Source organism: Vibrio caribbeanicus ATCC BAA-2122 (assembly GCF_000165125.1).
Taxonomy (GTDB): Bacteria; Pseudomonadota; Gammaproteobacteria; order Enterobacterales; family Vibrionaceae; genus Vibrio; species Vibrio caribbeanicus.
On sequence record NZ_AEIU01000069.1, the window covers coordinates 173,015 to 229,972 of the forward strand.

Consider the following 56,958-nt stretch of genomic DNA (forward strand, 5'->3'; position numbering starts at 1 on the left):
CTAGGCAAGAGGGCATTGAAGCATTGAACGCAGCCTGGAGGTCGTAGATATAATCACCAACATATAAAATCTGGTGTGTTTTGAGATTCCATTGCTGTGCTAAAGAGAACAGTGAGTCAGGAGCTGGTTTTGGTGGAAAATGCTCTCTACTGATAATTGTGGGAATGTTAAGCTTGTTGTGCTCTGCTTTGGTTTTTGCTGCTTGCTCGCAGTTCCTAGTTATTATCGCCGTTTTCATGTTGTTGCTATGAATAAACTGGATCAGTGAGTGACAGCCGGGCAAGGTATCTGAATGACGCGCATCTTCGATCTCGTGTTCAAGTATTAGTTTATTTGCAAGCAGTTTACGCTCGTCGCACTTGAGTTGCTCTACATAACTCAGTACATCATCGTCATGAGAACAGCCGATCTGTTTTCTGAGCTCAGTGAAGTCAATGTCAGACGTTACCAAAGTGTTGTCCAAGTCAAAGACGATCGCTTTGATCTGCTCAATGTTAAATGTAATGAATGACATAGACTGCTTCCTTTCTAGGCGAATTCTTTTTCCAAGTAGTTAACAATGTCAGATGACTCATACATCCATGTCACTTGACCTTCTTTCTCTATTTTTAGACAAGGCACTTTGATTTTACCACCACCTTGTTCCAATTCATCGCGGTGAGTTGGGTTGTTTTTTGCGTCACGTAACTCTATTTTGATCGATTGACGTTTCATTGCTCGGCGAACTTTGACACAAAATGGACAAGCTTCGAACTGGTACAATGTCATTGTTGCGGCTTTGCGATCCAACTTGGCTTGCTCGCTTTCGGAACGTTTGACGCCCTTTGGGGAGAACACAAAATTAAGAACAAGTATTAGGCGCCCAAGTAGCCAACGAATAACTTTCATAATATTCCTGCACTGATTGATTTTTTAGTTTAAAAATACGCATTCTAACTGAGATGTGATCATTGTAAAAACTTAACTAATGCTAAGTTGGTGTTTTTTACTCACTTCAATACCCAGCCTTTTTGCAAGTCGCGTAAGATTGGCTCGATCTGTTTTCAATTCGCGAGCCGCTTTTGCCCAGTTGAAGTTAGCTTGGGTTAAAGAGTGGATAATGATCTGCCTTTGGTATTCTTCAGTCGATTCTTTGAGCCCGAGGTTATTGTGAGTAACACTGACCGTGGTGCTTGAAGCGGTAGGTTCTTCGACCGTGTCATGTTTGCTAGAGATGGGGCGCAGTTCTCCAAGATCTTCGGTTGATACGACGATGAGTTTATTTTGAGCACATCGTGCCCGCGCTTTGAGTGCAGCGCGATTAATAACGTGTTCAAGTTCGCGTACATTGCCCGGCCAATTGTAAAGTGAAAGCAACTTTTGCGCGGGGCTATTCAACTTTATTTGGACAATGCCCAGTTTACGCCTTGCATGTTCAAGAAAATAACCTGAGAGTAAGAGGATATCGTCTTCCCTATCACGCAGCGCAGGAACTGTAATTGGATAGACACTTAACCTGTGATACAAGTCTGAGCGAAAACGGCCCTCATTCACTTCTTCTTTGAGGTCTCGGTTGGTTGCCGCCAGTACTCTCACATCGATATTTTCAACATTGTCTTGGCCTACAGGTTGTATTTCATTGTTCTGAAGCGCTCTTAAAATTTTACTTTGAGCGGCAAGAGGCAATTCGCCAATTTCGTCCAAAAAAAGAGTGCCTCCATTGGCCAACGCAAACTTACCTGAACGAGTTTTTTCTGCTCCGGTGAAAGCGCCTTTAACATGGCCGAAAAGTTCACTCTCAACAAGGTTCTCAGGAATAGCAGCACAGTTTACATACACAAGCGGCTGTTTCTTGCGCGGTGAAAGGTGGTGGATACTCCTTGCAACCAGTTCTTTACCAACGCCTGTTTCGCCATTGATCAATATATTGAAGTTTGACGGAGCAACAACTTCGAGATCCGCTTTGAGTGTTTTCATCGCAGTGCTATCACCCACCATTTCAGCACCGTCTCTATCCCAAGCTTCTTCGTTAAGTTCCTCGAAGCGTTGTTGGATCTGTTTTGCTTGATGCTCAAGCTGGCTGACTGTCATTGCGACTTTAAGGGTTGACGCTGCGATGGCAGCAAGTGCATCCAAGCTTCTATTTGGGATTGCATCAAAGGCGCCCGGAGTAAGGCTGTCCAATGTCAGTATTCCCAGCAACTTGTCGGAATATATCAGTGGTAGACCCATGCACGAGTGCATAGGTAGGTCACCTTCATGATCCACAAGTAAGTTATCAAACGGGTCAGGGAGATCACAGTGGTCGTCAAACTTAACTGCGGTCTTGGAGCGGCAAATTTCAACGAAGCGCGGATGGTCATCAATTTTAAAACGCCTACCTAATGTATCTCTTGTCAGGCCTTGGATAGCAATTGGGTTGAGTGTGTCGCCATGAAGAGAGAGCAAAGCGACAGAGTCACAATGAATGGCTTTGCGAATAACATCAATGAGATGGTTGAAGCGATCTTGGTCACTAGTGCCACTTGCTAACCCTATTGTCATGTCTGTTAGGGTCGTGATCGAAATGTCTTTCATAATAATCCCATTGAGTATCGCTTGGTTTTGATATGTTACGTAACAACTAAAACATAGATAATAGGATAATGCAACCTAAGAGAGTCAATATGACTCTCTTATTTTTGTGTGTAAATGACTCTTATTTAAAGAAAAATAGGTTAGAAACCAAGTTTTTAGTGGGATGTTGGATTTGGCATGTTTCGTGCTCTGTTGGAAAGAAAGCAATGACTAAACTACGAGAGAAGACACAATGCTGAACAATCATCATATCGAAGTTGTAAAACAAACTATTCCCATTCTTGAGTCTGCTGGCCCTGAACTAACAAAACACTTCTATCAAAGGATGTTCAATCATAACCCCGAGCTCAAAGATATTTTCAACATGACCCACCAACAAACGGGTAATCAAGCCTTAGCTCTTTTTGAAGCCATCGCCGCTTACGCTAAGAACATTGAGAACTTAGAAGCATTGACGACGGCTGTTGAGCGGATCGCACATAAACACACAAGCTTTAATATTCAGCCAGATCACTATCAAATTGTGGGACACCATTTAATCGAAACATTAAGAGAACTTGCGACTGAGCAATTTACCCAACAAGTTGAAGAAGCATGGACTGCTGCCTATTTATTCCTAGCTCAAATCTTCATCGATAGAGAGGGTGAGCTGTATCTAAAAAGTAAGCATGCTGTTGGTGGTTGGCAGAATGCGAGACGCTTTATTGTTCAGGGGAAAAAAATTGAATCTGAGCTTGTTAAGAGCTTTGTTCTAGTACCTGAAGACGGCGGGGATGTGATTGACTATCTTCCGGGTCAATATGTTGGTATTGAAGTTAAGCCCTCTCAATCTGATTACAATGAAATCCGACAGTATTCTCTATCTCAAAAGCCGAATGGAAGAGACTATAGAATTTCGGTGAAAAGAGAAGTCGGTGAATACCAAGGTCTGGTTTCAAACTATCTGCATGACGAAGTACATGTTGGTGACGTAGTTAAGCTTTACCCGCCAGCGGGCGATTTCTTCTATACCGAGAAAAATAAGCCAGTAGTTCTTATTTCTGCAGGTGTTGGGGCGACGCCGATCCAATCAATGATGCAAACTCTCGCAACTCAAAACAAACAAGATGTGACAGTGTTGTACGCTTGCAATAATGCTGAGCAACATACCTTTAAAGAGGAAACCCGAGAAATTGTTTCCGAGAACAATTGGAAACAGTTTACTTGGTATTTCCAAGAGTCTACTGCAGACTTTAAGGGGGCACTGAACCTTAATTTGGTTGCTAATGAGATTGCACTTAATGAGGCTGATTATTATATGTGTGGTCCTGTTGGTTTTATGGAAGCTGTCGTCAAGCAGTTAGAGAGCCACGGAGTTTCCAGAGACAGAATACATTATGAGGTGTTTGGACCACATGCCTATTTATAATTGAACAGATCAATTAACACGTTGATCTGTTGGTGAATATGCATTTTAACTGTTGAACCAAGCGAATTATTAGAGAGCACTGTTTTGGTGCTCTCTCTTTTCCCAAATAAAAGCTTTTGAGAAATTGGCAGCGATATTGGTCAACATCTAGATTGTCTAGCTGCGAAATAAGCTGCGCTGTTTGTTGGGCGTATTCATTCGCCAAGCTAAAATCTAATTGGCAGTAGCCTTGTAGGTAAAGCCACAGGTGTGTTTCAAACACAAGTTGGCGCACATCGGACTGGTTAAATTTAGTTGCGTATTTTTCCCCGACGCTATCTACCAAAACCTCTTGCATTGCTTGCCTCGATTGTAAACTCTCGGATATGAGTTGCATTGAGGTGATATGTGCCTTAGTGGTCACACCTAGTAGGCAGTCTAACTCTGAACCATCTCCTTTCGCCTGCTGAGCTTTTTTATAAAGGGTGTGGTAATTAGCTACAAAGTGACGCCATTCTTGCGTTAATGTTTGGATAGATGGGTTCGTATTAGCACTTATCTTTTCGAGTGTGTGTTCTATGTCAGACATGAGAGTGTAAGTTCTCAAGTGAGATTTCAAAAGAGCCTTTCTCTGAGTCGACATACACACTTTCATCACTGATCATGACCGAGAGATCCATGCTACGTTCGACGACTTGAGATAGTGCTTCGATACCACTATGTCCAAAACGATAAATATTGGCGTCGTATTGGTGTACTTTATTCTTAACTTGATCCCACCATACTTCAGACTTGCTGTTAAATGTGAAAACATCGACTCTATCAGCAACGCGACAGGCTTTCTTGATTCGGTCAAGTGAGGGCTCACCAATATCTACCCATAGCCGGATTTGTTGGTCGAGAGACTTTACCCATAAATCAGGCTCTTCTGTTGTTGAGAGGCCCTTGGTTAAAGCGAGCTCAGGCTGCCAATGAAAACAGAGTGCCAGTACACGGGCCATCATTCTATCAACCGTTTCTGATGGATGTTGGGCGATAGTAATTTGCCCTGCGTCATAGATATCACGATTGGTATCTGACAATGAGATTCTGAATTTATGTATCGTCGGTTTAAGAGCCATGTAAAGAATATTCCGTTTTCAGTCGTTAACTTGAAATAGCATTAATTATGCCATAATAGCAGCAAGTGAAGAGGGGCGTACATGTTTCTGACGTCTTGATGTTCATTCTAAAAGAGCAGTCTCAAACTTATCGATTGATAGCCTTTACTACGCAGACTTGATTGCGAGCGATCTAAAAACATTGAAACTGTTCTTATCGAGAATTTGACACATTCAGAGAGGGGGTTTGATACCCAAGTATTGGGGGATATCAAACCCTAAGATATTGATGTTAAATATTCATGCAATTCGCATAGTAGGTTACGGTAGAAGGCCAGTCACTAAAGACTCCAATCACGCCGACATCTTGAGCAAGAACGTCAAGAACTCTCATCATATCGCCGTCTTTTTTGATTTGATCGGTTACAGTTTGGTAGTACCAACCACCTCCTTGTGCAAGTGGTCCAGAGCGTTCAAGGGTCCAAGCAATGATGTCAAGCTTGGCTTGTTTAGCAAGTTTTGCATACTCAGATTGAACGATATTATTTTCTTTATCCAATTGGAGTAATGCGTAGATAGGAGGTGCGATTATTTTTACCCCCTGATTTGAGAGTGTTTTCATATTATCGAGCGTGGCTGTGAAGTCCTTTTGCTCATAGACACGATTGTCGAGAAAGACAGCTTGCTGAGCAAATAGAGGTTCATTCTTTACCCAATATTTTATATCTTCAAGATTGAAAGACTGCACAAATGTCTCTTTGGGAGAGAATCCCGCTTGTTTTAGCTCGTCAATTAATTTCTGCGCATACTTCTCTTGACTAAAGTCACCATAAGGCATGGGAACTTTTGCAGATTTTAGCTCAGGCGTTGCTTTGACTCCGTATTGTTTGAAGAGAGCGGCACTCTCAGCGTGAGTCATGAGTGTACCCGTTTGAGAGTAAAGGTCCGTTCGCCATTCTGGGGTACCTTGCATGTACTCTTCAACAGTTTTGGCCTTAGGATTAGCGCCGTCCATTTTTCCCTTGAGTGTTCTAAACTCGGCGAGAGTAAAATCAGAGGTGCGACACTCTACTTTTGCATCTTGACCTGTTTTAGGGTCGGCAGGTGTAAACGGGATAGAACATTTTTTGGCCAGCTCCGGGTGGGCAAGCACATCTGTGGTGGTATGAAGGTCGCTTTGTGAATGACGGCACACTAGCTGTTTGTCTTTAGTAAAGGTAACGTCACATTCCAATACACCGGCTCCCATGGCAATTGCAGCAAGATAAGACTCTTTGGTGTGCTCTGGAAATTGCATCGCCGCTCCGCGATGGCCAATTGAAAAATCACTGCGATAGAATGGGCCTGAGCTGCAGCTGTGGAGTTTCTCTTTCAGAGGACTGTCTTGCATATCATCGATAAGATAAAGGGGACGTGGCCCCAATTGAGCAGGTTGTTCTTTTGCCACTGCGATGGGGCTAACGGCTATCAGAACAGCAATGCCACTCATTAATATTGACTTCATTAATTTCTCCTTTTGAGTCAGATGTTTTCTTGTCCTTAAGACTTTTTCACCATGATATAAAACCTTAATCTGCACGATTGATAAAGTAGAGATGACGAGAATTGTGGATAGCGCAGTCGTTTTGTGAGCTTTTAGTTCGGATGTGTCTTACTGAAGATTTTTCATTGCTTCACAAGAAAGAAGATTTATATAATGAAATCATAAAATTACGGTTAATTTTATGATTATCTTGGCTTAACATTTCCTGACTTTTTTGTGGTGTTGGGCTGGATAAACCCACTATGGAAGAAAATACGAGGGTATAAAATGAAGGTTGTCTTTTTTGAAGAAGTACAGAATAAACGAGAAGTGTTAGAAGTGATGTTGCAACTTCGCAGTACCTACGATTTGGATTCGCTTGCCGAACAAATAGAGAAGCAGCAAGCGAAGGGATACCAATTGGTATCGGTGCAGTCAGATGCTGGTGTTTTAGCGGTTGCGGGGTTTATCGTTACAGAAAAGTTGGCTTGGGGTAAATCAATTTATATTGATGATTTGGTAACCAATGAAAATTGCCGTTTTGGAGGTGTTGGCCATTTCTTGATGGAATGGTTTAAAAGCTACGCAAAAGAAAATGGTTACAAGCAAATCCATTTAGACTCTAATGTACAAAGATTTGATGCTCATCGCTTTTATTTGCGGCAGGGATTTAACATTGCGAGTCATCATTTTTCATTAGCTGATTTATAAAAGTAAAATAGCCAGCATATTGCTGGCTATTGGTAATTTTTCTGGTAATACAGATTAAACTACTTTGATGTTTTCAGCTTGAGGGCCTTTTTGACCTTGAGATACTACGAACTCAACTTTTTGACCTTCAACTAGAGTACGGAAACCGTCGCCAGTAATTGCAGAGAAGTGTGCAAAAACGTCAGGACCGTTTTCTTGTTGAATGAAGCCGAAACCTTTAGTTTCGTTGAACCATTTTACTGTACCAGTAACAGTGTTAGACATAATGTATATCCTTGATAAATCTTGTAAAAGCCATACGGCACCGATAGCGTGGAAAAGGAGATTGCTATTGCGTACGACGTTACGGTAGACGTTAAAAAATCCAACGAAACGGCGAAAGTAAACAAGAACCGTTTTCTAGCTGACATCTAGTCTAAACCTAAGTGCAACTAAGTCAATAAAAATAAGGTGCTTTGTATACTTTAACACTGTGTTTTCATGAGAAATTTGCGCTAGGTATAGTTTCGAAAATATTACTGATTTGGCTATAAATAATGTAACATTAATGTCGGCGTGCATAACTGTATGCCTATCAATGAGATATAAAGAAGACTAACAGATTATAATGAGGCTGATCAGGAGGCCGATACATGAACAAAATAACTGTAACCAAACTTTGCTGCACTGAGCATGATCAGGCAGCGGAGATCGGAAGAGGCAAAATTCGTGATAATGCGTTAAAGGCTATGGTGACGAGTAAGCTTTATCAAAGCAAAGTAGAAGTGCCTAAGAAGGGCAAGGGTAGTTTTAAGCGTAAGGCTAAACATAAGGGTAAAGAGCCCTATTCAAACGTTACTTTCCATGAGTTACGTTTGAATAGGGCTTTTGCCTCTAACTCTTTTTTCAACATTGATATTGTTTACTCATGCATTCTATTGCATCCATGATCAACTGATGACCCAATTTAGGAAACAAAAACTCTGTATCTATTGCTTATTAAGCCAATGCCCCTTCAAGTCCAGAATAGCCCCATAGCATCATGCAAAATTGTATTTTAAGCGGTGCGACGAAGGACTCAGCTGTACGTGTCACTCCAGATATCCAGTAGGTTGGTTCAAAGCTTTGTATGTTGTCCTCAGCGAAGCATTCAGTTTAGATAACAAACCAGAGTCTTCTAAATCCTGCTAGTGGTAATTTATAAATTTAAATTATGAGGTAAATTTTTTGTTATTAAATTGTAACAATTATAAGTGTCAATCTTGTTTGTCATTTAAATACTCATTAAAGACAAAGGTTTATCAATATCATATAGTTAAAATTTCATCTTTTGTTAATGTCTTAACTAACATATGTGGCTAATTAGAAGAAAAATTCACTTGTAATCAATAAAAAAATGATGAAAATATACGCAAAATGAGTTTTTGCTAACGAATGGATTCTTTCTTTAATTATTATACTGTGAGCCCATACATGAAGAAGATTATATTACTTGTAATGTCTATTATTGCAGGTATTGCGTCAGCAGAGCATTTCCATTCTTTTCTACTTGGTTTGTATGTATCAACTCTCGCTGTGGGTAGTTGTTACTGGTTTGCATTCCGTAGTACCAAGTTTCCTGAATTGGCATTATTGCTGTTGATTGCCGGACTATTTTCAAAGATCACAATTACTGTTGTAGGGGTTTCTTGGGGAATGTCTCAAGACATTATCAGCTCACCATTTATCTTTGCTCTTTCTTACTTATTTTTCTCGATTGTTGCCACATTTGCCTGGTTCTCTCACAAAGATAAGGCGCAGCATAAATTCAAGCCACAAACTGTTTGAATGAATTGATAAAAAGCTCCATTTTTGGAGTTTTTTTGCATCCTTACTTTCTGTTTTCTACAAGATTTGCTCGCTCTTTACCTTGAACTGACAACAACTCAGCTTCCTATTGGCATTATATTCAAATTAATTATATGTACCCCCAAGTAACATCAAGATACAAGGTAACTTACCTTGGGTAGCTTGTTACAGCGATGATCTCAGCGTTAAACAATCAGGAAAGAGCCGACTATTCCACAGAGTTAATTTCTTAGAACTCAACATTGTGAAAACGCTCTGAATCCTATCTTGAAGTCACTTGGGCATTGCTGTGGTCAGTATTTAGTTCAGTCCTGAACAAAATGGACTTATTGTATTAACTACAATTCTGCAAGGAGAGGGAATGGAATTTACAGACAACGATAGACAAGCGCTTAACACGATTTGGATGTCCCAGAAAACCAAGATGCGTCTGACGCAGATGGAGTTTGCGAAGAAACTCGGAATGAATCAATTGAGCTTTTCGCGATTAATGCGAGGAGAGTCCCCTCTGACGATGTCTTTTGTTAGTCAGTTCTGTCGTTTATTGCACATTGACCCCAACGTTACTGTCCCGAGTTTAAAAGCGAACCATAGCAACGGCCCTAAAATCGTTTATCTCAAGAGCCGTATGACGGTTGATGGTGAGATCCAAAATGCTTATATAGAAGGCAATCAGGTTGTGGTTGAATATGCTCACACCGTTGACGGAGCTAATGACTAGCAAGCCTATTTTTTATATAGTTATGGGCTCTTTTTGTCGAACACACAGGAACCTTCGGTGCTAGAAAAAGAAAATGTACTCAAGCTTGTGAGAATAAAGATGCCCTTTGGCAAGTACGCTGGTCGCGTATTGATTGACTTACCTGAAGAATATTTGCTTTGGTTTGATAAAAAAGGTTTTCCCGAAGGGGAGTTAGGTGAGCTGCTCAAGCTCTGCTTAGCACTAAAAATTGAAGGCTTAGATACGGTCGTTAAGCCTTTAAAGCGAATGTAACCAGCGAGAGAAACTTGTTTGTTTTTAACAACAACTGAATATGAATTTTGATCTTAAACACCACCAATTGATAGAAGATGGTTCGCTGGCAGGGTGCTATATTCATCAGCCAGCTCATGGCAGCCAGATAGATGATAAAGCGGTTTTGGCCGAGCGACAAATGCTCGAAAAGATGGGGCACAAGGTAATGCAGGTTCAAGCTAAAGGCACAACAACAACATTTTCTGAGGCAATGCAAAAGTTCACTAAGAAGACGGGATATCAGTCCAATTAATAGACCAAGGCACCTTTTATTCCTCCAATCCTTTTTGCTTTTGTTTAAAAAGAGTCAGAACTGCGGATCTGACTTTTATGCTCTAAAAATCGCTAAACCGACGAAATCCAAATCGAAAAGTAATAACAATGGATAAAATTTAAATAATTCAAAAGGAATCAAATGTTCAAGAAACTTTCATTAGTTGTTCTCACTGTTTTCTCTATCGGCGCTAATGCTCAAATTATTACCAACGACACGACTCTAGAGCAGCGTATAAGAGAGCTAGTATCTATCAAAGTCTCTCCAGAAAATATCGAACAAAAAAATCACTGAAGGTCAATTTGATAAGGTTTTCGAACTGTATAATCATCTTAATGATGAACAACAAGCAATGCAGAAATTTTCAAATGCAGTAGATACAACTCCTGTTATCGATAACTTGGATGAAAACAAAGCGGTCATTGCAAATGAGGCTTTTAATACAGTTCTTAGGAACACTGGAAAAAAATTTCCAAAGTCAGCCAACTTTACGCCAAAGGGCATCATTGTGCTTGGCTCAACACCTGGAAAAGGCATTTTGGAAAGACGTTTAGATGATGCCTATAAAATGGCAGAAGAAGACAAATCACTGCCAATTATTCTCTCAGGAAAAGGGCGCAAAGAAGACGTTGTAGAAGCTGACTACATGTATAATTACCTTATTCGTAAGGGACTCAATGGTGAGCGCTTATACAAAGAGTCGTTATCTCTAGATACCGTTGGTAACGCAGAGTTTTCATACTTTACTATTACTGAAAATGAGTCACTCAAAGATATCAGGGACTGGTTGGTGATCACCAACAACTTCCATGCTATGCGCTCGCTCAATACTTTTCAGTACATTTTTCCTGATAATTACCGTTTAGAAGTATATTTGGCACCGCTTTTACCTGAAGGTGTTACAAATCCTGATAGGCTAAAAATCTTGAAACAACTCGTTACCGGAGAAGTGAAATCAGCATCAAACTTACAATTTATGGAGCTTCTCACTAATCAGCGTTTTAATAACAAAGAGCAACTCTTTAAGGCTGAGAATATAGCAGGGCAACCCTGTGCAATCTTACAAGGGATGCTTATCAAGCATCCACTTTATAAAGAGAAGGTAGATGAATTGACTCAGCGCTTCAGTGAGTGCTTCATAGCTCAGTAATTATTACTTTTGGTACTTTTGTTCTAGTTAAAGGAGCACATTGTGCTCCTTTAAGTTGGTTAGTTTTTAATGATTTGTTCCGTCATAATGTCTGTGTCATGTTTTGAATTGTACCAATACAGTCCATTATCAACACTGTAAGTTTGAATGTTAGATAAAGTCGCGGCTGTCTCTGATGGTTTTAGGATGTATCCTGCTGCAATTCCCTTATTTACTTGGTTATCGTGTATAGGCACATTCAACAAGTCGCTGCGAATTTCGGCATTCACGAGTGTGCTACCTCGGGTTAATTGTCCTGTTAACAGCCCTACATTACCCTTCTCTAGGATTTGAGCGGAAATGAGGTTACCACTGCTCTGGATATTCTTTAGATTACTGGCATAAGCATTTCCCACAATCCCGCCAACAAATTCCTGTTCATCATTTGAAATCGTTAGAATGTTGTTGCGGTGTGCTAGGTTTGAGAGTTCGCTATACTTAGCTTGGCCTAATAGCATTCCTAGATAACTGGTATGAGCAACATTTATGGTTGAATTGCTGACTTTTACAATATCAACGGTTGTGTCTTCGATTGTTCCTAATAACATTCCAACTCCATGGGTCACTTTTTCTGATGTTGTAATTTCACTATTTTCAATCCTTACATTAGTTAAATGACTGTCATATGCTCGTCCAGCAAGTACTCCAATGCTTGAACTTTTATGCGTAGGTTCCACCGTAATATTTCGCAGTGTTAGGTTACGAATTTTTGCACCTCTGATTTGAGTAAAAAGCCCAACGTTTCCGGTCCCCGATAAGTTTAGATCGCTAATAGTGAAATTCTGCCCGTCGAACACCCCTTTGAAATAGCCGAGAGACTCAAAGTCTTGGCTACAGCTGAGGTCTGCTGTGAGCTGATATTCGCCTTCTGGGTTGTCATCAATTTGCGATAAGTCACTACAACTGCTGATATAAGTGATTGACGTTTCTGCAAGGGTAAAAAACGAAAATGGTGCGGTAATAGCCAATACAATACATTGTTTAATTTTCATTAGTCATTCCTAATATTTATTTAGATTAAAGATTAAGTGGCTTATATAAACTGCCACGGATGACTTCTTTCGAAGCTGTGGCAATCTTAATTAATAGATTTTTAATCCAATTGGTCTTGTAATCAGATCAGAGGTTTATTCTGAAGTTTATGTATATCGATGGGATCAAGAGATGGCTAAGTTCTGAGGAACCCCCACGAAAGATCGGTTTTATCTGAGTAAGGGACGACCTTCGGGCGGCGATATTTTTATTGAGCGATTTTGACGAAACCTAAAATATGAAGAGGTTTACTTAAAAGCTTACAGCAACCCCATTTGTTACTGTACAAGCAGGCAACCAAACACAAATACAAAGTGAGAATAGGAGTTTCTTCATAGCATAAGTTTTCAATATCATTTAGTTAAGGTGAAGTGTATCATTAGTAGTTCCAAACAGCTCTTACAAAAATTTAACGCAATTTTTTAGAAACGTTACAGTTGGGATTTTCTAAATCAAATATGCCCCATTCCTTCTCAGCGCTAAAGTCTAACCACAATCTGCAATTGTACGTTTGCCTTATCTGTAGTTATCCGAGAGAGTGCCGACGTAAGCTTTTTAAAAATTATGCGTCATCTTGCAATCTAATGCTCAACACACCTCACTAACCTATTGATTATCAATTGAACTGCGTTTAAAAAGATTGCATAATAGGATTATGAAAAACGGCTGAAAGCCGTATAGAAAGCGTTACATTTTTAGATCGAAATATCGTAAGTTTTATTTTTTAAAATATTTCAAGGAACTAAGGTTATGAAGGTTTTACCTCTAATTTTGTTTGTATTGGTGTTTACATCGGTATCTGCATCTGCAAATCCGGGGAGTTGGATGCCTACAGCAAAAAAGATATCTAGCATTATTGTGGAAGGTGATGAAAACGGAAGAGCATTGATAATCATAGAGGGTGGAGTGCCTAGTGATTTCATCCCTTCGGAGTGTCGTGCAGGAATTAACAGCACGTATAACACTGTGTTTTTAAACACGCACAAAGGTAGAGGTATATATTCTATGGCGTTAACTGCATATAGTGCCGGAAAACCCGTGAAATTGGCTTTATCATGTACTGGGAACCGTCCCTTAATTACTCATATTTGGCTAATGTAACAAACGTTTAAGGTTTAAAGATACTTTTTCTTATGTGAGCTAATGTATCTAAGTTGTTTAAGCTAAGAAGCTTTTGTCCAAAAGCGTGCTGCCCCTCTAGGGTGTGTTCTTAATTATGTGGTATTTTTACTATGCGTTGAATTTAGTGATTAAGGTGGTGTGCGGGATCTCCGGTATCGCGTGGTTCACACCTTATTGGGCGTTGATACGTTTGGAGATTTTGCATGCCAGCAAGAATGGATGAATACCTAGATAATGTTATTAAAAATCGATTTTCAGTGTCACTAATGTCAAATGCTAAGTGGCGTAAAGTGTTTACGGTATTAGATGTGCCAGAATTGATGTTGAACCAGTGTTACTGGAAGTTTGTTGATGAAGATTATGAGTTTCTAGGCTGGTTTACCAAATCAGACGAGTTAATGGAAAAGTATGTGGGCGACTATGGCTCAGGACCTTTCGCCTACAAGCGAATTGAGTGGTTAGAAATCCCCAAAGTAGGCAAGCCTAGTGGGTATGAAAATGTGCCCTTTAAACATTGGCATCAAGATATAGATGAAGCATTGAGCATCTTAAACTCGGTTGGGCACTTTGATACGAAGCTCACAGATAGAGGGTTGCGTATCTACGGTTTCAGAGAATAGACGTTTAAGACTCAAAATACTTTTTCTAATGTTCACGGAACGAGTTAGGGCTTCGACCCTAACTCACTTTTGTCCAAAAACGTGTTGCGCCCCCTTTTGGTGTGTGTCCTAAATTTTCAAAACAGGTAGCTAATACTACTAACAATTCACTTGCTCATGATTTCATACAATCTTTTCCAAAAATAAAGCCCCCGTTCGGAGGCTTCCTTTGAGATTAAAGTGAACGAACTAGTTTTTTGTTTATAAACTCTTCCATACCAGCGCGGCCTAGTTCACGCCCAAACCCCGAGTTTTTTACTCCACCGAACGGTAGACATGGCTCAGAGATAGTAAAGCTATTAATGAATGACACACCGGTTTCTAGTTTCGATGCCACAGAACGAGCTTTACTTTCATTTTGAGAGATAATCGCTGAGCTCAGGCCATAAGAGCTGTTATTTGCAAGCTCGATGGCTTGTTGCTCGGATGACACTTTGTAAACGACCGCTATCGGCCCAAACAATTCACGATCAAAGATATCCATTTGCTGTGTTACATCCGTCAAAATAGTTGGTTTTAGCCACGCTCCAGGTAATGGTTCGCGTTCACCACCGAGCACCAATGTTGCACCTTGCTCCACTGCATGGTGAACTTGTTCTAGCAACGATTGACACTCTATCTCACTCACGAGTGGCGCATAATCAGTCGCCATATCCATCGGGTCTCCCGCTTTCATTGCTGCCATTTTTTGGGTAAACAGAGCCAGAAATTCATCGTAAATTTCCTCTGCAATAATGAATCGTTTAGCGCCGGTACAAACCTCTCCAGAGTTAAACATTTTTGCAACCAAAGCTAGGTCAGCGGCTTTTTCGACATCAGCATCAGCAAGAACAATAAATGGGTCATTTCCACCAAGTTCCATCACTACTTTCTTGAGATATTTGCCCGCTAGAGCAGCAACGGAAGATCCTGCGCGTTCACTACCTGTTAGTGATACGCCTTGTACTCGTTTGTCACTAATAATTAGTTCTGATTGAGAAGCTGACATTAATAGGCTAGTGACAATACCTTTAGGGAAGCCTGCTTCAGCAAATAGTTCAGCCAATGCAATGGCACATTGAGGAACATTAGATGCGTGCTTGAATAGCACAGTATTGCCAGCCATTATGTTTGGCACAGCAAAACGGATAACTTGGTAGAAAGGGAAGTTCCAAGGCATCACACCGAAGATCACCCCCATTGGTAGGCTTTCAATATTTGCAGAACCAGTCTCTACATCTAAAATAGGCTGATCTTTTAGGAACTCCCCCGCATTAGCTGCATAGTATCGACACATATCTATACAGTTGGGAATTTCCCACTCAATACCTTCTTTAAACAGTTTTCCCATCTCTCTAGTCATTAAAGCAGCGTATTGGCGAGCGTTCTTTTCGAGTAAGTCAGCCACATTAAGCAATAGCTGTGCGCGTTGTTCAACAGATGTGTTTTTCCATTCTAAGAATGCGGTGTGAGAGTCATCGATTGCTTGTTTGATCTTAACATCAGAAATTGCATCAAAACGATGCTCAACTTTATTGGTATAGGGATTTAGAGTTTGAATTGCCATTTTTTATATTCTCCAAAAGATTCGATATTTAGACTAGGTTTCAACGAAGTAGATAATAAATAAATCAGTTTTGTTGATATATATGGCAATAGTTGATTTACTGTTGCCATATGGCTACGAATAAAATTGGAGAAAGTGGTGATTAACAACATCAACTTGGCGGATATTCGTTCTTTTGTGCTGATTGCACAGCTAGGTAATTTTACGAAAGCGGCGGAAGCGCTGAATGTATCGCGCTCCCATGTATCAAGGCAGATAAACTCGCTTGAAAAACAAATGCAAGTGACTTTACTTACCCGAAGTACTCGAAGCCTAAAGCTTACTCAAGCGGGAAAGCGTTTTTACCTTCAGTGTGAAAGAGCCATTAACGGAATCGACCAAGCGCTTATCGCAGCAGTGGACGATACAAAAGAAGTTCGCGGATTGATTCGCGTGAACTGTGTCGGTGGCTATATTGGAGAGAAAATCATTTCTAGATATGTGGCTGCCTTTATGCTGGAACACCCTCAGATCCAAGTGCACCTCGATTTTAGTAGCAACAGAATCGATCTAATCCAAGATGATTTCGATATCGCTTTTCGTATGGGGGAGTTAGAGGATTCAAGCTTCATCGCTAAGAAGTTAATGGATGTCGATATAGTGAGTTTAGCGAGTCCAAGTTACGTACATAAATATGGAAACCCTCAGCACCCTAACGAACTTGCGGAGCACCGCTGCTTAACAGGGTCGGTTAAGCGTTGGAGTTTTGAGTCGGATGAAAATCCTTCAGAGCAGTTTGATGTCAATATTGAGGGGAATTTAGTATCCAAGAACGGACACGCTTTGATCGCCAATGCAATGGCGGGAAACGGTATCATTCGTGTTCCGAGAATATACTGCCCTGATGCGATTGAAGCGGGCGATTTAATGGAAGTACTGCCTAAATGGCACATTCCATCGGTGCTTTTTTCTGTGGTTTACCACAGAGATAAATACCAACCAAAGCGTTTAAGAACCTTCATCGATTTTGTTAAGCAAAAGTTTGAATCAGACTTTTAGGAAAACACGTTTTTAATCACTATTTATCGCTAAATCAGATTGATTCAGTCTCTCTTTACTTCGAATATCTCTAAAGCTACCGGACTTGCCCAGTCGTGCAAGTGGTGGCTTTTTTGCTTTCTATTGGCTGTGCCTACAAGGCGCTCAAATTTTGCCTGGAGCCAGCAATATGATTGTTGCAGCATGGAAAAAGTTATTTGATTTAATGGCTATATATCAACGAAGTGAGTTCTCTTAATATACCTCCATCGCAACAAACCAGCTTGGTTATCGAGGTTGCTTATTAATTACGATTTGGAGAATACACAATGAAAAAATTAGTTGTCATTACAGGTGCAAGTTCTGGTATTGGTGAAGCTATCGCTCGTCGTATGAGTGCTGCAGGTCACCCTTTGCTTCTCTTAGCTCGTCGTGTTGAGCGCCTTGAAGCGTTAAACCTACCAAAAACAATGTGTGAGAAGGTGGATGTAACTGACAAAGCTTCTTTTGAAGCTGCAATTGCTAAAGCAGAAGAAGTTTACGGTGAAACAGATTGTATCGTTAACAACGCAGGCATGATGTTACTTAGCGAGCTAGCTGACCAAGACGCATCAGAGTGGAAAACTATGTTCGATGTAAACGTGATTGGCCTAATGAACGGTATGCAAGTGGTGCTTGCACCTATGAAAGCGCGTCAGTCTGGCACTATCATCAATGTTAGCTCGATCGCTGGTCGTAAAACATTCCCGAATCATGCCGCTTACTGTGGTACTAAATTTGCGGTACACGCTATTTCTGAAAATGTTCGTGAAGAAGTTGCAGATTCAAATGTTCGTGTAACGACAATCGCACCGGGTGCGGTAGAAACTGAACTGCTTTCTCACACGACTTCAGATGAGATTAAAGCGGGTTATGAAGATTGGAAAGACAGCATGGAAGGTGTGCTAGTGGCTGACGATATTGCTCGCACAGTTGAGTTTGTATATCAGCAACCGCAGAGCGTTTGTATTCGTGAGATTGTTGTTGCTGCAACTCGCCAGCAACCATAGTCAACTTTGAAAAAAGTGTCGCTTAGTGAGACTTCTGGCCAAGATGAAGAAGCACAAAGCTTTATTTATGTGACTGAGGAAAGTGATGTTATCTAAAATTGCGTTAGCCCAGATACTCTCAGCAGAAAAGAGTCGTCTAGCAGGCCGTAATGTTGTTGAAACGTTTTTTAGAAAAAATTATGAAGTGGCAAAACTCCAGGTCTCGGAGCGTATGCGTAAAGAAAATGCTAAGAAAGCTGCCAAAAAATTCATAGCGATTCTTTTGGGTAAGGTTCCATATGCTGGCTCGGCGGTCAGTACGGTTTTTAAAAAAGTCGTACACAATAAAACACCCGGAGAAATACTTGATGAAGCGCTAACCTTCTACAATATTGCTGATATTTATGCCAAAGATATCCGCGGAGAGGTAAATAAAGGGACCTTAGAAATCTATATTAAAGCTCAGATCTATCTCGAATTAGCAGACGCTTTGATGGAGTACGTCGAAATGCAGCAAGCATCATTTGTCAGTGGGGTCAGACTACAATTGTTGACAAAAGATGCGGTGGTACAGCGAGAGCTTCAAAGAGTATTGATATCGAAAGGCGATATAGAACTCGATACTTTCTCTTGATAGCGATGATTGACAATGGATACGCTGGCGATGTTGCTGCGTGTCCTGAATTGCTTTTTCTGAGCGCTTGAATTATCTCTCTAAGGCCAAATTTTTCTGATGATTAACACTGTATAAAATCGGATCTATTTGCTGTGGTTTCGACTTTTTAAAGGAGCGGGGTATGCACAGTGGACACATATCAAAAGGATAATCTGTATAGATTGAAAAACACTGCTACCATTCATATGCAATCATTTGCTTTTGAGGTGCTGCTGTAGGTTGCTTGTGAATATCTAAACTTCTTATGGAGAATTGAAATGTCCAGTAATATTACCGACTTTGAAGCATTAGTACAGCAGTATGCAGACAAGATCGCCAAAGAAAGAGGCACTAAAGTCAAATGGATTTGTATTGATGGAAGCCAAAGCCATATTAAGGAACAATACCCTGATATGAAGGTCTCCGTTAATGTACAAGACCCAGTATTTTTCTGGGATGCGCCTTCTGTAAATCAAGATATGCTTTATAAAGATAGAGTGACTAATAACGGGTCGGAATCGGTATCCACAACGATATCGCGTTCAGAGTCAGTGTCGAATAATTTTTCATGGTCTACAACAGAAGGTATAAAAGTTGGAGCCTCGGTTAAAGTGTCTGCCAAATTTGCGGGAATTGGAGCTGAGACAGAAGAATCATTCGAGTTTAATTTCAGCTCAACGCAAGGTGAGAGTAAAACGACTACAAAAACGTGGGGTGTTAATAAGACAATTGTGACTCCACCTAAGTCATCCACAGAAATAAGTTGGATACTCGATCGAAATAAATCGGCTGGAACATTTAAATCTGATGTCACTATTTCGGGCAATGTTGCCATTTGGTTTAAAGACAAAATAGATCTTAATATACCTGGTGGCTCCAACCTTCATTGGCTTTGGTTCCCAACTCCAGCATCTGTTATACGTGAGCTTGGTAATCCTAATGGTTTTCGCACCAGTGGCAGTGATGCCATTTTTAATGCAGTAGGAAAGGCAAATGCTGATGTTGGACTGGAGTCTCAGTTATGGGTTAATGAAACGCCAATAACACAGAATGAGGGGGCTAAGCAGGCCTCTTTAGAAAGGTCATCTCCTTCTCAGATCTTGATATTCGATAAAGATGGTACTTTACTCCAGGATAATACGGTAGCTGGAGTTAGCCCTGAAGAAGCGACAGTATGATAATGTCTGTTTAATGTATTCTTTTAAGGCCACTTAAAGGTGGCCTTTCTATCAATTATCTGATTTATTTTATAATGATATTTAGGTTTGTTAAAACGGCGTTCGTGCGTCTCACTTCTTTCTAAAAACGTGTTGCGAAAATTTAATTACCATTCCTTCCTTAATTATTTATCTTAATGATTCCAAAGCCCTATGATATTAAACATAGTGCGGTTCATAAATATGGCCTTGCTTACTTAATTTTTAAGACTTTATGGCTATTAATGTGGTGACAAAAAGCTTAGTCTAAGGGCGACTTTCTAACCAGAACTGGCCTATATGATACTGACATCTTTAATTGATAATGCGAGATTGAAAAATCGAACAGATCTTGCGGTAGAAAGAGGGCTTTCTATTCATGCAAGTACTATGGGTAAAAGTATATTATTTGACGCTGGAAGCAGTGAAGCTTTCTGTGATAATGCAAATTTACTGAATATTGATATTAGCCACGTAGACGCCGCCGTTATTTCACATCGTCACCATGATCATTGTAATGGAGTCACTCACTTTTTAGATCGCAACTCGAGGGCTCAAGTTTATTTTCGTGAATGTGAAGAAACCAATTACGTCTTTAAGACATTTGGTTTTAAAAGTAATGTCGGTATAGATAAACAGTTGTTGGTTAAGGGGATGAATAGACTAACCTTCGTTAATCAGATGGTTGAAATTTCTCCTAGTATTTTTATTATCACTGATATAAGTAATAAGTTTGCGAAGCCAGAAGGTAATAAATATCTTTTCACTGAATCAGATGGTAATTGTATACCCGATAGTTTTGACCACGAATTATTACTTGTCGTAAAAGAAAGTGATGGACTTATCGTATTCACTGGCTGTGCTCACAGTGGTGTTCTTAATATGATAGATACTGCTATCAAGCATTTTCCTGATATAAGGATCAAAGCAGTAGTTGGTGGTTTTCACTTAGTTGGACTGCCACTGTTTAATAGTATTGGTGGTACTAAAAAGCAGATCGAACAAGTTGGTGAAGCAATTTTGGACTTTCCCATAGATAAGCTTTACACAGGTCACTGTACGGGCATGAAAGCTTATCAAATTTTAAAAGGTGTACTCGGCGACCGCTTAGAGTACTTTGCTACGGGCCATAGTATTACTATCTAGCGTTATAAGTTATGGTCAACGAGGAAAGAGTACAAGTTTTTTTAAGAAGAGTAGGGCGTAATAGATTAGATACTATATACGCAAAAGGCTTTGATGTTTGAGGTAGCTGTTTACTCGCATAATACATACATAGCTGAGTACCGTTTAAAGTTCCTTATTTTGCTAGGAGATCTCGAAAGAACATGCTCAATTTATTTAAGTTTTTTGTTTTTAGCAATTGTATTACTCTCACGATCGTGGTCGCCTTTGAGGAGTTTTCAGGATTCTTTGGTTTGAATCATTGGTCTGACTACGCTTTCTTGGTCGTGATGCTCCTTTGGGCAATAGCAGCGTTATTTTTTATCTATCCTCCAGAGGTTGGTTTTGGTAACGACAAAGCGGAGCGAGTGGCAGCTTCTATGGTTGACAGTTCGATAGCTGATAAAATTGACGAAGAACGTTTCTCATCAAATACCCTATTCTGCATCAAGCTTTTTGTTTCCGGCTTGCCTGCTTTTTTAGCCTGCTTGATCAATGATCAACTTTTTCTATAGTTAATAGACTTGGGTTTAGACCTTTTTATTTTAACTTAAATTCGGTTTAGACACGATATCAGTAACAACGGGATGTGTCGTTTTTTATTGGTATCCAGTTCAATCCGTACATGAGGAGGAATTATGTCGGTACAGGTGGCAAACGCCCTTTGGGAAGGGACACTCAAAACGGGAAAAGGCGTGATGAAGTATGGTGAAGTTGTAAGCCCTTTTACCTTTGCTTCTCGATTTGAAGACGGGGATGCGACGAATCCCGAAGAACTGATCGGCGCCGCTCACTCTGGCTGCTTTTCTATGTTTTTAGCGGCACTTCTTTCTGAAAAAGGACTAACACCAACCGTTCAAACACAAGCTAAAGTTCACTTGGGAGATGAAGATGGCCCTAAAATTACTCACATCGAGCTAAGTTCTCAGGTGACAGCTGAAGGTTTGACCGATGATGATTTACAGCAATTGGGTAAGGTCGCTAAAGAGAATTGCCCAATCTCTAGGTTGGTTCAGGGTGCGAAGGTCTCGCTAACCTTGACGTTAAACTAACAGCAAAAAGCGCTCAGAGTGAGCGCTTTTTTACTGTGTGATATTAAGTTCAATGAGATCGATTGGTGCCATTTTTTACCATATCTTGACCTGTTTGAAATACCTCCTCGGTAACCCAACGGCCTAATAGAAGTTGGTGGTTGTCATCTAATACAGCCACGAATCGTCTTCCATCACTATTATTGGTTGCCATGACGATACCAGCGGCATTATTTAGTCCAAGAGATCCGCTCTCAACGGTAACTAGGAAGGTTTCTAATTCGTCTAAGTCTGAGATTATTCTGTCGTCATCAATCATTATCTTTGTCTCTTTTGCTTCGCCTTGAGGCTTTTTATTGTCGTGTTAAGTCATTGCATAATTTAACCATGATAGTGCGGAAATACCACTTCTGCATAGAGCCAAATGTTTTAAAAGTATCCTCTTGAAAGAGTTTGGTCGAATATCGTGCATTTCAATCTAGACAGTTTATGCTTAATGAGTAACCAACAATCTGGGGTGAACTATGAACAATCAAAAGGTGTTGCCTTCTAGTGCTACTAAGCTCTTTTATGTTTACGACCCTATGTGTTCCTGGTGTTGGGGCTTTAAACCGATTTGGCAGCAAATAAAGCAAATTTTTGAGGGTCGAATTGAAATACAACTCATTCTTGGCGGGCTAGCACCTGACAATGATCAACCGTTATCAGAAGAAATGAAAACGCACCTCAAAGCCGATTGGCGAAAAGTTGAGTGGCAGTTAGGGACGGAGTTCAATCATAACTTTTGGGAGGAAAATACACCTTATTACTCAACCTACCCATCATGTCGAGCTGTCTTAGCGGCGCGAAAACAAAATGCAGAACTGCAAATGCTTGCGGCGATCCAAAACGCTTTCTATATAGAGGCGAGGAACCCGAGTAGATGTGAAGTTTTGGTTGAGCTTGCCGAAGAGATAGGTCTAGATGTTGAGCGCTTTGAAGATGAATACTATTCAGAGGCACTGAATAAAGAGCTTTTTAATGAGTTTGACTTTGCTTGTAAGTTAGGAGGGTATCAATTTCCTTCACTGTTTATCGGTAATGAAGAACAAACGGTTGAGGTGAAGGTCGACTATCAATCTCCACAGAAAACGATTGCACAGATTGAACAGCTCAATCGAAAATCTACTGGCTATATGTGATGCCTTTGCGAGCGCTCACAAAATTCTAGATTGGTTAAAGTTTATTAGTTTGATTATAAAAGTGTGCCACAACAGACGGGGTATAACTTAACGCTTGTTTAAGCAGTGTTTTGTTTGGTGCACGCAATGTTGACTCTTCCTGTGTGGTTTCTACGCTTGTTTAAGTAATCGTAACGTGAACGGGAGAACACTATGGCTAAATTTCAACAAGATATACCAAATCGTGTGACTGTCTACCATGATGATATTGAACAAGAAAAAGCACTTAAAGATGCAATGCTGCCTGAAAAACCGCGATACTTTAATGGGTCTCCAACCTACCAAGCTTCGAGTATTGAAGAGTTTAAAGATAGGTTGAGTGACATTGGCATGTCGTTGGAGAAATAACGAATCTGAAAGTGAGCAGTGGGTATAACCACTGCTTTTTACGTTTGTTGGCAAAGCTATTGAATAGAAATCATCCCAGCATCATAGTGAAATGCATCTTCGATATCACTACCGAGTAGCACAGGGCCATCGAGATCAACTAAGTCTGCAAACTGAATCAAAGGCAGTGCGGCTTTCATTGCCATCGAGGTACCTAACATACAGCCAATCATAATTGACAGACCCTGCGCTTGTGCCTCATGGGTAAGTTTCATCGCATGAGTCAGGCCTCCGGTTTTGTCGAGCTTAATATTCACCATCTCATAGCGATTCTTTATGTGCTTGAGATCAGAGGTTACATGACAACTCTCATCAGCGCAGAGGGGGATAGGGTGGGAGATTGTAGCCAAAATCTTATCATATTGACTGGGCAGTGGTTAGTTTATCCTATTAAGCATTAACGTATACCTAAGGTCATCCCAATCTTCAATAGTTTATCTTGTTGATAGCTTGTCCAAAGTTAACCTCCGGCTATTTTACCCGAACTTGGAGTCATGAGCTGGTAAGAATAAGCGTCTTGGTGACGTTAAGATACAAAGTTTAGTGAATAAGCTAACGACTTGCTTTGATTGGTAAGTCAACGTATTCTTCTGCGCCCAATGCGGTAAGCTTGAGCAAAAAATGGTTTTTGTTCGTGACAAAAAGGAGTTGTAGATATGTCTATTGGTTTTGATTATGGGACGGCAAACTGCTCCGTTGCTCAAATGGTCGATGGTTGGGCAAGTCGTATACCTCTGATGCATGGTGTCTATGATCTGCCATCCAGTTTATCTGCGCCCACCTCGCATGCGGTTTCTGAAGCATTATTTCGTCACTATGATATAAAGCCTTCCTCTTCAGCTGGTGAAACGGCCTTGAGAATTGCGATCAGGCATAATTCGGAAGAAGGGTTAGATATATACCCAAGTGACTTCAAAATGCAGGATTCAGAGCGGTGCCACAGTGTTGAGTTCAAGGAAAATAACGCAGCGTAATAGTCGACTCTTACCAAGTTGTTTGACGATGAAATCGGCACTGTGGCACGCTCCCAGAGGGCGAGGTGTCTTGCTTTACATGCGTCGTTACCGATTTTCAATTTAGATGACTAGATTTTCAAATCGTTGCCTTGCCTGTCAAGCAAGTCATTCTCGCTGAACCTAGCATCTTGAGGTTACTTGGGTATACAGGCAGACGATATTCGTTTTGGTCATGACGCATTGTCACAATACCTGGCGGATCCGCAAGACACGTTTTATGTAAAATCTCCAAAATCATTTTTAGGGGTCTCTGGTCTTAAAGAACAGCAGATAGCATTTTTTGAAGATCTGGTTTGCGCGATGATGGTAAATATCAAAGCATGCGCAGAGCTATCAATTAACAAAGAGCTTCAAGATACTGTCATTGGGCGACCAATCAATTTTCTGGGTCGAGATGGAGATGAGTCCAATCGCCAAGCGCAAGCTATTCTCCATCGTGCTGCAAAGCGAGCTGGGTTTCGGCATGTTGAGTTTCAATATGAGCCGGTTGCCGCTGGCTTAGAATATGAAGCTTCTCTTATCCAAGATAAGACAGTGTTGGTTGTTGATATTGGGGGAGGTACAACGGATTGCTCGCTTATAAAGATGGGGCCAAGTTGGGTTGGAAAACAAGACCGAACCAATTCTCTTCTTGCTCATTCTGGTCGAAGGATAGGTGGTAACGATCTTGATATCTTTACTGCGTTTAAACAGTTTATGCCGTTATTTGGTTTAGGTACTCAGAATAGTTTGGGTTTAGATTACCCAGTGACACAATTTTGGAATCCTGTCGCGATTAATGATGTTCAAGCGCAAAGAGAGTTTTATCAGACTAAAAATCGTAACCAGCTCTTACATATGAAAAAAGAGGCTTTAAACCCAGAGAAACTTGACCGACTTTTGGAGCTTTATGATTGTACTTTGGGGCACTCTATTGTCAGACAAGCCGAGCAAGCTAAAATCGCTTTAGCCACAGAAAACACTCATTCTAGTCAAATAGCTTTAAGTAAGGAATATCTAGACATAAGTCTGTCGGCTCAAGAACTAGCGTCTGCTATTGCGGTTCCAACAGCAAAAATACAGGCACTTGTTCAAGAAGCAATGACTCAAGGTCAGATAGTACCAGATGTTGTCTTTATGACTGGAGGCTCGGCACATTCACCCATCTTGCGTAATGCAATTAGTTCAGTGATCCCCGATGTCCCTATCGTAAACGGAGATAACTTTGGTTCGGTTGCTGCAGGGCTTGCGAGATGGTCGAAAATCGTCTTTTCTTGATAAGATTTTGGTCAAATAGTTAGGATGGATAATAGAATGCTCGAAAATAGCCAATTAGCGTTTTATTTGTTGCAAAATGTTACTGAATATATTGAATAGCATCATGATTATGAAAATCGGTATTTTCCACAGGCAGTAAATTTTTAATTTACCCATTATGATTGTCGCCATACAAATTTAAAGGCTGCAAAAGGAACGGGTTGTAATGTGGAATTTAGGGTTTAAAAAGCTATTACTTGCCTCGATCATAGCTTTGGTTGTTTTATGTGTCTCTGCGTCAAGTTATGTTGCTTATATCCAACAGAAAGAAACGTTGGTTGATATTATTACAACAAATAATCAGGTTTATGTGGCAAATCAAGCTGAGCAAATCGCCACGAAGTTAAATGATAAAGTCAGTGGCTTGGATAAGCTGGGTGAGCGTTATCAAAACCAGCCAATATCGGGTAGTGAACAAGACTTTATCAACCTTACCCATAATATTGCAGCGGGGATGAACCTTAACAGCTCTGTTGTTGCATTTAAAAACGGCGATGCTTACTGGAACCAGACCGCAGATAGTTGGCCAAATCATAAATTAGCAGGGGACGTGACGACTCGTAGTTGGTATCAATTAGGTCGTGAAAGTGATTCTGCAACGATCACTGAACCTTACTCAAGTAGTGATGGAAGCAGCTTTTGGATATCAATAGTAAGAAAAACGCTTAACGGTATGATTTCTGTTGATATGAAGTTGGATTTTCTCAACCAAATTGTGGCTAATACCAATGAGATCCCCGGAGCCATTGCATTAATCATCAATCATGACAAGAGCATCTTAGCATCCTCTTTTGATAGCGTGAAAGCAGGTGACAAAGCAGAGTCTTTTCCTTGGTTGAATGCTGTCGCGACAGAGTCGTTTAAAAGCAAAGATACCGTCTTTGACGGCCTGATGTTTAATAAAGAAAAGTTATACTTTTCCCACAGAATTAATGTTGCCGGAAAAAGCTGGTATTTTGTCGTTGGTTTAGAGAAGAAGGTTGTGTTTTCTGATCTAGTTCAAGCGCGTAATACCGCCATAGTTACAGCTGTTGTAGCCACCATCATGAGTGTTATTCTTGCCTTCACTATCATCAATATACTGTATCGACCTATTCTGACATTGAAAGAGACGATTCTAGATCTTAGCCAAGGAAATGGCGATTTGACTCAGCGCATCAAGGTGGAAACGAACGATGATCTTGGTCAAATTTCAGATGGCGTTAATGCTTTCATTTCAAACTTGCAGGATATGATGCTGGACATCAGACAGGTCTCTGAACAACTCAATGATAATGTGTCACGAATGCGTGAACAGAGTCAGCGCAACAGCACTATTTTACGTAATCATGTCGAGGAAACAGAACAAGTTGTTGCAGCGATTGAAGAGATGAATGCCACTGCCGAATGTATGGCTGCTGATGCAGCAAACACAGCACAGCTTACTCATAAAGCCAATGACTCAAGCACAGATTCAAAACATATTGTCAATCAGGCACAAACGAATGTTCACCAGCTGGTTGCTGATGTATCCCTAGCTTGTGACAATGTTTCCCACATGTCCTCAAAAACGGACGGCATTAGTGCAATCCTTGGAGAGATAGGTGAGATTGCTGAGCAAACGAATTTACTGGCATTGAACGCGGCAATTGAAGCGGCAAGAGCAGGGGAACAAGGTCGAGGTTTTGCTGTTGTTGCAGATGAAGTTCGAAAGTTAGCGAGCCGAACCAAAAGCAGTACAGAAGAGATCGAGGCCGCACTGGCCAGTCTGTTACAAGGAAGTCAATCAGTTGTGGCGTCTATGGACTCAACCAAGGTTAAATGCGCTAATACCGCAGATGGCGCGGGTGAGGTAGCGCAAAGTTTGGATGTTATGACTACATTTGTCACAGATATTAACGATTTAAGTACGCAAATTGCAACTGCGGCTGAAGAACAGAGTTGTGTGACTCAAGAGCTGAGTAAAAATATGTCTGCAATTAGCCTCATTGTTGGTGAGTTGGATACCAATGGACGTCAAGCTCTGACTGATGCAAAAAATATTTCTCAAATGAATGAAAAGTTGACTCGAATCGTTGGGAGTTTCAGGCTCTCTTAGCCGTAATTTTGAAGCCAAGAGATCCATTCAGACCTCTTGGCTTAGGATTTAATTTACCCTGTGATAGATGAGAGTTGTCTGATGTGTACTAAAGGTCAAAACATTTTTTGCTGCGTTAATAGTGATATTAGGATTTGCTTCGAACCCTAGGATTAATTTTTCCTCTTGGTTAGAAAGGGCTGCTGTACACAGCTTTTCTGTCATATTGAGAGCGTGGATGTCCCACTGACCAGCCTCAAAAGAGCGAATAGCGGTGAATAGACGGTTACAGCCAGTGTGTCCATAAACATTGTCATGTGTGATGATAAGGGTGGGCTCACCATAGGGGCTGTGTTCGTCGATGGTATGTAACAGCCAATTTCCTAGGGCGACATCATGAACAGCTGGTTGATCAGCTTGCTCAAAACTTTGGCCAATACATAGACTTGGTAATAGACCAAGTAAGGCACTTATCCAAAATGAGTTTTTCATCTTTTTCTCGAAAAATTAGTTAGAGTATTTAGCTATAAAAATAACGGAGTATTAAATTATTTTTTCTTTTACCAGCGAGTGAATTTTATTGAGACCGCCTCTCCAAAGCCGATCCCTAAGCCTCCAGCTTTTAGGTCAAAGATCTCACCTTTGTCACGATCCCACATCTTAATCTCATGATAAAATAACCCACTGAAGTATTGGCCTTTATTCTCTTTTAGTTCAATTTGTTTTCCTTTTTCTAGCTGGTCGAAAAAGGTTTCATCTATGTAAGCCGAACCTGCAAAGGTTGGAATGGTTGAGATACCAGCAAACTGCATAACGAGCTCACCATAGTTACCGACTGCACAAGCGATAATGACGGCAATTCCCCCACAAGTGGCAACTCGATACTGTCGACCGCTGTCTGTTTTAAAGGGGCGCCTGAAAGTCATTCTCCCAAAGACTGAATCTGATTTGATATGTACCTCTTCAGGAAGGGTCACACCAGTGATTTCTACCATACGGATTTCATCAGGTTTAAAATGAGGAATTAAAAATTTTTCTGTGATGAAACGTTTGTCTGGCGTCATAACTTTTAGTCTTACTCTATCCCCGCTTTCATAGTGGATCACATCAGATAGAGAGTTTGAGTCATTCATATTTATACTATCAAGATCATTCCACTGGCCTGAGTTGACCGCATAAAACACCTGAAAATTTTCTTCTTCATTAGTCACTTCCAAGCTATTTTTGAAAAAAATTCCTTGGCAATATCCTATTTGTGTTATGGCTATCGATAATAAAATTATTGAAGAATTAAATATTCTTTGAAACATACTAAAGCCTTGTAAGTTTGATTCATTTTTATAAATGCTCGGTAGCAAAATGCTAAGATCTTTTGTGTGTTTTTTACAAGGGAAATATTTATTATTCTTTCTCATACAAGATATGGAGCATATTAAATAGTTAAATTAGTTATCATATTATTTATATTGATATCATATGAGTAGAAATAAAAAAGAGAAATTTAAATAATTTCTCTTTTTTATGGTTATTTAAAATATTTAATAAACTTTTATATAGTTCTTAAAATCAGAACATTATCTGAAAAGTCAGCCATTTTTTCTTTATCTAGCGTCTTGAGGTTACTTGGATAAAATAAAAAGATCTTTTGATGGAATATTATCATCCACTATCTTTGGTGAAAATCCTCCCACTCTTGTTGAGATAAGGCGAGAGGTTACATTTTGAAAGATTGGGATCATCGGCATGTCTTTTATGAGTTGCTCTTCTGCGGAGAGATATAGCTTGCTCCGTTCCATAGGCGATTGAGTGGACAATGCAGTCTTTAAAAGCTTATCAAAAGTTTGATTTCGGTAGCCCACATGATTTAGCGAGCTATCTGAACTGAATACTGTTAGAAATGCAGATGGTTCATTATATAGGCCACACCAGCCTGCACGCATAACATCGAAGTCTCCTCGTCTACGCGAATCTAGGTACGCTTTCCACTCTTGATTTTCTAGCATAACGTTGACATTAAGGCTTTTTCTCCACATAGATTGAATCGCAATTGCAATTTTTTTGTGGTTTTCTGAGGTGTTATAAAGAAGTTTGAAAGTAAGAGGGTTGGACTTACCGTACCCTGCCTCTTCCAGTAGTTGCTGGGCACGCTTTTGTCGCTGCTTGGCCGTCATATGACTGTATTCTATGTCTAGTAGGCCAAAGTTGTCTGTTGCACTTGGTGTAAATTGGTACGAGGGCTTCTGTCCTTGACCTAATAATTTATCAGTGATGATTTCTCTATCGATGGTTAGAGAAAGAGCCCGACGGACGCGGCCATCATTAAACGGTGGTTTTTTTGTGTTGAATCCATAGTAATAAGTACAGAGTCTATCGGATGTATTGAGAGTGTCTTGCTGTTCTTTTTTGAGTTTTTGGTAATGCTCAAGCGGTACCTTACTTGTCATATGTATTTCTCCGCTCAGAAATCGGTTCATTTCTGCGACTTGATCATCGAGTGACAGGTAGGTAACTCTTTTAAGCTGTGACTGCTTTTTATTCCAGTAGTAAGGGTTTGGTGTGAGCTCAATTTTCTCATTGGGTACTCTGTTAGAGATAATAAATGCTCCATTGCCGACAAAATTATTGGGTTTGGTCCAATGGTCGCCATGTTTTTCTATAGTATGCCGTTCAACGGGATAAAATACCGAGTGGGCAAGAATTTTAGTAAAATAAGGGACAGGATTTTCTAAAAGAATTTTTACTCTGTTGTCAGCTAAGGCTGATACCCCGAGGCTTTCCTTAGCAAGTTTTCCGTCAAGTATTGCTTTAGCATTGACAATCTGGGCAGTTTTATAGAGAAAAGCATAGGGAGTTGCGGTGTTGGGATCAATCGCTCGTCGAAAACTATAAATAAAATCTTCTGCAGTAATGGGCTTACCGTTAGACCATTTAGCGCTTTTACGAATTGAAAAAATAAATTCTTTATTTTCGATGTTGTCCCATTTTTCAGCAATTGCAGGAACGACTTCACCACTCTGATTAATGCCTACTAGCCCCTCAAATAAATCAAGCAAAACTCTAAAGTCTGGGATACCCTCGGCCTGATGAGGGTCAACAGATATAATTTCAGCACCATTACCTCGAACTAATTCTTGAGTTTCATCATATAGTGGTTTCTTACTATTCAACTCCGGTATTTTTTCTTGTGAAGCATAAAGAGTATTACAAAAAACTAAATAAAAAATTAGACTTATTACGTTCTTTTTTATTAATAAAGTTAGGTAAGGTTTCAAGGTTTTGACCCTATTTAATTATCTATTCGACAATAATAATTTATGTTTGAAATCAGGGTTAAATACTAAATAAATAAAAGTATTTTTGAAGGGTATATAATGACGTTTTATCTGATTTGAGGTTTGGGTCATGAAAAATTACAGTGTAATAAATTTAACTAAAGAATGGTGTTTGAGTCGTTTTATAGAAATTAGTGATAGACCATCTAATTTGCTTAACTATCAAAATTTTCATGTGTAAGTAAGCGTCATATACCCAAGTAACCTCAAAATGCAGGATTCAGAGCGACGCCACAGCGTTGAGTTCAAGGAAAATAACGCAGCGGAATAGTGGGCTCTTGCCAAGTTGTTTGACGATGAAATCGGCGCTGTGGCACGCTCCCAAAGGGCGAGTTGCCTTGTTTTACATACGTCGTTACCGATTTTCAATTTAGATGACTAAATTTTCAAATCGTTGCCTTGCCTGTAAAATAAGTCATTCTCGCTGAACCTAGCATCTTGAGGTTACTTGGGTATTGTTGTTATATTGAATCCGTACTCTGCGAGCTCACTTTGTTAATCCGTTTGAGGTCGCTTGGGTGTAAGATGTAAAGTGATTATGACAAGGAGTCTGAGATGTATGAATTACCAACATTGGATCTCAAAGGGAAAGTCTCGGAAGTAGAGTGGCAAACTCGAGTTGAACTAGCAGCAGCATATAGACTATTTGTGATGCACGGTTGGGACGACTTAATCCATACGCATATTTCAGCGCGCATTCCCGGTACTGAAGATTTATTAATAAATGCCTTTGGCTTATCTTTTGATGAAGTTACGGCATCAAATCTCGTTAAGATTGATATCGAGGGGAACGTAGTAGACAAAGATACGCCTTTCAATATCAACCCTGCCGGTTTTACCATCCATAGTGCTGTTCATGAGGCTCGCCCAGAAGACCAATGTGCACTCCATGTTCATTCAATTGAGACTGTGGCTATTGCAAGTTTGAAAGAAGGATTATTGCCATTAAGTCAATATTCGATGTTCGCTCTTGCGTCAATGAGCTATCACGATTACGAAGGTTTGGCAGTCGACCATGATGAAAAGCTCCGTTTGCAGCAAGACTTGGGTAAAGCCAATTTTATGCTGTTGAGAAATCATGGTGCCTTGACCATGGGGAAAACCATTGGCGATGCATTTATGCACATGTATGACCTTACCCAAGCTTGTCAAATTCAGCTTCACATTCAGTCCACAGGTCGAGAGGCCTTTCTGGTGGATCAAGCGATTGTTGATGGTATCAAAGCTCAAGCCAACATTGTTCATTCTGGTTTGACTGGCGGTCAAAAAGCTTGGCCAGCAATGATGAGAAAAGTGAAACGCCTCTACCCGGATTTTGACCAGTAAAATCCAACACAAACTTACTAAAGAGCAAGAGTAAAAATGAAAATTACTGAAATTGAAATTTTTGATATTCACTGTCCTAAGCGTCCACCCTGGAATCCTGTTTTTGTGCGAATTCACACTGATGAGGGTATCACTGGTGTTGGAGAAGCAGGACTCGCATACGATTGGGGGCATAGTGCTGCGGCAGCAATGATCAAGGAGATTGCTGAGGCTGTTTTGATAGGCTTTGATCCCTTCAGTACTGAAAAACTATGGTCGAGAATGCTCAGAGAGAGCTTTTGGGGGCTAGGTGGAGGACCAGTATTGTATGCGGCAATGAGTGCTATCGATACCGCTCTTTGGGACATTAAGGGCAAGGCTCTTGGCTTACCTGTGTATCAGCTATTGGGTGGTAAGACGAATGACAAACTCCGTACCTATGCGAGTCAGCTTCAATTCGATTGGGACACTGAGTGCAAAAAACTGATCCATCCAGAGGAATACGCGGAAGCTGCGCTAAAAGCCGTTGCACAAGGTTATGATGCCGTTAAAGTTGATCCGATAGTCTACGATGCTGATGGTCAATCGTCTTTTGACCGCACTAAGTTATTCACTCAACCACAAATGCGTTTGTTTGGGAATAGGCTCAGAGCGATCAGGGATGCGGTTGGACCGGATGTTGATATCATTTTTGAGTCTCATTCTCTGATGGGAGCGGCCTCTGCCATTCAAATGGGAGAGGTAATTGAGGAAGTGGGCTGTATGATGTATGAAGAACCAGTGAACTACTTAAACTCGGCCATCCATAAAAAAGTGGCAGACAATGTCAAAGTTCCAATAGCGGGTGGAGAAAGACTGTATCATCGTTGGGATGCTAGACCTTATTTTGAAGACCAAAGTATTGATGTACTGCAACCGGACGTTGGTCTATGTGGTGGCTTTACTGAAGCGAAAAAAGTTTGTGATTACGCCGATGTTTATGACATTAGGGTACAAGCTCACGTATGTGGTGGTCCTGTTGCGACTGCGGCATCACTACACTTAGAAACAGCGATCCCAAACTTCTTGATCCATGAACATCATACTTACGCGATTAAAGACTGGAACCGTGAGCTTTGTATCCAAGATCCTCAACCAAAAGATGGTTTTTTCCAAGCCCCAGATACTCCGGGAATCGGCATTGAACTAAATGATGAAGTTGTAAGACGATCTCCAAATGTGAGAGTAAAAAAATAGTTCAGAATTTATACCATTTATAGGCGTTGTGGCTAAGCAGCGCCTTTTTTGTTTTATCTGGTAAGTTATTAAATGACTGCCAGTATTTAGAATAGCTTTGAGAGAAAAGGCATAGAGGAAAGTTGCTTGCAAGCATCACTCTATCTAGACCAAAGCTTGAGATACATTCTTCGACCACCGTTAACACCCAATTTGATTGGTATCTTCTGTCTCCCATTTCCCAACCAGAACACTTAATCGCGACCTTAGGATGTTTAGCGATTAAGCGTAAATTATTCACCCAAACAGGATATAGGCTGTCATTGGTATTGGGTGGGAAACCAGCGTGATTAATAATAACGGTTAGGTTGGGTATACTGGTTAATAATAAGTCGAGTTGTTTGACCGCTTCCGTGTTTATGAACGGCATCTGTAGTTCAAATATTAAGTCGTGTGCGGCGAGCTGTTTTAGGTTCTGTTGCACGTTCGATAAACCAAATAGTTCACAGGCCTCATCATCCAAGATGTGCCTTGTTCCAACAACAGTTGGGTATTGCCGTAGATTGTTTAAGTCTTGAGTAAATTGACTGGTTGTTTTTGTTAGATCAACGCAGGCAATGGACCTAAAAGGTAGCTTATTGTAGGTTTCAAGCCACTCTATCTCGCGCCAAAATTGAACATTATCAAACCCAGCTTCGATATGAACATAGCCTGTAAGTGTAAGCTCTGAGGGGAGAGTGAGATCAGACTCTCCCCAATTTTTAGCAATCAGAGGCTTATCTGGCCAAAATGGTGGGTTTTCTGCTTTAAGCCATCGATAATCGCCTTTATCGAGATCAAAAAAATGAAGGTGTGCATCAATCAATTCCAGCATGAATTTTCCTTAGCCTGTTGTGTAGCCACCATCAATAACCTGGGTGCTCCCAGTGATAAAGGTCGCTTTATCACTGGCAAGGAACAGAGCATATTGTGCAACTTCAATTGGCTGACCAAGTCGACCAAGGGGTTGTAACGCCTCTTCACTCTTGTGAACATCTTCAATATTCGCACCGGACTTATTACAGTAGTTTTCGATTGCTCTGTGATAGAGAGGTGTTTCGATGGTTCCTGGACAAAGGGCATTAGCACGAATATTGTATTGCGCGTAATCCAATGCGGTTGTCTTGGCTAATGAGGCAAGGGCTGCTTTGCTCAGGTTGTAGGCAAATGAGTTACGTTTTGCTATCAATGATTGATCGGATGCAATAACAATAATGGAGCCTGAACCATGCTTCTTCATACTGGGAAGAACCGCCTGCACTGCTGAATATGTACCTTTGACATTGATGTCAAATACGCGTTGAAGATCTTGTTCTGTGGTCTCTTCAATAGTGGCAGAAAAGTGAACGCCTGCACTGGTGATAAGTACGTTAATTGGGTTTTGTTCGGCAATTTTTTGGATACTTTCAACGACGCTTGCGTGATCGGTAATATCACAACATACAAACCGACCAGAGTTGCCTTCTGTAATATCTAGGTTAAAGACTTGATAGCCATTTTTAACGAAGAGTTCGACAACCGCTCGGCCGATACCAGAGCTCCCACCAGTAACAATACATGTTTTTTTCATTATTAACAGTTCACTAACCTTATTCAGGGCCTTAAATTTTACGTGATTTGATCAAATCTGCATAGCGTTAAACTAACGTTGTTTGCACTGAGAATTAGTTTGTGTTTGAATTTTTTAATCCTGTAAATACGCATGTTGTGTCACTTAAAAGCAGAAGTTACACTATTCAACGGGAGATGAGGTTTACTTGGGAAGCCCAAAATGGAAATGAGTGTTGGTCAGGTTGCAAAGCGAGCAGGTATTAATGTATCTGCACTACATTTTTATGAGCAAAAAGGATTGATTCATAGCTGGAGGAACCAGGGAAATCAGCGAAGATATCACCGTAGTATTCTGCGTCGTATTGCAGTCATTAAGGCAGCACAAGAAGTTGGTTTGAGTTTGGATGATATTCGTGATTACTTCGACTTACTACCAAAACATCGTGCTCCTAGTCGAGAGCAATGGGATCAAATGGCGGCAGGCTGGAAAGAACTTCTTGCCCATAAAATCAGACAAATGGAAGCATTAAAAGACGACTTAGAGGGGTGTATTGGCTGTGGCTGCCTCTCGATGGATTCGTGCGCTCTTTACAATCCTAAAGATATCCGAGCAAAAAGCTATCAAGGTGAAACACGTTTGACTAACCCCGAAGAATGGGGCCAGCCGTTGTAACCCTGATTAGGGTTGTGCAAAAAAGTTTTCGCAATTGAACATGCTATCGTTAAATATCTAGGACGGGTTCTAATGCTTTAGATTTCACAAAGTTTTGGGGTGTGTCTGTGATAATTCTATCGACTCCCCAGTTCCCATGTTCCTTTACTAACTCAGGAAAATTTGCCGTGTAACAGTGAAGTTGAAAGCCTGCTGATTTTACCTTCACTGCTTGCTGCTCAGTAAGGAAACGATAATCGCAATGGACGCTATAAGCATCGATTTGTTGAAGAATATTCAAGAAATCATAAGGTATGGTTTGCCAAAGTTGGCCTCGTCTAATTGTCGGAGCATACTGAGCAATACAGAGTAAAGCATCGGTGCTGAAGCTGGAAAAAAGCAGTTGCTCATCATCTATTTCTGACTCCATAATGACCAGAGCAACCTTTTCACAAAGCAGGTCAATATCACAACCAGGGAAAGTCTTAAGCTCGATATTGATATTGATTTTTTTACTGGCAGCGAGTGACAGGACTTCAGCTAACGAAGGGATATATTCTCCCTCAAATTCATCGCTAAACCATAGACCTGCATCCAAGAGCCTTAGCTCATGCCATGTTAAATCTGACACTTTTCCTTGACCATTAGTGCATCGATTAACGGTTTGGTCATGAAAAACTACCGGAATATGATCTGCCGAGAGCTGGACGTCGAGTTCAATTGAATCGCAGCCAAACTGAATGGCTTTTTTGAATGCCGATAATGTATTTTCTGGTGCTAAGCTTGATAAGCCACGGTGCGCTGTTAGTTTCATGGTTTTAGTCCACTAGTTATTTTATTGAAATATCTCTTTAACATATGAAGGTTCGATGACGAAATTGTGAAGTTATTAAGGCAAATCTAACACTATTTTAAATTCACCAAATTGTCACGGAAACGTCACTCTTCTCGCCTAATGTCATCCCAACGTAATCGAACAGATTACTTCTTTAAAATGGAATAGATGATAAGAGGGATTATCATGGCAATAAAAACTATCTTAGGGTTAGTGACGACCACAATCGTATTTACCGCACAAGTTCAGGCAAAAACTGAAGTTGAGTGGTGGCATGCGATGGGTGGAGTTTTGGGGCAAAAAGTGAACCAGATAGCCCAAGATTTTAATGCGAGCCAATCCGAATATGAAATAAAACCGGTTTACAAAGGGAGTTATTCGGAGACCATGACGAGTGCTATCGCTGCATTTAGAGCGAAACAGCAACCTGCCATTGTACAAGTTTTTGAGGTTGGTACAGCGACAATGATGGGCGCGGATAAGGCTATTTATCCTGTCTATCAATTAATGGCCGATACCAAAGAGCCTTTTAATGCTATCGACTATTTACCTGCCGTTACGGGATATTACACCTCAAAAGAAGGTAAGATGCTTTCTCTACCTTTTAATAGCTCGACTCCAGTTTTGTATTATAACAAAGCGATGTTTGTGAAAGCTGGCCTGACTGAGGCTCCAAAGACATGGCAACAAATGGAGACTACATCTAAGAAGCTAATTGAATCCGGTGCGAAATGTGGCTTTAGCACCACTTGGCAATCGTGGACACAAATTGAAAATTTTGCTGCGAGAAATGATTTGGCTGTTGGTACCCAAAGCAATGGTTTTGATGGCTTAAATACTTCTTTCCGTTTCAATGACTCAGCGTTTGTTAAACACATAGATCAGATGGGGCAGTGGGCGAAAAATGGTATCTTTAAATATGGTGGGCGACAGTCGAGTGGTATGCCTTTATTTTACACTCAGGAATGTGCAATGACGATAGGCTCTTCTGCGAGCTTGTCAGGTATTTTAGAGAGCATGAAAGGAATAGAGGTTGGTGTCGCCGAACTTCCCTATGATGCTGATGTGATCTCTAAACCCAAAAACACCATCATAGGTGGTGCCTCTTTGTGGGTACTTAATGGACATTCAAAAGCTGAATACAAGGGTGTTGCAAAGTTTTTCTCTTATCTATCAAGTCCAGAAGTACAAGCCGATTGGCATCAATTTACGGGTTATCTTCCGATAACGAAAAAAGCTTATGAGCTCACCAAAAAGCAAGGCTTCTACCAAAATCATCCAGGGACGGATACTGCAATTTTACAGATGACTTCATCGACCCCTAGCGTCAATTCAAAAGGTATCCGCTTTGGTAACTTTTTGCAGACGCGAGACATTATCAACGAGGAATTAGAAGCTGTTTGGGCAGGTAAAGCCTCAGCTAAAACTGCTTTGAATAATGCAGTGCGTCGAGGTGATGAACAGTTACGCCGTTTCGAGCGCACACAGAACTAATGTTATAAAGCAGGGCATAGCCCTGCTAATGACTCGATCGAAAGCTTATCGAATATCGGAAATTTTATGTCAACACCTGTAATTTTTAACAATAAGTGGCTTCCTTTAGGTCTTATTGCTCCACAATTAATCATTACCTTGGTTTTCTTTATTTGGCCTGCTGCCCAAGCGATTTTCCAGTCATCTCAACTGGAAGACCCGTTCGGTATGAGTCGCGAATTTGTCGGTTTTGAAAACTTCAGTAATTTGTTTGAAGATATCTACTACCTAGATTCGTTGATTACTACGTTGAAATTTAGTGTTGCTGTTGCTTGCCTAGCATTAGCTATCGCACTGGTTCTGTCAGCATTTGCAGAACACATCATTCGTGGAGCCATGGTATATCGTACACTCCTGATCTGGCCATACGCTGTAGCGCCAGTTGTTGCTGGTTCATTGTGGTTGTTTTTATTTGATCCCACTATCGGAATAGCGACTCATGCACTAGCTTGGTTTGGTATTGTCTGGGACCCTATTTTAAACGGTAATCATGCTATGTGGATGGTTATCGTCACTTCAGTTTGGAAACAAATTAGTTATAATTTTCTCTTCTTTCTTGCAGCCCTCCAGTCTGTGCCACGTTCTCTGCATGAGGCAGCCGCTATCGATGGGAGTGGTCCAGCCAAGCGCTTCATTACCATAAGCATTCCACTGATCTCTCCCACGAGTTTCTTCTTATTGGTGGTCAATTTTGTTTATGCATTTTTTGACACATTCGCGATCATTCACGCAATGACACGAGGTGGGCCAAGTAATAGCACCTCGACACTGGTGTACAAAGTCTATAACGATGGATTTGTTGGGCTAGATTTGGGCTCATCTGCAGCTCAATCTGTCATTCTAATGATACTCGTAGCAGCATTGACCATTGTTCAATTTAAGTACGTCGAAAAAAGGGTGGAATACTAATGGTAGAACGTAGACCTTTGTTTGATTTTTTCTGTCATGTGATTTTAGTCTTGGGAATTTTGGCAATTGCTATACCCGTATGGGTCGCATTGGTCGCAACGACGCATGAAAACGGCGCTTTTGTGAAGGAAACTCCTCTTTGGTTCGGTGAATTGGGTTTTTCCATTTTTACCGATCTTTTGAACCAATCAGATCCAAGTAGCCACAGTCAATTACCGATTTTAAATATGTTGACCAACTCAATGATCATGGCTCTGTGTATCACATTCGGCAAATTATCAATTTCCATTATGTCCGCTTATGCCGTTGTTTTTTTTCGTTTTCCTGGAAGAATGTTGGCCTTCTGGCTGATATTTTTCACCTTGATGTTGCCAGTCGAGGTACGAATCATGCCAACATTTGAAGTCATCACTAATTTGAACATGTTGAATTCATTTTCCGGTTTAACTATTCCTCTTATTGCCAGTGCGACTGCTACGTTTCTTTTTCGGCAGTTCTTTTTGACTGTTCCGAATGAGCTTGTGGAAGCAGCGAGGATTGATGGGGCAGGACCGATTAAGTTTTTCTTCGACATTTTGTTGCCCTTGTCGAGAACAAATATTGCAGCCTTATTCGTTATAACGTTTATCTACGGTTGGAATCAATATCTATGGCCAATGCTGATCACAACCGATATTGAACATCAAACCATTGTCATGGGTATCAAGCAAATGCTTGGTGTGGAAGATGGGCTGATTGAATGGAATAGAATTATGGCCACTACCATCATTGCTATGTTACCCCCTGTGTTCGTTGTTATCGCAATGCAAAAAGCATTCGTTAAAGGACTCGTCGATTCGGAGAAATAAAATGTCTACGCTCAATCTTACTAATATCGAAAAATGCTATCCGAACGGTTATCAAGCGATTAAAAAGTTAGATCTTGATATTCAAGAAGGCGAGTTTGTGGTGCTTGTTGGCCCAAGTGGTTGTGGTAAATCGACCTTGTTAAGGATGATTGCCGGCCTAGAAACCATAAGCGGCGGCGATTTATACATAGATTCGGAGAAAGTAAACCTTCAGGAGCCTGGGGACAGAGATATCGCAATGGTATTTCAAAATTATGCTCTGTATCCACACATGTCCGTATATAACAATATGGCTTATGGCCTGAAAAATCGAAAGACGCCTAAAGCAGAGATCAAACGTTTGGTAACCGAAGCGGCACAGATGCTAGAAATTGAGCACTTGCTTGATCGCAAACCCAAACAACTATCTGGAGGGCAGCGTCAGCGAGTAGCAATGGGACGAGCGATAGTAAGGCAACCCAAGGTATTTTTGTTTGATGAGCCCCTATCAAACCTCGATGCTAAGCTCAGAGTACAAATGAGACTTGAAATTAAGAAATTGCAGCAGCGTTTGTCTACCACTTCTATATACGTAACTCATGATCAGGTCGAGGCTATGACGTTGGCAGATAAATTGGTTGTACTCAATCAAGGGAAGGTCGAACAGGTAGGAAAACCTATTGATCTTTACGACTTCCCTGCGTCGACATTTGTTGCAACTTTCATAGGTTCACCAGCAATGAATATTATAAGCGGAGAAGTTACTCGTCACGGTCTTAGATTAAATGGTCAAGTTCTTTCTGTGCCAACTTCACACTTGGTCGGTGGCCAAATTCGCATCGGGTTACGGCCTGAGCATTTATATCTATGCCGAGATAATCCTTGGTTTTATGCCGATGTTGAATTAATCGAAGTGCTGGGTGCCGACCAGTTGATCCATTGTACAACACAAGGCTATGATTGTGACCGAGTGCTACTTCGTATCGATGGTCATGAAAAAGTAGCAGTAGGTGACAGGTTAGGCATAGCCGTAAAGCCGCACCATATACACCTATTTGATTATTATACAGAGAAAAGAATTGATAATAATGTCGCCGAGCTAAAACGCGTTGTCAATGACTGACGCTGCTACTAATCTCGCAAGGACAAATTTTAGTAATAGCCTTGATCTATAAGGGGCACTTCGAGTTGGTTTGAGCTCGTTTTTTGCGGGCCGCCAACCATTTCATCATAGGCGCTCTGATGCCGTAACACCTGCTTTTCAACCTTGAGCTTAGAGCATTGACGTTGCAATTCTAAAATGGAAAAGGCTTTGAGGAAGTTGCCCTTATTATCGGTAACATAGTACTCCTCTCCATCGACCTCTACCGACACTTGGTACAGGGACATCTCTAGTGAATGAATGATCAGCTTATCGATGACAAAAAACTTTTCTAGTTTACTTAATTCCATTTTCATAGGTTCCTAATCCTCATTTTAGATTTTTAAGTGCGTTTTGACTCACACGCTAACTATTTTCGTATAACTTTTGTTACGAGAGGTGCTATGAAAAAGATTAATTTACTGTGGCTGAAAAGAGACTTAAGGTTAACTGACCACGAAGCACTGTACGCCGCAACCCAATCGGGTAGACCTACACTCATATTCTACTTGTTCGAACCGTTTCTTTTGGATAATCCCCATTATAGTGAGCGTCACTGGAGATTTGTTTATCAGTCTCTCGTTGATATGAATCGACGTCTAGAGCCGTTAAACAGAAGTATTACCATCGCGACCACAGATATTTTTCACTTTCTGGAAGCTGTTTGCTCGACCTATGATGTAGAGATGCTTTATTCCTATCAGGAAATAGGGCTTAAGGTTACTTTTAACAGAGATCTAGAAGTTGCTCAATATTGCAAACAACACACAATTGCTTGGCAAGAGTTTCCTACAGGCGCAGTCATACGAGGTGCTCGTAGCCGTGATAAGTGGGATAAAAACTGGGCAAAAACTATGCGCTCTCCCTTGGCAACTGTGCATCTTAAGAAAGAACATTTGCTACCCTACAGTGAAAAAACGCTTTCATTACCCTGTCACATTCCGAACGCGTGGCGATCTAAAACACAAGGGATGCAGACCGGAGGCAGTGATTTAGCTTGGAAAACACTGGATGATTTTTTTGAACGCCGCGGTAAAAACTACTACAAGAGCTTATCTAGTCCAACTTTATCGAGAAAAGCATGCTCTAGGCTCTCTCCTTATTTAGCATGGGGCAACATTTCATTACGAGAGGTTTACCAACGCGTTTTGGAGCACTGGAATACTAAAGGCTTTCGTCGTAGCTTAACGGCGCTTTCATCTCGCTTGCATTGGCATTGTCATTTTATCCAAAAATTTGAATCCGAATGCGACATGGAATTTCGTTGTTTAAATAGGGCATATGAACCCCTGTTATCTAGCTCTTCTTCGACAGAATTCGATAAACTACAGGCGTGGAAATCAGGACAAACCGGTGTGCCTCTGGTTGATGCGTGTATGCGGTGCTTACATCATACGGGGTATATCAACTTCAGAATGCGAGCAATGCTAGTGAGCTTCTTGACTCATCATATGGGATTTGACTGGCGTTATGGTGTTGAGCACCTTGCGAGTTTATTCTTGGATTTTGAGCCGGGAATTCACTATGCGCAGTTTCAAATGCAAGCGGGTGTGACTGGCATCAACACAATAAGAATCTACAATCCAATAAAGCAGGCACAAGAACATGATCCAGACGGGCAATTCATTCTTCGGTGGGTACCCGAACTAAAGGGTATACCGATACCACTGCTTTACTCACCATCACAGATCACTCCAATGGAAGCTGTTCTTTACGACCTCGACTCGGAAAGCGTTTATCTTAATCCTATCATCGATATCGAACATGCGGGTCGTTTGGCTCGCGATCGCCTATGGACATGGAAGAAACGGGATGATGTGTATCGGGAATCAAAACGTGTGCTGGCGATTCATGTTAGAAAAGGGTGATCGTTTCAACCGCAATTACGTAAGGCTAAGACAGAAAAATGAACGTTTTGAAATGTCAGGTATTTATGAGCCAAGAAAAGCAAATCACTAAACAGCATTTGGGTTCGATGGAGTCACGTTATCGAGCTCGTTTTATCAATAGCCTAACTGGTTTTAAGAGCGCTAACTTGGTCGGGACAGTTGACCAACAAGGCAATCCCAATTTAGCCATTGTAAGCTCGGTTGTACACATCGGGTCCAACCCTCCTCTTATAGGATTTATTAATCGTCCAAACTCAGTCGAAAGGCATACTTTAGAAAATATTCTTGCGACAAAATCGTTTACTCTAAATTCTATTGACGAGGATATCGCTGCGCTTGCTCATCAGACTTCTGCACGCTATCCCAAAAATCAGTCAGAGTTTCAAGCTGTGGGTTTGACTCCCTACACTGATAACGATTTTATTGCGCCTTTTGTTCTTGAGAGTGGTTTAAAAATTGCCCTCACGCTTAAAGAGCATCACATAATAAAAGCGAATGACACGGAACTTATCATCGGGGAAGTAGAACAAGTGCGCGTGCCTAGTGACGCCATTCAACCTGATGGTTATTTGGATGTTGAGTCGATGGATCTAGTTACTATAAGTGGTTTGGACAGTTATCACGTAACTCAACGCCTGTATCGGTTGGATTATGCCAAGCCCGATAAGGCGCTAGAGCCACTTTCTGTGAGTGGTGAAAAGACCGAGTGGAAAGTCAATCAAAGCACTATGGATTGAAATCAGTTTGGCTCAGTTGAGCGGTACTTTTTCATCAAATCAGTTGGGATGTGGCAATAATCGTCGGGAAAACGTGTCAGTCGGTCTTGATGCTCTGCATCACTCGGTACGTAGTTTGTTAGGAGAAGTACCTCGACTGTAATTCGGTCTGCATCTTCTCTATTTGCAATGAACGATTTCGCCGTTGTTAAATGGTCGGTGTTGGTACTGTATAAACCGGTGCGGTACTTCCTACCGACATCGGCTCCTTGCTGATCGACACTGTATGGATCAATAATCTCAAAAAGATGAGTCATCAAACGCTCGATACTTGTCTTGCTTGGGTCAAAGCAAGTTTTGACGCATTCGACGTAATCATCATAGGGGCCAGTGGTTGATGAGCTGGAACCATTCGCTCTCCCTGCTTCTGTCTTAACAACTCCTGGCACGTGACGGATAAACTCTTGCACACCCCACAGGCATCCTCCCGCCAGATAAACTTCTTCGATCATTATTTTTAATCCACACAGAGCTAACGAAGCCCAATTACAGCAAACATTGGGGTGACAAGACAAGTTATTTGAGTTTCCTCTAGAAACTAATAAGAACGCGCTTTCGCGGCGATGATAATGGTAGGGCTGATAGTGTAAAAAACAAAATACGCAACGATAAACGCGGTTAAGGAAACGCTTATCGCTGCGGCATCAAAAGACGATGCAGAATCGTTAATCATTACCCCCTTGGTTTCACCGGATGCCATGCCCTCTACCCCAGATAAAACGCCCACGAGATAGGAAATAAAGAGCGGCAGTAGTGCGTGTCCAGTGTAACGAAATCAATTATTCGTTTTACGCAGCAAACAGCTAATCAGACCAATTCCGTTCATGCTCATATTTCCACTACTTTTTATTAAAAAGCCTCCAGTACAGCCAGATAAATTACGAGATTGATGGTTCAGCCAAAAATGAGATGGAAGGCAATCATAAATGCGAATTTTCTAGCTCGAAAGTGCTCTATTCCGCCATAGTGCTATGACTAAGCAATGGAACACGCTGCTGAATGTTCGATACTTGTAGTTATGACTTGGTGTGGAACAGCGGTTCACAACTTCTCCCATTTATGTGTAAAACCGACTCTTCTATCTGGCAACCTCTGATTGCATTTTTGTGTGATTTCATTAGGCGAGATCAGGCGTTAACGGACAAATGAGCAAGCTACTTGCTTGAGCCAACTGGTGAAGATCTATCTGAATACATAGTTCTATCACCTATCTCCTATTTACTAGAAAATTTATCTCGGTACTCCCTCGGTGTTAATCCTTTATATATCTTAAATAAGCGATTGAAATTTGAGGTATTATTGTATCCAACCATTTGGCATATATGACTGATTTTAAGGCTAGAGGTTTCCAACAAGCTAGCTGCATGGCTCAATCGTATTTTTTTTAGCCTTTGACTAAAGGTTTCGCCAAAATGACGGATAAAAATACGATTAACCGTTCGTTCACAACAAAAAATATGCTGAGACAAATCATGCAACGATATATCTTGAGCATAATGCTGATTCAAATATTCAGATAGCGCTTCAATTCTATCTTTTTCTGACTCAAATTTAGCATGTTCAGAAGAGCCTAAAGTCATGGGATTCTTGTCTTGAGTTACCACTGAAAACACACGAAACAGCACCGATAGCTGCTCTAGACTTGAGGTTGTGTAATCAATCTGATTAATGACTGTTTTTACTTCTACAGCGGTTGGTGTGGAAAATTGAATGGATAAACCATCGCCAAGTATGCTAGAAAGCTTTCTCATCTCCTTACAGTGCATCAACATATTCGACACCCAGTCTTTATCAATCCAAAGGCTGTACCTCTCGGGGGGAAGCTTATTACTATTTGCTACTAACCCTCTTAAATCATGGGGTAATTCTGGTGGAATCAAGAACAAAGAACACGCAGTGATATCTATATCAACACTTCCAATCCTAATTACTCCTTGGGAGTGATCAAGCAACAGAAACTCAAATTCACTGTGAAAATGAGCTTTCAATAGCTCTAAGGGAGAATCATCTAAATGATGTCTCCAAGAGTAGCCTGGACGTATCAAGCTTTTCGTAGGTATGGGTCTCATTCTGTTTAGCACCAATAAATGCAACCTTTAAATGTTGTCGAAATAATATCATTTAATGTCCAGATAGTGCGACTCAAAACACGAGATATATCGAATAATAGACCCAAGAGTTTAGCTAACCTCGAAAACAAAACTAACAATAGACTTAAGAGGTTGAAAGAATGAAGAACTATGCAAAATTCGTCTTTGATATGGATGGAACACTTGTCGATTCTAAGGACGCTGTCGAAAAGGCATGGAGCCTATGGGCGCTAGAACATAACATCAATATTGATCGCATTTTAGCGATATCTCATGGTCGACCAGCAGATGAAGTCATCAAAGAGGTGATGCCCCACCTTAATATCAAGCAAGAAATTGCTAAGCTGGAAGCAATAGAATTGGACAATGTTGATTCTGTAAAACCTATACGCGGAGCGATCGCTTTCCTGAACAAGTTAAACGATCACGACTGGGCAATATTTACGTCTGCACCAAGAGAATTAGCTGTTCAACGATTGATAGCTGCCACAATTCCAGTACCTAAAATATTGGTTACTGTAGAGGATGTACAAAAAGGAAAGCCAGACCCTGAAGGCTACAAACTAACAGCCAAAAAGCTGAAAGTAGTCCCTGAGCAGTGTCTCGTTTTTGAAGATGCTCTAGCAGGTATGCAATCTGCGCTAAGCGCTGGGTGTGATGTTGTTAATATTACCGCTGTAGCGCCTAAACAACCGACTATAAGGGGAGTTACGTTAGCAAAGGATTATTTTGATGTATCAGCATATCTAAACGATCACTTTATTCAGATATAAAATATGGTTCAACCAAAAGTAAGAAACATTGTTTTCGACGTAGAAATAATCAGGAGAAGAATCAGAAAGAATCAGCAAGAAAGCAAAAAGAATCAGAAAAGAATCAGGACACACACCAAAAGAACTAAAAAAGTATGATTCGTTCTTTTTCGATAAGCGGATTACAACCGTTCATTTAGGTAATTGCTAACCTCTCATAATCCATTGGGGAGGTATGTTTATGACAACGGCACGCAAACAGCTTATTTCAATCGAGGCAACATCTTATTATCACTGCGTTTCTCGTTGTGTGAGACGCAGTTTTTTATGCGGTGAAGATAAGCAAAACCAAGTCAGTTACGAGCACCGCAGAGAGTGGATTGTCAATAAAATGCATTCCCTTTCCAGCCTCTACTGCATCGATATTTGTGCCTACGCCATTATGAGTAATCACTATCACTTGGTTGTTAATATCAATCAAACCAAAGCGATAGCCTTATCTGAGCATCAAGTGGTTGAACTTTGGGGGGCAGCTCATAAATTACCGCTCATCATTCAACGTTGGCTACATGGCCAACTGACCAGCCAAAGTGAGCATGAAAAATGTATTGAGCTCATTGAAATTTGGCGGGAACGATTATGGGATTTGAGCTGGTATATGAAAGAACTCAATTATGATATAGCGTGTAAAGCCAATAATGAGGATAACTGTACGGGCCATTTCTGGGAAGGCCGATTTAAGAGCCAAGCTCTGCTCGATAAAAAAGCCCTCGCTGCCGCCATGGCCTACGTAGACTTAAACCCGGTTCGTGCTGGCATCGCCGACAAACCCGAAAACTCCGACTTTACTTCCATCCAAGCTCGCATTAATGCCTTAGATAAGCAGCTTGCCACCGCCCCTTGCCTTCATCCCTTTATTGGTCATGAGAGCAACTTAAAACTCGATGGCATTCCTTTTCGATTGATGGATTATCTAGAATTGGTCGACTGGACAGCCCGCCAAATAAGGCCACATAAATCTTCTATAGACGAGAGCCTACCGCCTATATTAGGAAGGCTCGGGGGAAACATAAATAATTGGCTAAAAGTGTGCACCCAATTAGAAAAGTCCCACACCACTGCAGTGGGCAGCCAAGCAAAAGCCATTATCGCTAGAGATGTGCTTCGCAAGAAAAAGCTCCATTTATACGTATTTGAGTAGTTGCCACTTGCAGTAGCTTGAAGATAGATGCTTACGGCTCAACAGCTGGAAATTCGTTTTCTATAAATACTAAGATATTCAATCAAATACGCTATCTTTTAATCCAAATCGGCAACGATATCGCTAAAGCGCCATAATATCTCAATAGAAACTTCAAACTGGGAGGAGTGATTTGGCATTATTTTTAAAGGTGTGTATTTTTAAAGGTGTGTGTCCTTAATTTTTTCCTTTTAATTTTTCCTTAATTTTCTCCCTTAATTTTCTTAAAAAATTGTCGTGTGGGGCGATTACCGGCTGGATTTACAAAGTGAATTGCAAAGCAAGTCTACCCAACGCATTGTTTTAAAAAATAACTTATATAATCAAGAAGTCTGCCACTCATTCGATAAAATATTTTTTCGACATGAAAAAAATTTTTTATTTTATTTTGGGTTAGAAAAAGCATAAAAAACGCTCCGGAATCGCTAATGAATATAGGCTTACTAATTTATCCGCTTTTGTGAAGGATTTTTTTCACTGGCGTTTTCGGTAATTAACCATTAGTGCAAGTGCCGTTGTCGATAAGTGGTATTGAATACCGTTTATTCAATGTCAATGGCAAAGATAGATAACAGTAAGCACAAAGCCACCCTCTTGGCGCCTAACCTGACACAAGCACAAGTGCGGTTAAAGGTGGGTTTTAGCAATCAACCGATGGGTACGCTCATAAGTGGGACGTACCGAGACACCTTTGTCTTGATGTTTGAAGCTGGCTTATAACCGACAACGAAGCGCTTGAATGAACGACAGATAACAATACCAGTGAGCTAGAAAATAGCTCTCTGTTTTAATGAGTGAAAAGAAAATGAAAAAAACCACGTTTCGTTTGCACACCCTAGGCGCGTGCATTGCGGTATTACTCACCGGCTGTGGCGGAGGTAGTGATGGCAACTCGCCGTCTCCTGTGCCGCCTAGCCCACCGACACCCACAGTAAAAATGTTGGCGATGGACGGTTTCAGTGTCGTCAAGCCGGGGGTACGTTCGCATGTTGACGTTTCAAATTTTGTCCGCGGCGATCAGATCCAGCTGAGCGATGCCACAGTAACAGGTAAAGGGTGTGGTCAACCGGGTATTAGTGGGTTGAGCTTGACGTTAACCGCGCAACAGGGGGCGCACTGTGATTACCAGTACACCGCCAATCAAGTCGGGACCCCAAGCACGCGCGTGCATTTACAAGTGCTGGCCACCTCGGCGAGCCAAGCGTTATTGCCGCCGATATCCGGTGCGATGACCTTAAATGACGATCCGAAAGCCTTTGATGTGGCCGCTCTATTGGGCAGCGACTGGCAAGAAGGCGATGCGATAGTGGCCGACTTTGTGTCAGTACAGGGCATGGAAGGGAACCAAGGCACCGCTACGCTTGATGGTACCACCATTACCTTTACGCCGCCCGCCTTAGCGGGATGGAACCGGGTGGTGTTCACGGTGAAAAACAGCCAAAGCGGTGATGATAAGCTTGGGGTGATTTACATCACGTTCTCTGATGTGGTTAATCAAGCTCCGATCATTGCGCAGCCGAAATATGACATTAATGCCAATAACCCGGCGATAACGGCGCGCTCGGGTGAATCGCTGACGTTGGATTTATCTCAGCTCACGGATTTAGGGATCACCGATCCGGAGGGGGGCGATTGGCAACTGTTGGAAGTGAAAAGTTTCACTGCCGATGTGTCGCTGGTAGATAAAGAATCGATCACCAACAAAGCGTTCACGTTCAGCGCAGGAACGGTGGGGGATCATTACATCAGTTACATCGTGGCGGATGAATACAATGGGTTTACTTCAGGGCTATTAAAACTGAACGTAAAGGCGAGCGAGGGCCCAATGACCTGGACGTCATTGGATGATAACAACAAGAACACGTTCACAGCGCCGGAGAGATATTCAGATATCTATAGAAAAGGGTACAACGTGAGCGCGGTGTGGGACAGTCACGCGAATAATACATTAGCAGGGTTCAATGCGATATCAGGTGACTCGTATTGTAAAAGCTTGGGAATGTTACCGACCGTACAGGACTTAACAGCGTTGCGTCAAGCGCACTTAAACGACGACAAGCACAAGGGATTAGATTTGTGGCCATCAAAGAAACCGTATTTGGCCTCTGACGGTGACAGTATGAAAGGGTTTTGGATAGACGATGGACAAACTAAAGACTATGACCCAAGCATTCCGTATTACGTCACGTGTTTAGCGAGTCACGAAATGACGTTAAACATGAAGCGTGACAGCGTAGTGGCCAATGGGGACAGAGTGGTATTAGCGACGGTGACTCAACCGATAGACTCAAAAGGGATCACGCTCAAGAAGTTAAGTGGCAGCTTGTCGGATACCGATGTGGACATTAGCACCGATAGTCGAGGCAAGGTCACTACGCTAACCACGGCCACTACCAAAGCAGGGAGCTACCGTTTTGAAGTGACAGACAACGGGGATGCAGAAAATGTGTTAATCAGCCCAGAGGTGACATACCTTGCTGATGCAGACACGGCGACGTTCCCCGAAGAGACGGGATTAGTGGTTACCCAAGATAATGCCGCCGCAGACGGTCAAGCGCAAGATACGTTACAAGTGACGTTGAAAGATGCCAACGGTAACCCGGTGGCGGGATTACTGATAAGTGCAGAAAGTTCGTCCAGTGACAGCGCGAGTGTAAGTGTGAGCCCAGCAACGACAGACGTTGATGGCCATACTGTGGTAAAGGTCAGTGATACAGAGGAAGGCTCGGTCGATATTATCGCCCATGTAAAGCGCCCTAATGGCGAGGTTATGGACTCAACCACAGCCCGTGTTACGTTTGCGGATGTGCTCTCGGGCAATTATCCGTGTCCCGGCGGTGGGTTTGCGTGTTTACCGGTGTTGCCATCAACCGACAACCCTGATGTGTGGTATACCCCAGACCCTGAGTTGAGTTACCTTAAGAAAATTAGCTACCCTCGTTCAGATTACACGGATACATACACTGAAAATGGGAAAAATGGTTTAGACGGGTTTAAGGCGGTGAGATTTAATCACACCGGTCAAGCGGAGCGATGGTGCCAATATCTAGCGGATACTCATTACTATGGTCGTAGTGACTGGAAACTGCCAACGAAAGAGGCGTTAGACTCGTTATATAACGAATATATAGCTGTTAGTGCGAGTCTTGCTTTGTTTACAGCGAAATCTTGGCCGACTGACTCCGGCTACTGGTCGGCCTCGCCAGGCGATTCTGAAAGCGATTTCTACCACGTGTACCTCGGCAATGGTTACACCTTCCCCTATACTGCGAGTAACGTCAATTACGTTTCTTGCGTCTCAGAATAATACGCGGTATTTCGCGTTGAATCTTTGGTGTTTGCTCATTTTGCTTTTTTAAGTGAAACGATGCATTAGAGGGTAAAGCGCCCTAGGGTCAACAACCACAACTGCGCCAAGGCGCAGTTGTGTTTAGGTAAATAATTATTAACTGATTTGTTTGTTATTTTTAGGACATTCTGAATTATTTAGGATAATTCAGGACATACACCAAAAGAACTGCCGCGGCATCAAAAGACGATGCAGAATCATGAACTACAAAACCCTTGGTGTTACCGAGTGTCATGCTTGTCTTTCAGATAAAATGCCTACGAGGTATGATAGTAAAGGAAGAGAGGCAGTAATGTGTGTTCAGTGTAACAAAATCAACTATTTGTTTTACGCAGCAAACAGCTAATCAGACCAATTAAGTTCATGCTCATATTTCCACTACGTTTTATTAAAAAGCCTCCAGTATAGCCAGATAAATTACGAGATTGATGGTTCAGCCAAAAATGAGATAGAAGGCAATTATAAACACGAATTTCCTAGCTCGAAAGTGCCCCAAAATGAGTTAGATTAAAAGATCTACAAAGTTTAGCCAAGCACGTTTCCCCCTACGATTTCTAATCTGACCTAACAGTGGCAGACAGTACTTATTTGAGGTGCCAATAAGTTGGATTTCCGCGAGTGTGCACCCTGAACTTTTTATTCCACAACTTACTTCGTAAGCTTATGAACTCCAAATTTAAAGAATAATGTTTAGAATGTTCATTTTTGGACGTGTTACTTTTAGGCTTTGTTGGTGTGTTATGAATTATTCTTGTCCAAAACCTTGCTAAAGATTGATCAGACTTTATTGTAATTTCCATCGTGTTTCGGGTAGTGATGCACCTTAAAAATGATCAAAATTTATCTTTTTATCGCTTACGAATCGCTTGAAAAGTCGTGTTTCCGCTCAAATTTTATTGTCCTCCGACTCTTGGCTTGATGTGATTCAAAATGGCTAAGAATTTTTTGCGCTGCTTTATGAAATTCTGCGTAATACTTAAGGTAGCTATAAGAAGGAAAAAAGGTGGTCTCATGAGTCTCAAAAGTATAATGGAAGATATGGCTCCTCAGTTCGAAGCGGGTGGAAAGTACGAGAAGATGTACCCTCTTTATGAGGCCGTCGCCACTATCTTTTATACCCCTGGAAGCGTTAACAAGGGGCATACCCATGTACGAGATAGTATCGATCTCAAACGCATCATGATCATGGTGTGGCTGGCAACATTCCCAACTATGTTCTGGGGTATGTACAACATTGGTAATCAAACGGTGATGGCGTTGCTGTCTACTTACTCCGCCGCTGATATGTTGCCAGTAATTGCAGAGAGCTGGCGGTTATCTTGGGTATTCGCCAATGCGCAAGGAGTTTTGGAAGCAACATGGGCATCGAAGATGCTGCTTGGTGCTACCTATTTTGTGCCCATATATGCCACTGTCTTTGTTGTGGGCGGCTTCTGGGAAGTGCTATTTGCAGTCATTCGTAAACATGAGGTAAATGAAGGGTTCTTTGTCAGCTCAGTTCTTTTCTCGTTGATACTCCCTCCAACTCTGCCTTTGTGGCAAGCTGCACTTGGGATCACGTTTGGTATTGTGGTAGCGAAAGAAATCTTCGGCGGTACAGGCCGGAACTTCCTCAATCCTGCACTCGCTGGTCGCGCTTTTTTGTACTTTGCCTATCCCGCTAACATGTCAGGCGGATTGGTTTGGGTTGCTGCTGATGGATACTCGGGAGCGACGCCATTGAGTCAATGGTATGAAAGTGGCAGTGCTGGACTAATTAACAACGCAACTGGGCAACCCTTGCTTTGGTCCGACGCGTTTTTAGGCAACTTGCCCGGCTCGATGGGAGAGGGATCTACTTTGCTGATAGCCCTAGCGGGATTAATGCTGATAGGGATGCGAATTGCGTCTTGGCGTATCGTCGCTGGCGTTATGATTGGGCTGGCAGCAACATCGACATTACTTAATATGATAGGGTCTGATACCAACCCAATGTTTTCGATGCCATTCCATTGGCACCTTGTGTTGGGTGGAGTTGCCTTTGGTGCATTCTTTATGGCGACAGATCCAGTATCAGCGGCCTTCACAAACTCGGGTAAGTGGGCTTATGGTATTTTGATTGGTGTCATGGCCATCGGTATACGGGTATTAAATCCAGCTTATCCTGAAGGTATAATGCTCGCCATCCTCTTCGCAAATCTGTTTGCACCACTATTTGATGTATTAGTTAAAGAGTCGAATATCAAACGACGTAAGCGACGTCATGCCACCTCGAGTTAAGAAGCAACATTTACCTCACAAAACTTGTGAGGTATGTGAGCGCCCCTTTTCTTGGCGAAAAAAGTGGGCGCGATGTTGGGATGATGTCAAATATTGCTCGGAGCGATGTCGTAAGACCAGAAAATCATTTAACGATTAGCTACCAAGGTAGCTTTTCCCCAGCATAATTATAAAACTCACCACTGGACTCTGCAGTTGTCGCTTCTATAACGTTGAGAAGGTCGAAAGCGACCTTTTCCGTGGAAAATAATTTTTCTGGTGGCACATTAGCTTGAAACGGTTTGGAAAGGGACGTATCTGTTGTCCCAGGGTGTAGGGCAACAATAGTGGCTTTGGGTAAGACCCTATGCCACTCAATCGATATTGTTTTTATCAACATGTTTAGAGCAGCTTTTGCGCAGCGGTAACTGTACCAGCCGCCTAGTTGGTTATCATCAATGCTGCCGACTTTTGCTGACAATACTGCCACTTTGGGGTTTGAAGATTGCTTGAGAGTTTTAGTAAAATATTTAGCCAATAAAAGGGTAGGTACGGTGTTTCTGTTGATATTTTCAATAAAGAATTCTTGGCTTAAGGAGCTGATGTTCTTCTCTGGCCCTTTATGCTCACCATGCAAAAAGCCCGTGCAGTTTATGATCCAATCAACATTCCCTACTTCTTTTGAAAGCTGCTCCACCTCTTCCTCAGAGGAGAGGTTAACTCTAAACCAGAGTATATTTTGATGAGTGACCTCACTGTAAGAGCGTCTGTAAGTGCCAATAATAGTAGCTTCTGGGAATCGACGTAAACATTCACCAACGACTGCATTTCCGATACCGCCGTTGGCACTTAAAATGAGTAACTTCATTTTGGTTTTACCACTGTCAAATTGTTATTTTACATACGAAAAATTTTGCTCTTTGTATCAATGTAAAGAGTAGCAAATACCACCATATTCTTAGTGAATTATCTAACAATAAAAAGATTGAATTTTGAGATTTGTGGTGCATTTGTGGCTCAATTCTCGCGGTTTGTGGGTGTTTTTTGAACAGTGGGTGATTTTTCGAACAATCATAGGCTAAAGTTAAACGTCCGAGCCTAAAAAAGTCACTCCAATCTAATTAAACAGAGCGGATATAAAAAAGCTCGATGTATGCTGGGTAAAAGTATTGTGAATACGCTGGAGCAATGAAATGCTTGATTCGTTATCAAATAAAATGCTCGCTCTATCTACGATGACGTTACTGTTTGTACTGGTTGTGTTGGTTGCTTTTTTTCAGATTCAGTCAGAGCAGGAATCGACTCAAGTAGAGATCAACTACCTTGTTGATTTGCAACTAGACGTTGATTCACTAAAAGGTGAACTCTGGACCTATAAACAGAAAGGGAATAGCTTAGCCTCAGGAAAGCTCAACGAAATACAAGATAGTATCGCTCAACAACTTCGGGAAAAAGATGCCGTTTTGGGAATTCAACTCGACGATGTTCAAGTGATGAACGAAAGTCTTCAGCGTTTGATTAAGTATGAAAAACAGCGTTATTTGTCAGATCTTAACAATAAAGTTGTTAGCGATAGAACATCTTTTAAAGTCAGTGGGATCTTATACTCACGTTATAGCTCTATTGCACAAAGCATGACGGAAGAGCTTGCTGCAATACACAAGACGGTCGTTAAATTACACAAAGAAAAACTCCAAAGTCTTATATTTGCAGCCGCATTCTGGCTGGTTGTATTTGCAATTATTGTCAGCGCTATCGCGTGGTTAGTTTTGTATCGGTTCAAAACTGATTCTAATGCGATCAAAGAAGCGATGATCGCTCTCTCTCGCGGTGAATTAGACACGAAAGTCCAGTGTAAAAAAATGGACAGCGAATTTAAAATCATGGCGGATTTTTTTAATCAGATGAGTGAATCGCTACGACTTTCTACTGTGACTCGTCAAGAATTAGAAGATGAAGTCGCTCAACAAACGTTTCAGTTGAAACATAAACAAGAACAATTGCTTTTTTTGGCCGAGCACGATCCACTGACGAATTTACTCAATCGTCGAGCATTCGATAATAAGTTGGATAGAGCGATACAAGATGCTGAACGAAAAGGCAGTAAGCTGGCTCTTTTGTTTATAGATTTGGATGATTTCAAAATAGTAAACGATCAATTTGGCCATGATGCTGGCGATCACGTTCTTGTTCAGGTAGCACGTCGACTTGAGGATTGTTCTGAAGGGAATGATTTTGTAGCACGTTTTGGTGGTGACGAGTTCGTTATTTGTACAGAGTCAGCGAACGAGTTTCATCATGTGTTGTTGAAGGTTGAGAATGTCTTGTCTATGGTCGCTAGGTCGATTGAATTTGAGAAACAAGCGCTCAAAGTTGGCGCTAGTATCGGGGTTTCTCGATTTCCGGATCAAAGTCGTTGCAAAGAAGATCTAATAGTATTGGCTGATGAAGCAATGTACCAGCACAAACAATCCAAAGATACACGTGTGAGCTAATCATTCAGTGGGCAAGGAGACTCTAGAGTTTGTAGTTCGCGAGGATGACTTGTGTTTTAAAGCGCATTCTCGCTGAACCTAGCATCTTGAGGTCACTTGGGTATACGACATTTTACTTTAATCAATTTGGGCTCTCATATACGAAAAGTTATCCGAGACTCTTTAAAGATGATGCGAATTGAGAAATTTCCTGCAAATTTATTTCATCTTGTTTGGCATGCAGAGATGACCTGTATTCCATTTTAAAATATTTGCATATCTCAACAAAGAAAGTTTCAAAGATCGGACAGATTTGATTGCGTCCAGAAGTGGTAAGGATAAATGCTCTTTTATAGGCCAGTGCCCTTGCTTTAGGTTTTAATTCTGCTTTATCAGTCAGCTCTGTCATTCTATCAAAAAATGCTTTCATTGGTGCAGTCACTGAATACCAATAAGTAGGAGAAGCAAATATGAGATTATCTGATTCTAAAATTTTCTCAAAGATTCTATAAAAATCATCGGCTTCATATTGATTGTCATAGCGGTAAGGACTGATTTTGCATTGATCAAGGTTTATGATCTCTAGGTTAATATTTGTTGCAAGATGTTCGATGAGTTTGGCGGTGTTACCTTTTGGGTTCGCACTGGAGAATATTACGAGTGATTTCATCAATGACTTCCTTATTGAATTTATAAAAACCCAGATAGCGTAATACCTAAACTTAACTTGAGGTAAAGAGTTTTATTTCCATGTGACTTCAAAATGCACTCTCTAAAGGGCGAGTTGTCTTGCCCGTCAAGCAAG

Annotated in this window: 59 protein-coding genes and 2 pseudogenes (1 of these 61 running past the window's edge); 37 read left to right on the top strand and 24 right to left on the bottom strand. The window is 41.2% G+C overall.

Going from position 1 to position 56,958, the window contains the following annotated elements:
* The 3 genes from RH40_RS09450 to norR form a co-directional block, all read right to left on the bottom strand.
* Positions 1-514 carry the 5' portion of an HAD family hydrolase gene (locus tag RH40_RS09450; protein ID WP_009601239.1) on the bottom strand. The gene continues 119 nt to the left of window position 1, outside the view, so 514 of the gene's 633 nt are visible here — the first part of the coding sequence; its start codon is at positions 512-514; the stop codon falls past the left edge of the window.
* Between the two features lie 14 nt (positions 515-528).
* Positions 529-888: a glutaredoxin family protein gene (locus RH40_RS09455; RefSeq protein ID WP_009601240.1), complete on the bottom strand. Its 360-nt coding sequence runs from the start codon at positions 886-888 to the stop codon at positions 529-531.
* Positions 889-960: 72 nt separating this feature from the next.
* Positions 961-2,556 carry a nitric oxide reductase transcriptional regulator NorR gene (gene norR / locus RH40_RS09460; RefSeq protein WP_009601241.1) on the bottom strand — a complete coding sequence of 532 codons (1,596 nt, stop codon included), beginning with the start codon at positions 2,554-2,556 and terminating at the stop codon, positions 961-963.
* A gap of 232 nt (positions 2,557-2,788) precedes the next feature.
* Between norR and hmpA the strand changes: the two genes are divergently transcribed.
* Complete coding sequence (gene hmpA / locus RH40_RS09465) at positions 2,789-3,964, top strand: NO-inducible flavohemoprotein (protein ID WP_009601242.1); 1,176 nt, start codon at positions 2,789-2,791, stop codon at positions 3,962-3,964.
* Positions 3,965-3,977: 13 nt separating this feature from the next.
* Here hmpA and RH40_RS09470 read toward each other — a convergent pair whose 3' ends face one another.
* From RH40_RS09470 to RH40_RS09480, 3 genes are all read right to left on the bottom strand, one after another.
* Complete coding sequence (locus RH40_RS09470) at positions 3,978-4,532, bottom strand: hypothetical protein (RefSeq protein WP_009601243.1); 555 nt, start codon at positions 4,530-4,532, stop codon at positions 3,978-3,980.
* Positions 4,525-5,064, bottom strand: a complete 540-nt coding sequence (locus RH40_RS09475) for a YaeQ family protein (RefSeq protein ID WP_009601244.1) — start codon at positions 5,062-5,064, stop codon at positions 4,525-4,527. Before RH40_RS09475 ends, RH40_RS09470 begins: the two co-directional genes overlap by 8 nt.
* 271 nt (positions 5,065-5,335) lie before the next feature.
* On the bottom strand, positions 5,336-6,547 hold the full coding sequence (locus RH40_RS09480; protein ID WP_009601245.1) for a glycerophosphodiester phosphodiesterase family protein: 1,212 nt from the start codon (positions 6,545-6,547) through the stop codon (positions 5,336-5,338).
* A gap of 306 nt (positions 6,548-6,853) precedes the next feature.
* Here RH40_RS09480 and RH40_RS09485 point away from each other — a divergent pair, with 306 nt between their 5' ends.
* Complete coding sequence (locus RH40_RS09485) at positions 6,854-7,276, top strand: GNAT family N-acetyltransferase (RefSeq protein ID WP_009601246.1); 423 nt, start codon at positions 6,854-6,856, stop codon at positions 7,274-7,276.
* A gap of 54 nt (positions 7,277-7,330) precedes the next feature.
* Here RH40_RS09485 and RH40_RS09490 read toward each other — a convergent pair whose 3' ends face one another.
* A complete protein-coding gene (locus RH40_RS09490; protein ID WP_009601247.1) occupies positions 7,331-7,540 on the bottom strand; it encodes a cold-shock protein in 210 nt (69 codons plus the stop codon).
* 368 nt (positions 7,541-7,908) lie between these two features.
* On the opposite strand from RH40_RS09490, the gene RH40_RS09495 reads away from it, so the two are divergent.
* The 7 genes from RH40_RS09495 (at position 7,909) to RH40_RS09520 (ending at position 11,542) form a co-directional block, all read left to right on the top strand.
* Positions 7,909-8,205 carry a ribosome alternative rescue factor ArfA gene (locus RH40_RS09495; RefSeq protein ID WP_009601248.1) on the top strand — a complete coding sequence of 99 codons (297 nt, stop codon included), beginning with the start codon at positions 7,909-7,911 and terminating at the stop codon, positions 8,203-8,205.
* Positions 8,206-8,728: 523 nt separating this feature from the next.
* Positions 8,729-9,082, top strand: a complete 354-nt coding sequence (locus RH40_RS09500; RefSeq protein WP_009601249.1) for a hypothetical protein — start codon at positions 8,729-8,731, stop codon at positions 9,080-9,082.
* Between the two features lie 382 nt (positions 9,083-9,464).
* Entirely contained in the window at positions 9,465-9,824 is a 360-nt protein-coding gene (locus RH40_RS09505; RefSeq protein WP_009601250.1) for a helix-turn-helix domain-containing protein, read from the top strand.
* 57 nt (positions 9,825-9,881) lie between these two features.
* Positions 9,882-10,097 carry a DUF3820 family protein gene (locus RH40_RS09510; protein WP_009601251.1) on the top strand — a complete coding sequence of 72 codons (216 nt, stop codon included), beginning with the start codon at positions 9,882-9,884 and terminating at the stop codon, positions 10,095-10,097.
* Between the two features lie 40 nt (positions 10,098-10,137).
* Positions 10,138-10,371, top strand: a complete 234-nt coding sequence (locus RH40_RS09515) for a hypothetical protein (RefSeq protein WP_009601252.1) — start codon at positions 10,138-10,140, stop codon at positions 10,369-10,371.
* 162 nt (positions 10,372-10,533) lie between these two features.
* Positions 10,534-10,686, top strand: a complete 153-nt coding sequence (locus tag RH40_RS20810; protein ID WP_009601253.1) for a hypothetical protein — start codon at positions 10,534-10,536, stop codon at positions 10,684-10,686.
* A gap of 58 nt (positions 10,687-10,744) precedes the next feature.
* Positions 10,745-11,542 (top strand): YdcF family protein, encoded by a 798-nt coding sequence (locus RH40_RS09520; protein WP_009601254.1) that lies wholly within the window; start codon positions 10,745-10,747, stop codon positions 11,540-11,542.
* Between the two features lie 59 nt (positions 11,543-11,601).
* On the opposite strand, the gene RH40_RS09525 is transcribed toward RH40_RS09520, so the two are convergent.
* Complete coding sequence (locus tag RH40_RS09525; protein WP_009601255.1) at positions 11,602-12,573, bottom strand: ZmpA/ZmpB/ZmpC family metallo-endopeptidase-related protein; 972 nt, start codon at positions 12,571-12,573, stop codon at positions 11,602-11,604.
* Between the two features lie 1,365 nt (positions 12,574-13,938).
* Between RH40_RS09525 and RH40_RS09535 the strand changes: the two genes are divergently transcribed.
* A complete protein-coding gene (locus RH40_RS09535; protein WP_009601257.1) occupies positions 13,939-14,355 on the top strand; it encodes a DUF6678 family protein in 417 nt (138 codons plus the stop codon).
* Between the two features lie 214 nt (positions 14,356-14,569).
* Here RH40_RS09535 and RH40_RS09540 read toward each other — a convergent pair whose 3' ends face one another.
* Positions 14,570-15,940, bottom strand: coding sequence for an NAD-dependent succinate-semialdehyde dehydrogenase (locus RH40_RS09540; RefSeq protein ID WP_009601258.1), 1,371 nt, complete (start codon positions 15,938-15,940; stop codon positions 14,570-14,572).
* Positions 15,941-16,078: 138 nt separating this feature from the next.
* On the opposite strand from RH40_RS09540, the gene RH40_RS09545 reads away from it, so the two are divergent.
* The 7 genes from RH40_RS09545 (at position 16,079) to RH40_RS09575 (ending at position 22,052) form a co-directional block, all read left to right on the top strand.
* Positions 16,079-16,978: a LysR family transcriptional regulator gene (locus RH40_RS09545; RefSeq protein ID WP_009601259.1), complete on the top strand. Its 900-nt coding sequence runs from the start codon at positions 16,079-16,081 to the stop codon at positions 16,976-16,978.
* A 308-nt stretch (positions 16,979-17,286) separates the two neighbouring features.
* Entirely contained in the window at positions 17,287-18,006 is a 720-nt protein-coding gene (locus RH40_RS09550; RefSeq protein WP_009601261.1) for an SDR family oxidoreductase, read from the top strand.
* An 85-nt stretch (positions 18,007-18,091) separates the two neighbouring features.
* Positions 18,092-18,619, top strand: coding sequence for a hypothetical protein (locus RH40_RS09555; protein WP_009601262.1), 528 nt, complete (start codon positions 18,092-18,094; stop codon positions 18,617-18,619).
* Between the two features lie 299 nt (positions 18,620-18,918).
* Positions 18,919-19,818: an ETX/MTX2 family pore-forming toxin gene (locus tag RH40_RS09560; protein WP_009601263.1), complete on the top strand. Its 900-nt coding sequence runs from the start codon at positions 18,919-18,921 to the stop codon at positions 19,816-19,818.
* A 318-nt stretch (positions 19,819-20,136) separates the two neighbouring features.
* Positions 20,137-20,982 (top strand): MBL fold metallo-hydrolase, encoded by an 846-nt coding sequence (locus tag RH40_RS09565; protein WP_009601264.1) that lies wholly within the window; start codon positions 20,137-20,139, stop codon positions 20,980-20,982.
* A 182-nt stretch (positions 20,983-21,164) separates the two neighbouring features.
* Positions 21,165-21,515 carry a hypothetical protein gene (locus tag RH40_RS09570; protein WP_009601265.1) on the top strand — a complete coding sequence of 117 codons (351 nt, stop codon included), beginning with the start codon at positions 21,165-21,167 and terminating at the stop codon, positions 21,513-21,515.
* A gap of 123 nt (positions 21,516-21,638) precedes the next feature.
* The gene (locus RH40_RS09575) at positions 21,639-22,052 is read left to right on the top strand and encodes an OsmC family peroxiredoxin (protein ID WP_009601266.1); all 414 of its coding nucleotides are present in this window, start codon (positions 21,639-21,641) and stop codon (positions 22,050-22,052) included.
* Between the two features lie 49 nt (positions 22,053-22,101).
* On the opposite strand, the gene RH40_RS09580 is transcribed toward RH40_RS09575, so the two are convergent.
* Complete coding sequence (locus RH40_RS09580; RefSeq protein WP_009601267.1) at positions 22,102-22,350, bottom strand: hypothetical protein; 249 nt, start codon at positions 22,348-22,350, stop codon at positions 22,102-22,104.
* Positions 22,351-22,555: 205 nt separating this feature from the next.
* Here RH40_RS09580 and RH40_RS09585 point away from each other — a divergent pair, with 205 nt between their 5' ends.
* Positions 22,556-23,212, top strand: a complete 657-nt coding sequence (locus tag RH40_RS09585) for a DsbA family protein (protein WP_009601268.1) — start codon at positions 22,556-22,558, stop codon at positions 23,210-23,212.
* A gap of 192 nt (positions 23,213-23,404) precedes the next feature.
* The gene (locus RH40_RS09590; protein WP_009601269.1) at positions 23,405-23,599 is read left to right on the top strand and encodes a hypothetical protein; all 195 of its coding nucleotides are present in this window, start codon (positions 23,405-23,407) and stop codon (positions 23,597-23,599) included.
* A gap of 56 nt (positions 23,600-23,655) precedes the next feature.
* Here RH40_RS09590 and RH40_RS09595 read toward each other — a convergent pair.
* Positions 23,656-24,015: pseudogene (locus RH40_RS09595) on the bottom strand (enolase C-terminal domain-like protein); the annotation flags it as partial.
* Between the two features lie 279 nt (positions 24,016-24,294).
* On the opposite strand from RH40_RS09595, the gene RH40_RS09600 reads away from it, so the two are divergent.
* From RH40_RS09600 to RH40_RS09610, 3 genes and pseudogenes are all read left to right on the top strand, one after another.
* Positions 24,295-24,612 carry a chaperone gene (locus RH40_RS09600; protein WP_009601271.1) on the top strand — a complete coding sequence of 106 codons (318 nt, stop codon included), beginning with the start codon at positions 24,295-24,297 and terminating at the stop codon, positions 24,610-24,612.
* A 180-nt stretch (positions 24,613-24,792) separates the two neighbouring features.
* Positions 24,793-25,911, top strand: a pseudogene (yegD, locus tag RH40_RS09605) (molecular chaperone); the annotation flags it as partial.
* Positions 25,912-26,116: 205 nt separating this feature from the next.
* Positions 26,117-28,027, top strand: a complete 1,911-nt coding sequence (locus RH40_RS09610) for a methyl-accepting chemotaxis protein (protein WP_009601273.1) — start codon at positions 26,117-26,119, stop codon at positions 28,025-28,027.
* Positions 28,028-28,075: 48 nt separating this feature from the next.
* Here RH40_RS09610 and RH40_RS09615 read toward each other — a convergent pair whose 3' ends face one another.
* The 4 genes from RH40_RS09615 to RH40_RS20670 all read right to left on the bottom strand — a co-directional run bounded on the left by RH40_RS09615 (position 28,076) and on the right by RH40_RS20670 (position 31,707).
* Positions 28,076-28,498: an META domain-containing protein gene (locus RH40_RS09615; protein ID WP_009601274.1), complete on the bottom strand. Its 423-nt coding sequence runs from the start codon at positions 28,496-28,498 to the stop codon at positions 28,076-28,078.
* Positions 28,499-28,566: 68 nt separating this feature from the next.
* Positions 28,567-29,217 carry a hypothetical protein gene (locus RH40_RS09620; RefSeq protein WP_241209877.1) on the bottom strand — a complete coding sequence of 217 codons (651 nt, stop codon included), beginning with the start codon at positions 29,215-29,217 and terminating at the stop codon, positions 28,567-28,569.
* A gap of 408 nt (positions 29,218-29,625) precedes the next feature.
* A complete protein-coding gene (locus RH40_RS09625) occupies positions 29,626-31,173 on the bottom strand; it encodes a peptide ABC transporter substrate-binding protein (protein WP_158091822.1) in 1,548 nt (515 codons plus the stop codon).
* A 336-nt stretch (positions 31,174-31,509) separates the two neighbouring features.
* Entirely contained in the window at positions 31,510-31,707 is a 198-nt protein-coding gene (locus RH40_RS20670; protein ID WP_139056871.1) for a hypothetical protein, read from the bottom strand.
* A gap of 186 nt (positions 31,708-31,893) precedes the next feature.
* Here RH40_RS20670 and RH40_RS09630 point away from each other — a divergent pair, with 186 nt between their 5' ends.
* Both RH40_RS09630 and RH40_RS09635 read left to right on the top strand, forming a co-directional pair.
* A complete protein-coding gene (locus tag RH40_RS09630) occupies positions 31,894-32,664 on the top strand; it encodes a class II aldolase/adducin family protein (RefSeq protein ID WP_009601277.1) in 771 nt (256 codons plus the stop codon).
* Positions 32,665-32,700: 36 nt separating this feature from the next.
* Positions 32,701-33,879, top strand: a complete 1,179-nt coding sequence (locus RH40_RS09635) for a mandelate racemase/muconate lactonizing enzyme family protein (protein ID WP_009601278.1) — start codon at positions 32,701-32,703, stop codon at positions 33,877-33,879.
* Between the two features lies 1 nt (position 33,880).
* Here the strand turns inward: RH40_RS09635 and RH40_RS09640 are convergent, their stop codons facing one another.
* Both RH40_RS09640 and RH40_RS09645 read right to left on the bottom strand, forming a co-directional pair.
* Positions 33,881-34,732, bottom strand: a complete 852-nt coding sequence (locus RH40_RS09640; RefSeq protein WP_009601279.1) for an amidohydrolase family protein — start codon at positions 34,730-34,732, stop codon at positions 33,881-33,883.
* A 9-nt stretch (positions 34,733-34,741) separates the two neighbouring features.
* A complete protein-coding gene (locus RH40_RS09645) occupies positions 34,742-35,467 on the bottom strand; it encodes an SDR family NAD(P)-dependent oxidoreductase (RefSeq protein WP_009601280.1) in 726 nt (241 codons plus the stop codon).
* A gap of 201 nt (positions 35,468-35,668) precedes the next feature.
* Between RH40_RS09645 and soxR the strand changes: the two genes are divergently transcribed.
* Positions 35,669-36,121, top strand: coding sequence for a redox-sensitive transcriptional activator SoxR (gene soxR, locus RH40_RS09650; protein WP_009601281.1), 453 nt, complete (start codon positions 35,669-35,671; stop codon positions 36,119-36,121).
* Between the two features lie 49 nt (positions 36,122-36,170).
* Here the strand turns inward: soxR and RH40_RS09655 are convergent, their stop codons facing one another.
* Positions 36,171-36,914 carry a glycerophosphoryl diester phosphodiesterase gene (locus RH40_RS09655; protein ID WP_009601282.1) on the bottom strand — a complete coding sequence of 248 codons (744 nt, stop codon included), beginning with the start codon at positions 36,912-36,914 and terminating at the stop codon, positions 36,171-36,173.
* 207 nt (positions 36,915-37,121) lie between these two features.
* Here RH40_RS09655 and ugpB point away from each other — a divergent pair, with 207 nt between their 5' ends.
* The 4 genes from ugpB (at position 37,122) to RH40_RS09675 (ending at position 41,327) form a co-directional block, all read left to right on the top strand.
* Positions 37,122-38,429, top strand: a complete 1,308-nt coding sequence (ugpB, locus tag RH40_RS09660; protein ID WP_009601283.1) for a sn-glycerol-3-phosphate ABC transporter substrate-binding protein UgpB — start codon at positions 37,122-37,124, stop codon at positions 38,427-38,429.
* A gap of 66 nt (positions 38,430-38,495) precedes the next feature.
* Positions 38,496-39,377 (top strand): sn-glycerol-3-phosphate ABC transporter permease UgpA, encoded by an 882-nt coding sequence (gene ugpA / locus RH40_RS09665; protein ID WP_009601284.1) that lies wholly within the window; start codon positions 38,496-38,498, stop codon positions 39,375-39,377.
* The gene (ugpE, locus tag RH40_RS09670) at positions 39,377-40,225 is read left to right on the top strand and encodes a sn-glycerol-3-phosphate ABC transporter permease UgpE (protein ID WP_009601286.1); all 849 of its coding nucleotides are present in this window, start codon (positions 39,377-39,379) and stop codon (positions 40,223-40,225) included. Before ugpA ends, ugpE begins: the two co-directional genes overlap by 1 nt.
* 1 nt (position 40,226) lies before the next feature.
* The gene (locus RH40_RS09675; protein ID WP_009601287.1) at positions 40,227-41,327 is read left to right on the top strand and encodes a sn-glycerol-3-phosphate import ATP-binding protein UgpC; all 1,101 of its coding nucleotides are present in this window, start codon (positions 40,227-40,229) and stop codon (positions 41,325-41,327) included.
* A gap of 29 nt (positions 41,328-41,356) precedes the next feature.
* Here the strand turns inward: RH40_RS09675 and RH40_RS09680 are convergent, their stop codons facing one another.
* Complete coding sequence (locus RH40_RS09680) at positions 41,357-41,662, bottom strand: DUF6482 family protein (RefSeq protein WP_039954505.1); 306 nt, start codon at positions 41,660-41,662, stop codon at positions 41,357-41,359.
* An 87-nt stretch (positions 41,663-41,749) separates the two neighbouring features.
* Between RH40_RS09680 and RH40_RS09685 the strand changes: the two genes are divergently transcribed.
* Both RH40_RS09685 and RH40_RS09690 read left to right on the top strand, forming a co-directional pair.
* Positions 41,750-43,213, top strand: coding sequence for a cryptochrome/deoxyribodipyrimidine photo-lyase family protein (locus tag RH40_RS09685; RefSeq protein ID WP_009601289.1), 1,464 nt, complete (start codon positions 41,750-41,752; stop codon positions 43,211-43,213).
* A 65-nt stretch (positions 43,214-43,278) separates the two neighbouring features.
* Complete coding sequence (locus tag RH40_RS09690) at positions 43,279-43,971, top strand: flavin reductase family protein (RefSeq protein WP_009601290.1); 693 nt, start codon at positions 43,279-43,281, stop codon at positions 43,969-43,971.
* Positions 43,972-43,973: 2 nt separating this feature from the next.
* Here RH40_RS09690 and RH40_RS09695 read toward each other — a convergent pair whose 3' ends face one another.
* The 3 genes from RH40_RS09695 to RH40_RS09700 all read right to left on the bottom strand — a co-directional run bounded on the left by RH40_RS09695 (position 43,974) and on the right by RH40_RS09700 (position 46,079).
* Positions 43,974-44,462, bottom strand: coding sequence for a peptide-methionine (S)-S-oxide reductase (locus RH40_RS09695; RefSeq protein WP_009601291.1), 489 nt, complete (start codon positions 44,460-44,462; stop codon positions 43,974-43,976).
* A gap of 86 nt (positions 44,463-44,548) precedes the next feature.
* Positions 44,549-44,710, bottom strand: a complete 162-nt coding sequence (locus RH40_RS20815) for a hypothetical protein (RefSeq protein ID WP_009601292.1) — start codon at positions 44,708-44,710, stop codon at positions 44,549-44,551.
* A gap of 514 nt (positions 44,711-45,224) precedes the next feature.
* Complete coding sequence (locus tag RH40_RS09700; RefSeq protein WP_009601293.1) at positions 45,225-46,079, bottom strand: AraC family transcriptional regulator; 855 nt, start codon at positions 46,077-46,079, stop codon at positions 45,225-45,227.
* Positions 46,080-46,240: 161 nt separating this feature from the next.
* On the opposite strand from RH40_RS09700, the gene RH40_RS09705 reads away from it, so the two are divergent.
* From RH40_RS09705 to RH40_RS20330, 5 genes are all read left to right on the top strand, one after another.
* Positions 46,241-46,873, top strand: coding sequence for an HAD-IA family hydrolase (locus RH40_RS09705; protein WP_009601294.1), 633 nt, complete (start codon positions 46,241-46,243; stop codon positions 46,871-46,873).
* 220 nt (positions 46,874-47,093) lie between these two features.
* Complete coding sequence (locus RH40_RS09710; protein WP_174260319.1) at positions 47,094-48,053, top strand: transposase; 960 nt, start codon at positions 47,094-47,096, stop codon at positions 48,051-48,053.
* A gap of 844 nt (positions 48,054-48,897) precedes the next feature.
* The gene (locus RH40_RS09715; protein WP_009601297.1) at positions 48,898-51,399 is read left to right on the top strand and encodes an adhesion domain-containing protein; all 2,502 of its coding nucleotides are present in this window, start codon (positions 48,898-48,900) and stop codon (positions 51,397-51,399) included.
* Between the two features lie 1,053 nt (positions 51,400-52,452).
* Positions 52,453-53,700, top strand: coding sequence for an NADH:ubiquinone reductase (Na(+)-transporting) subunit B (locus RH40_RS09720; protein WP_009601298.1), 1,248 nt, complete (start codon positions 52,453-52,455; stop codon positions 53,698-53,700).
* Positions 53,684-53,839 carry a DUF2256 domain-containing protein gene (locus RH40_RS20330; protein ID WP_009601299.1) on the top strand — a complete coding sequence of 52 codons (156 nt, stop codon included), beginning with the start codon at positions 53,684-53,686 and terminating at the stop codon, positions 53,837-53,839. The genes RH40_RS09720 and RH40_RS20330 overlap by 17 nt, the downstream gene beginning before the upstream one ends.
* Here the strand turns inward: RH40_RS20330 and RH40_RS09725 are convergent, their stop codons facing one another.
* Positions 53,840-54,547, bottom strand: coding sequence for an SDR family oxidoreductase (locus RH40_RS09725; RefSeq protein ID WP_009601300.1), 708 nt, complete (start codon positions 54,545-54,547; stop codon positions 53,840-53,842).
* A 325-nt stretch (positions 54,548-54,872) separates the two neighbouring features.
* Here RH40_RS09725 and RH40_RS09730 point away from each other — a divergent pair, with 325 nt between their 5' ends.
* The gene (locus tag RH40_RS09730) at positions 54,873-56,174 is read left to right on the top strand and encodes a putative bifunctional diguanylate cyclase/phosphodiesterase (RefSeq protein ID WP_009601301.1); all 1,302 of its coding nucleotides are present in this window, start codon (positions 54,873-54,875) and stop codon (positions 56,172-56,174) included.
* Between the two features lie 148 nt (positions 56,175-56,322).
* Here RH40_RS09730 and RH40_RS09735 read toward each other — a convergent pair whose 3' ends face one another.
* Positions 56,323-56,823 (bottom strand): flavodoxin family protein, encoded by a 501-nt coding sequence (locus RH40_RS09735; protein ID WP_009601302.1) that lies wholly within the window; start codon positions 56,821-56,823, stop codon positions 56,323-56,325.
* Positions 56,824-56,958 lie beyond the last annotated feature (135 nt).

Coding starts and splice junctions, on each gene's coding strand:
- RH40_RS09455 (WP_009601240.1), bottom strand. CDS start 888: ATGAAAGTTATTCGTTGGCTACTTGGGCGCCTAATACTTGTTCTTAAT.
- norR (WP_009601241.1), bottom strand. CDS start 2,556: ATGAAAGACATTTCGATCACGACCCTAACAGACATGACAATAGGGTTA.
- hmpA (WP_009601242.1), top strand. CDS start 2,789: ATGCTGAACAATCATCATATCGAAGTTGTAAAACAAACTATTCCCATT.
- RH40_RS09470 (WP_009601243.1), bottom strand. CDS start 4,532: ATGTCTGACATAGAACACACACTCGAAAAGATAAGTGCTAATACGAAC.
- RH40_RS09475 (WP_009601244.1), bottom strand. CDS start 5,064: ATGGCTCTTAAACCGACGATACATAAATTCAGAATCTCATTGTCAGAT.
- RH40_RS09480 (WP_009601245.1), bottom strand. CDS start 6,547: ATGAAGTCAATATTAATGAGTGGCATTGCTGTTCTGATAGCCGTTAGC.
- RH40_RS09485 (WP_009601246.1), top strand. CDS start 6,854: ATGAAGGTTGTCTTTTTTGAAGAAGTACAGAATAAACGAGAAGTGTTA.
- RH40_RS09490 (WP_009601247.1), bottom strand. CDS start 7,540: ATGTCTAACACTGTTACTGGTACAGTAAAATGGTTCAACGAAACTAAA.
- RH40_RS09495 (WP_009601248.1), top strand. CDS start 7,909: ATGAACAAAATAACTGTAACCAAACTTTGCTGCACTGAGCATGATCAG.
- RH40_RS09500 (WP_009601249.1), top strand. CDS start 8,729: ATGAAGAAGATTATATTACTTGTAATGTCTATTATTGCAGGTATTGCG.
- RH40_RS09505 (WP_009601250.1), top strand. CDS start 9,465: ATGGAATTTACAGACAACGATAGACAAGCGCTTAACACGATTTGGATG.
- RH40_RS09515 (WP_009601252.1), top strand. CDS start 10,138: ATGAATTTTGATCTTAAACACCACCAATTGATAGAAGATGGTTCGCTG.
- RH40_RS20810 (WP_009601253.1), top strand. CDS start 10,534: ATGTTCAAGAAACTTTCATTAGTTGTTCTCACTGTTTTCTCTATCGGC.
- RH40_RS09520 (WP_009601254.1), top strand. CDS start 10,745: ATGCAGAAATTTTCAAATGCAGTAGATACAACTCCTGTTATCGATAAC.
- RH40_RS09525 (WP_009601255.1), bottom strand. CDS start 12,573: ATGAAAATTAAACAATGTATTGTATTGGCTATTACCGCACCATTTTCG.
- RH40_RS09535 (WP_009601257.1), top strand. CDS start 13,939: ATGCCAGCAAGAATGGATGAATACCTAGATAATGTTATTAAAAATCGA.
- RH40_RS09540 (WP_009601258.1), bottom strand. CDS start 15,940: ATGGCAATTCAAACTCTAAATCCCTATACCAATAAAGTTGAGCATCGT.
- RH40_RS09550 (WP_009601261.1), top strand. CDS start 17,287: ATGAAAAAATTAGTTGTCATTACAGGTGCAAGTTCTGGTATTGGTGAA.
- RH40_RS09555 (WP_009601262.1), top strand. CDS start 18,092: ATGTTATCTAAAATTGCGTTAGCCCAGATACTCTCAGCAGAAAAGAGT.
- RH40_RS09560 (WP_009601263.1), top strand. CDS start 18,919: ATGTCCAGTAATATTACCGACTTTGAAGCATTAGTACAGCAGTATGCA.
- RH40_RS09565 (WP_009601264.1), top strand. CDS start 20,137: ATGATACTGACATCTTTAATTGATAATGCGAGATTGAAAAATCGAACA.
- RH40_RS09570 (WP_009601265.1), top strand. CDS start 21,165: ATGCTCAATTTATTTAAGTTTTTTGTTTTTAGCAATTGTATTACTCTC.
- RH40_RS09575 (WP_009601266.1), top strand. CDS start 21,639: ATGTCGGTACAGGTGGCAAACGCCCTTTGGGAAGGGACACTCAAAACG.
- RH40_RS09580 (WP_009601267.1), bottom strand. CDS start 22,350: ATGATTGATGACGACAGAATAATCTCAGACTTAGACGAATTAGAAACC.
- RH40_RS09585 (WP_009601268.1), top strand. CDS start 22,556: ATGAACAATCAAAAGGTGTTGCCTTCTAGTGCTACTAAGCTCTTTTAT.
- RH40_RS09590 (WP_009601269.1), top strand. CDS start 23,405: ATGGCTAAATTTCAACAAGATATACCAAATCGTGTGACTGTCTACCAT.
- RH40_RS09600 (WP_009601271.1), top strand. CDS start 24,295: ATGTCTATTGGTTTTGATTATGGGACGGCAAACTGCTCCGTTGCTCAA.
- RH40_RS09610 (WP_009601273.1), top strand. CDS start 26,117: ATGTGGAATTTAGGGTTTAAAAAGCTATTACTTGCCTCGATCATAGCT.
- RH40_RS09615 (WP_009601274.1), bottom strand. CDS start 28,498: ATGAAAAACTCATTTTGGATAAGTGCCTTACTTGGTCTATTACCAAGT.
- RH40_RS09630 (WP_009601277.1), top strand. CDS start 31,894: ATGTATGAATTACCAACATTGGATCTCAAAGGGAAAGTCTCGGAAGTA.
- RH40_RS09635 (WP_009601278.1), top strand. CDS start 32,701: ATGAAAATTACTGAAATTGAAATTTTTGATATTCACTGTCCTAAGCGT.
- RH40_RS09640 (WP_009601279.1), bottom strand. CDS start 34,732: ATGCTGGAATTGATTGATGCACACCTTCATTTTTTTGATCTCGATAAA.
- RH40_RS09645 (WP_009601280.1), bottom strand. CDS start 35,467: ATGAAAAAAACATGTATTGTTACTGGTGGGAGCTCTGGTATCGGCCGA.
- soxR (WP_009601281.1), top strand. CDS start 35,669: ATGGAAATGAGTGTTGGTCAGGTTGCAAAGCGAGCAGGTATTAATGTA.
- RH40_RS09655 (WP_009601282.1), bottom strand. CDS start 36,914: ATGAAACTAACAGCGCACCGTGGCTTATCAAGCTTAGCACCAGAAAAT.
- ugpB (WP_009601283.1), top strand. CDS start 37,122: ATGGCAATAAAAACTATCTTAGGGTTAGTGACGACCACAATCGTATTT.
- ugpA (WP_009601284.1), top strand. CDS start 38,496: ATGTCAACACCTGTAATTTTTAACAATAAGTGGCTTCCTTTAGGTCTT.
- ugpE (WP_009601286.1), top strand. CDS start 39,377: ATGGTAGAACGTAGACCTTTGTTTGATTTTTTCTGTCATGTGATTTTA.
- RH40_RS09675 (WP_009601287.1), top strand. CDS start 40,227: ATGTCTACGCTCAATCTTACTAATATCGAAAAATGCTATCCGAACGGT.
- RH40_RS09680 (WP_039954505.1), bottom strand. CDS start 41,662: ATGAAAATGGAATTAAGTAAACTAGAAAAGTTTTTTGTCATCGATAAG.
- RH40_RS09685 (WP_009601289.1), top strand. CDS start 41,750: ATGAAAAAGATTAATTTACTGTGGCTGAAAAGAGACTTAAGGTTAACT.
- RH40_RS09690 (WP_009601290.1), top strand. CDS start 43,279: ATGAGCCAAGAAAAGCAAATCACTAAACAGCATTTGGGTTCGATGGAG.
- RH40_RS09695 (WP_009601291.1), bottom strand. CDS start 44,462: ATGATCGAAGAAGTTTATCTGGCGGGAGGATGCCTGTGGGGTGTGCAA.
- RH40_RS20815 (WP_009601292.1), bottom strand. CDS start 44,710: ATGGCATCCGGTGAAACCAAGGGGGTAATGATTAACGATTCTGCATCG.
- RH40_RS09700 (WP_009601293.1), bottom strand. CDS start 46,079: ATGAGACCCATACCTACGAAAAGCTTGATACGTCCAGGCTACTCTTGG.
- RH40_RS09705 (WP_009601294.1), top strand. CDS start 46,241: ATGAAGAACTATGCAAAATTCGTCTTTGATATGGATGGAACACTTGTC.
- RH40_RS09710 (WP_174260319.1), top strand. CDS start 47,094: ATGACAACGGCACGCAAACAGCTTATTTCAATCGAGGCAACATCTTAT.
- RH40_RS09715 (WP_009601297.1), top strand. CDS start 48,898: ATGAAAAAAACCACGTTTCGTTTGCACACCCTAGGCGCGTGCATTGCG.
- RH40_RS09720 (WP_009601298.1), top strand. CDS start 52,453: ATGAGTCTCAAAAGTATAATGGAAGATATGGCTCCTCAGTTCGAAGCG.
- RH40_RS20330 (WP_009601299.1), top strand. CDS start 53,684: ATGCCACCTCGAGTTAAGAAGCAACATTTACCTCACAAAACTTGTGAG.
- RH40_RS09725 (WP_009601300.1), bottom strand. CDS start 54,547: ATGAAGTTACTCATTTTAAGTGCCAACGGCGGTATCGGAAATGCAGTC.
- RH40_RS09730 (WP_009601301.1), top strand. CDS start 54,873: ATGCTTGATTCGTTATCAAATAAAATGCTCGCTCTATCTACGATGACG.
- RH40_RS09735 (WP_009601302.1), bottom strand. CDS start 56,823: ATGAAATCACTCGTAATATTCTCCAGTGCGAACCCAAAAGGTAACACC.